The sequence below is a fragment of the Paenibacillus sabinae T27 genome (assembly GCF_000612505.1).
GTDB lineage: Bacteria > Bacillota > Bacilli > Paenibacillales > Paenibacillaceae > Paenibacillus_AQ > Paenibacillus_AQ sabinae.
Genome location: NZ_CP004078.1, coordinates 3567130 through 3623486, shown reverse-complemented (window position 1 = coordinate 3623486; position 56357 = coordinate 3567130). Strand labels below are relative to the sequence as shown.

Annotated in this window: 60 protein-coding genes and 1 pseudogene (1 of these 61 running past the window's edge); 52 read left to right on the top strand and 9 right to left on the bottom strand. The window is 54.8% G+C overall.

Features of this window, described 5'->3' with window-relative positions:
• Positions 1-187 precede the first annotated feature (187 nt).
• Complete coding sequence (locus PSAB_RS16725; protein ID WP_025335739.1) at positions 188-1441, top strand: aspartate kinase; 1254 nt, start codon at positions 188-190, stop codon at positions 1439-1441.
• Positions 1442-1587: 146 nt separating this feature from the next.
• Here the strand turns inward: PSAB_RS16725 and PSAB_RS26485 are convergent, their stop codons facing one another.
• Positions 1588-2076 (bottom strand): YitT family protein, encoded by a 489-nt coding sequence (locus PSAB_RS26485; RefSeq protein WP_338045050.1) that lies wholly within the window; start codon positions 2074-2076, stop codon positions 1588-1590.
• Positions 1994-2455 (bottom strand): YitT family protein, encoded by a 462-nt coding sequence (locus PSAB_RS26480; protein ID WP_338045049.1) that lies wholly within the window; start codon positions 2453-2455, stop codon positions 1994-1996. Before PSAB_RS26480 ends, PSAB_RS26485 begins: the two co-directional genes overlap by 83 nt.
• Before the next feature lie 255 nt (positions 2456-2710).
• Here PSAB_RS26480 and PSAB_RS16715 point away from each other — a divergent pair, with 255 nt between their 5' ends.
• The 26 genes and pseudogenes from PSAB_RS16715 to spo0A all read left to right on the top strand — a co-directional run bounded on the left by PSAB_RS16715 (position 2711) and on the right by spo0A (position 25321).
• Entirely contained in the window at positions 2711-2974 is a 264-nt protein-coding gene (locus PSAB_RS16715; protein WP_025335738.1) for a YqhV family protein, read from the top strand.
• A gap of 81 nt (positions 2975-3055) precedes the next feature.
• Positions 3056-4051, top strand: coding sequence for a stage III sporulation protein AA (gene spoIIIAA, locus PSAB_RS16710; RefSeq protein ID WP_025335737.1), 996 nt, complete (start codon positions 3056-3058; stop codon positions 4049-4051).
• A complete protein-coding gene (gene spoIIIAB / locus PSAB_RS16705; RefSeq protein WP_025335736.1) occupies positions 4044-4562 on the top strand; it encodes a stage III sporulation protein SpoIIIAB in 519 nt (172 codons plus the stop codon). Before spoIIIAA ends, spoIIIAB begins: the two co-directional genes overlap by 8 nt.
• 13 nt (positions 4563-4575) lie before the next feature.
• Complete coding sequence (spoIIIAC, locus tag PSAB_RS16700; RefSeq protein WP_025335735.1) at positions 4576-4779, top strand: stage III sporulation protein AC; 204 nt, start codon at positions 4576-4578, stop codon at positions 4777-4779.
• An 8-nt stretch (positions 4780-4787) separates the two neighbouring features.
• A complete protein-coding gene (spoIIIAD, locus tag PSAB_RS16695; RefSeq protein WP_025335734.1) occupies positions 4788-5177 on the top strand; it encodes a stage III sporulation protein AD in 390 nt (129 codons plus the stop codon).
• 45 nt (positions 5178-5222) lie between these two features.
• The gene (spoIIIAE, locus tag PSAB_RS16690) at positions 5223-6563 is read left to right on the top strand and encodes a stage III sporulation protein AE (protein WP_025335733.1); all 1341 of its coding nucleotides are present in this window, start codon (positions 5223-5225) and stop codon (positions 6561-6563) included.
• A 21-nt stretch (positions 6564-6584) separates the two neighbouring features.
• Positions 6585-7343, top strand: coding sequence for a stage III sporulation protein AF (gene spoIIIAF / locus PSAB_RS24645; protein WP_025335732.1), 759 nt, complete (start codon positions 6585-6587; stop codon positions 7341-7343).
• Between the two features lie 41 nt (positions 7344-7384).
• Positions 7385-8026, top strand: a complete 642-nt coding sequence (gene spoIIIAG / locus PSAB_RS16680; RefSeq protein WP_025335731.1) for a stage III sporulation protein AG — start codon at positions 7385-7387, stop codon at positions 8024-8026.
• A gap of 62 nt (positions 8027-8088) precedes the next feature.
• Positions 8089-8979 (top strand): SpoIIIAH-like family protein, encoded by an 891-nt coding sequence (locus PSAB_RS16675; RefSeq protein WP_025335730.1) that lies wholly within the window; start codon positions 8089-8091, stop codon positions 8977-8979.
• Positions 8980-9227: 248 nt separating this feature from the next.
• Positions 9228-9761 carry an acetyl-CoA carboxylase biotin carboxyl carrier protein gene (accB, locus tag PSAB_RS16670; RefSeq protein WP_025335729.1) on the top strand — a complete coding sequence of 178 codons (534 nt, stop codon included), beginning with the start codon at positions 9228-9230 and terminating at the stop codon, positions 9759-9761.
• Between the two features lie 16 nt (positions 9762-9777).
• A complete protein-coding gene (accC, locus tag PSAB_RS16665) occupies positions 9778-11121 on the top strand; it encodes an acetyl-CoA carboxylase biotin carboxylase subunit (RefSeq protein ID WP_025335728.1) in 1344 nt (447 codons plus the stop codon).
• Positions 11122-11233: 112 nt separating this feature from the next.
• On the top strand, positions 11234-11650 hold the full coding sequence (locus tag PSAB_RS16660; protein WP_025335727.1) for an Asp23/Gls24 family envelope stress response protein: 417 nt from the start codon (positions 11234-11236) through the stop codon (positions 11648-11650).
• A 74-nt stretch (positions 11651-11724) separates the two neighbouring features.
• The gene (gene amaP, locus PSAB_RS16655) at positions 11725-12267 is read left to right on the top strand and encodes an alkaline shock response membrane anchor protein AmaP (RefSeq protein WP_025335726.1); all 543 of its coding nucleotides are present in this window, start codon (positions 11725-11727) and stop codon (positions 12265-12267) included.
• A gap of 15 nt (positions 12268-12282) precedes the next feature.
• Positions 12283-12513: a DUF2273 domain-containing protein gene (locus tag PSAB_RS16650; RefSeq protein ID WP_025335725.1), complete on the top strand. Its 231-nt coding sequence runs from the start codon at positions 12283-12285 to the stop codon at positions 12511-12513.
• A 242-nt stretch (positions 12514-12755) separates the two neighbouring features.
• Complete coding sequence (gene nusB / locus PSAB_RS16645) at positions 12756-13208, top strand: transcription antitermination factor NusB (RefSeq protein ID WP_025335724.1); 453 nt, start codon at positions 12756-12758, stop codon at positions 13206-13208.
• 103 nt (positions 13209-13311) lie between these two features.
• Positions 13312-14169, top strand: coding sequence for a bifunctional methylenetetrahydrofolate dehydrogenase/methenyltetrahydrofolate cyclohydrolase FolD (gene folD / locus PSAB_RS16640; RefSeq protein WP_025335723.1), 858 nt, complete (start codon positions 13312-13314; stop codon positions 14167-14169).
• A 10-nt stretch (positions 14170-14179) separates the two neighbouring features.
• Positions 14180-15567, top strand: a pseudogene (gene xseA, locus PSAB_RS16635) (exodeoxyribonuclease VII large subunit).
• Positions 15536-15796: an exodeoxyribonuclease VII small subunit gene (gene xseB, locus PSAB_RS16630; RefSeq protein ID WP_025335722.1), complete on the top strand. Its 261-nt coding sequence runs from the start codon at positions 15536-15538 to the stop codon at positions 15794-15796. The pseudogene xseA and the gene xseB overlap by 32 nt, the downstream one beginning before the upstream one ends.
• On the top strand, positions 15783-16748 hold the full coding sequence (locus PSAB_RS16625) for a polyprenyl synthetase family protein (RefSeq protein ID WP_025335721.1): 966 nt from the start codon (positions 15783-15785) through the stop codon (positions 16746-16748). Before xseB ends, PSAB_RS16625 begins: the two co-directional genes overlap by 14 nt.
• A gap of 92 nt (positions 16749-16840) precedes the next feature.
• Positions 16841-18751 carry a 1-deoxy-D-xylulose-5-phosphate synthase gene (gene dxs / locus PSAB_RS16620; RefSeq protein WP_025335720.1) on the top strand — a complete coding sequence of 637 codons (1911 nt, stop codon included), beginning with the start codon at positions 16841-16843 and terminating at the stop codon, positions 18749-18751.
• A gap of 33 nt (positions 18752-18784) precedes the next feature.
• Positions 18785-19720, top strand: coding sequence for a TlyA family RNA methyltransferase (locus PSAB_RS16615; RefSeq protein ID WP_025335719.1), 936 nt, complete (start codon positions 18785-18787; stop codon positions 19718-19720).
• Between the two features lie 67 nt (positions 19721-19787).
• Positions 19788-20261 (top strand): hypothetical protein, encoded by a 474-nt coding sequence (locus PSAB_RS16610; RefSeq protein ID WP_025335718.1) that lies wholly within the window; start codon positions 19788-19790, stop codon positions 20259-20261.
• A gap of 29 nt (positions 20262-20290) precedes the next feature.
• The gene (gene ahrC, locus PSAB_RS16605; RefSeq protein ID WP_025335717.1) at positions 20291-20737 is read left to right on the top strand and encodes a transcriptional regulator AhrC/ArgR; all 447 of its coding nucleotides are present in this window, start codon (positions 20291-20293) and stop codon (positions 20735-20737) included.
• Positions 20738-21327: 590 nt separating this feature from the next.
• A complete protein-coding gene (recN, locus tag PSAB_RS16600; protein ID WP_025335716.1) occupies positions 21328-23064 on the top strand; it encodes a DNA repair protein RecN in 1737 nt (578 codons plus the stop codon).
• A gap of 105 nt (positions 23065-23169) precedes the next feature.
• Complete coding sequence (gene spoIVB / locus PSAB_RS16595; RefSeq protein ID WP_025335715.1) at positions 23170-24300, top strand: SpoIVB peptidase; 1131 nt, start codon at positions 23170-23172, stop codon at positions 24298-24300.
• A 196-nt stretch (positions 24301-24496) separates the two neighbouring features.
• On the top strand, positions 24497-25321 hold the full coding sequence (gene spo0A / locus PSAB_RS16590) for a sporulation transcription factor Spo0A (RefSeq protein WP_025335714.1): 825 nt from the start codon (positions 24497-24499) through the stop codon (positions 25319-25321).
• A gap of 247 nt (positions 25322-25568) precedes the next feature.
• Here the strand turns inward: spo0A and PSAB_RS25150 are convergent, their stop codons facing one another.
• The gene (locus tag PSAB_RS25150; RefSeq protein ID WP_084266546.1) at positions 25569-25742 is read right to left on the bottom strand and encodes a sporulation histidine kinase inhibitor Sda; all 174 of its coding nucleotides are present in this window, start codon (positions 25740-25742) and stop codon (positions 25569-25571) included.
• Positions 25743-26032: 290 nt separating this feature from the next.
• Between PSAB_RS25150 and PSAB_RS16585 the strand changes: the two genes are divergently transcribed.
• From PSAB_RS16585 to PSAB_RS16560, 6 genes are all read left to right on the top strand, one after another.
• Positions 26033-26551, top strand: coding sequence for a DinB family protein (locus tag PSAB_RS16585; protein ID WP_025335713.1), 519 nt, complete (start codon positions 26033-26035; stop codon positions 26549-26551).
• A 477-nt stretch (positions 26552-27028) separates the two neighbouring features.
• Entirely contained in the window at positions 27029-28039 is a 1011-nt protein-coding gene (locus PSAB_RS16580; RefSeq protein ID WP_025335712.1) for a LacI family DNA-binding transcriptional regulator, read from the top strand.
• Between the two features lie 97 nt (positions 28040-28136).
• Positions 28137-29441, top strand: a complete 1305-nt coding sequence (locus tag PSAB_RS16575; protein ID WP_025335711.1) for a sugar ABC transporter substrate-binding protein — start codon at positions 28137-28139, stop codon at positions 29439-29441.
• Positions 29442-29529: 88 nt separating this feature from the next.
• Positions 29530-30876: a carbohydrate ABC transporter permease gene (locus tag PSAB_RS16570; protein WP_025335710.1), complete on the top strand. Its 1347-nt coding sequence runs from the start codon at positions 29530-29532 to the stop codon at positions 30874-30876.
• The gene (locus PSAB_RS16565) at positions 30873-31706 is read left to right on the top strand and encodes a sugar ABC transporter permease (RefSeq protein WP_025335709.1); all 834 of its coding nucleotides are present in this window, start codon (positions 30873-30875) and stop codon (positions 31704-31706) included. The genes PSAB_RS16570 and PSAB_RS16565 overlap by 4 nt, the downstream gene beginning before the upstream one ends.
• A gap of 54 nt (positions 31707-31760) precedes the next feature.
• Positions 31761-32714 (top strand): nucleoside hydrolase, encoded by a 954-nt coding sequence (locus tag PSAB_RS16560; RefSeq protein WP_025335708.1) that lies wholly within the window; start codon positions 31761-31763, stop codon positions 32712-32714.
• A gap of 106 nt (positions 32715-32820) precedes the next feature.
• On the opposite strand, the gene PSAB_RS16555 is transcribed toward PSAB_RS16560, so the two are convergent.
• Positions 32821-33390: a thymidine kinase gene (locus PSAB_RS16555; RefSeq protein WP_025335707.1), complete on the bottom strand. Its 570-nt coding sequence runs from the start codon at positions 33388-33390 to the stop codon at positions 32821-32823.
• 140 nt (positions 33391-33530) lie between these two features.
• Here PSAB_RS16555 and PSAB_RS16550 point away from each other — a divergent pair, with 140 nt between their 5' ends.
• From PSAB_RS16550 to PSAB_RS16540, 3 genes are read left to right on the top strand one after another with little or no spacing between them, the layout of a single operon-like run.
• On the top strand, positions 33531-33740 hold the full coding sequence (locus PSAB_RS16550; protein ID WP_025335706.1) for a hypothetical protein: 210 nt from the start codon (positions 33531-33533) through the stop codon (positions 33738-33740).
• An 11-nt stretch (positions 33741-33751) separates the two neighbouring features.
• On the top strand, positions 33752-35494 hold the full coding sequence (locus tag PSAB_RS16545; protein WP_025335705.1) for an ABC transporter ATP-binding protein: 1743 nt from the start codon (positions 33752-33754) through the stop codon (positions 35492-35494).
• Positions 35475-37328 (top strand): ABC transporter ATP-binding protein, encoded by a 1854-nt coding sequence (locus tag PSAB_RS16540; RefSeq protein WP_025335704.1) that lies wholly within the window; start codon positions 35475-35477, stop codon positions 37326-37328. Before PSAB_RS16545 ends, PSAB_RS16540 begins: the two co-directional genes overlap by 20 nt.
• Before the next feature lie 58 nt (positions 37329-37386).
• Here PSAB_RS16540 and PSAB_RS16535 read toward each other — a convergent pair whose 3' ends face one another.
• From PSAB_RS16535 to PSAB_RS16525, 3 genes are all read right to left on the bottom strand, one after another.
• The gene (locus PSAB_RS16535; protein ID WP_025335703.1) at positions 37387-37809 is read right to left on the bottom strand and encodes a DUF1801 domain-containing protein; all 423 of its coding nucleotides are present in this window, start codon (positions 37807-37809) and stop codon (positions 37387-37389) included.
• Positions 37810-37848: 39 nt separating this feature from the next.
• Positions 37849-39012: an acyltransferase family protein gene (locus PSAB_RS16530; RefSeq protein ID WP_025335702.1), complete on the bottom strand. Its 1164-nt coding sequence runs from the start codon at positions 39010-39012 to the stop codon at positions 37849-37851.
• A gap of 274 nt (positions 39013-39286) precedes the next feature.
• Positions 39287-39589, bottom strand: coding sequence for a DUF2627 domain-containing protein (locus PSAB_RS16525; protein WP_025335701.1), 303 nt, complete (start codon positions 39587-39589; stop codon positions 39287-39289).
• A gap of 230 nt (positions 39590-39819) precedes the next feature.
• Here PSAB_RS16525 and lpdA point away from each other — a divergent pair, with 230 nt between their 5' ends.
• The 5 genes from lpdA to lipB all read left to right on the top strand — a co-directional run bounded on the left by lpdA (position 39820) and on the right by lipB (position 46734).
• Positions 39820-41241, top strand: a complete 1422-nt coding sequence (gene lpdA / locus PSAB_RS16520) for a dihydrolipoyl dehydrogenase (protein WP_025335700.1) — start codon at positions 39820-39822, stop codon at positions 41239-41241.
• Between the two features lie 295 nt (positions 41242-41536).
• Positions 41537-42562 (top strand): thiamine pyrophosphate-dependent dehydrogenase E1 component subunit alpha, encoded by a 1026-nt coding sequence (locus PSAB_RS16515; RefSeq protein WP_025335699.1) that lies wholly within the window; start codon positions 41537-41539, stop codon positions 42560-42562.
• A 3-nt stretch (positions 42563-42565) separates the two neighbouring features.
• Positions 42566-43552, top strand: coding sequence for an alpha-ketoacid dehydrogenase subunit beta (locus PSAB_RS16510; protein WP_025335698.1), 987 nt, complete (start codon positions 42566-42568; stop codon positions 43550-43552).
• A 747-nt stretch (positions 43553-44299) separates the two neighbouring features.
• On the top strand, positions 44300-45733 hold the full coding sequence (locus tag PSAB_RS16500; protein ID WP_025335696.1) for a dihydrolipoamide acetyltransferase family protein: 1434 nt from the start codon (positions 44300-44302) through the stop codon (positions 45731-45733).
• A gap of 281 nt (positions 45734-46014) precedes the next feature.
• On the top strand, positions 46015-46734 hold the full coding sequence (gene lipB / locus PSAB_RS16495) for a lipoyl(octanoyl) transferase LipB (RefSeq protein ID WP_025335695.1): 720 nt from the start codon (positions 46015-46017) through the stop codon (positions 46732-46734).
• 63 nt (positions 46735-46797) lie between these two features.
• Here lipB and prli42 read toward each other — a convergent pair whose 3' ends face one another.
• Positions 46798-46899, bottom strand: coding sequence for a stressosome-associated protein Prli42 (prli42, locus tag PSAB_RS25510; protein ID WP_144240528.1), 102 nt, complete (start codon positions 46897-46899; stop codon positions 46798-46800).
• A 64-nt stretch (positions 46900-46963) separates the two neighbouring features.
• On the opposite strand from prli42, the gene PSAB_RS16490 reads away from it, so the two are divergent.
• A complete protein-coding gene (locus PSAB_RS16490; protein ID WP_025335694.1) occupies positions 46964-48094 on the top strand; it encodes a M20/M25/M40 family metallo-hydrolase in 1131 nt (376 codons plus the stop codon).
• Positions 48095-48280: 186 nt separating this feature from the next.
• Here PSAB_RS16490 and PSAB_RS16485 read toward each other — a convergent pair whose 3' ends face one another.
• Positions 48281-48484, bottom strand: a complete 204-nt coding sequence (locus PSAB_RS16485; protein WP_025335693.1) for a hypothetical protein — start codon at positions 48482-48484, stop codon at positions 48281-48283.
• Between the two features lie 76 nt (positions 48485-48560).
• Between PSAB_RS16485 and PSAB_RS16480 the strand changes: the two genes are divergently transcribed.
• From PSAB_RS16480 to PSAB_RS16435, 10 genes are all read left to right on the top strand, one after another.
• Positions 48561-49151 carry an NUDIX hydrolase gene (locus PSAB_RS16480; RefSeq protein ID WP_025335692.1) on the top strand — a complete coding sequence of 197 codons (591 nt, stop codon included), beginning with the start codon at positions 48561-48563 and terminating at the stop codon, positions 49149-49151.
• Positions 49142-50431: an endonuclease Q family protein gene (locus PSAB_RS16475; protein WP_025335691.1), complete on the top strand. Its 1290-nt coding sequence runs from the start codon at positions 49142-49144 to the stop codon at positions 50429-50431. The genes PSAB_RS16480 and PSAB_RS16475 overlap by 10 nt, the downstream gene beginning before the upstream one ends.
• A 55-nt stretch (positions 50432-50486) precedes the next feature.
• Complete coding sequence (gene spoIIM, locus PSAB_RS16470) at positions 50487-51137, top strand: stage II sporulation protein M (protein ID WP_025335690.1); 651 nt, start codon at positions 50487-50489, stop codon at positions 51135-51137.
• A gap of 94 nt (positions 51138-51231) precedes the next feature.
• Entirely contained in the window at positions 51232-51699 is a 468-nt protein-coding gene (gene fur, locus PSAB_RS16465) for a ferric iron uptake transcriptional regulator (protein ID WP_025335689.1), read from the top strand.
• A 313-nt stretch (positions 51700-52012) separates the two neighbouring features.
• Entirely contained in the window at positions 52013-52246 is a 234-nt protein-coding gene (locus PSAB_RS16460) for a YqzK family protein (protein WP_025335688.1), read from the top strand.
• Between the two features lie 63 nt (positions 52247-52309).
• Positions 52310-53203, top strand: coding sequence for a site-specific tyrosine recombinase XerD (xerD, locus tag PSAB_RS16455; protein WP_025335687.1), 894 nt, complete (start codon positions 52310-52312; stop codon positions 53201-53203).
• 88 nt (positions 53204-53291) lie between these two features.
• Positions 53292-54470: a phosphopentomutase gene (gene deoB, locus PSAB_RS16450; protein ID WP_084266544.1), complete on the top strand. Its 1179-nt coding sequence runs from the start codon at positions 53292-53294 to the stop codon at positions 54468-54470.
• Between the two features lie 45 nt (positions 54471-54515).
• Positions 54516-55343, top strand: a complete 828-nt coding sequence (locus PSAB_RS16445; RefSeq protein ID WP_025335685.1) for a purine-nucleoside phosphorylase — start codon at positions 54516-54518, stop codon at positions 55341-55343.
• Positions 55344-55441: 98 nt separating this feature from the next.
• Positions 55442-56320, top strand: coding sequence for a purine-nucleoside phosphorylase (locus PSAB_RS16440; RefSeq protein ID WP_025335684.1), 879 nt, complete (start codon positions 55442-55444; stop codon positions 56318-56320).
• Position 56321: 1 nt separating this feature from the next.
• Positions 56322-56357, top strand: the start of a protein-coding gene (locus PSAB_RS16435; protein ID WP_025335683.1) for a pyrimidine-nucleoside phosphorylase. It continues 1296 nt past the right edge of the window; 36 of the gene's 1332 nt are visible here — the first part of the coding sequence; the start codon lies at positions 56322-56324; its stop codon lies off the right edge, out of view.

The following is a 56357-nucleotide window of genomic DNA, read 5'->3' as shown; positions in this document are numbered from 1 at the left end:
CCATCAATAAAGACAGTCCCGTGAGAATCGGATGAGATTCGAGGGGCTGTTTTTTGGAAATAAAGGTTGACGTCTTTTTTTGCAAAATAACTAACGCAATCGGTTACTTTCGTATTATACTGGTTTAAAGCGGGAAACCGTATGTTTCAAGGGGTAGCAGAAATTGAAATTGGGAGTGAATGATGCTTTGTCACTTTATGTCATGAAATTCGGAGGCAGCTCCGTCGGAGATATCGAGCGTATGAAGCGGGTCGCCAAACGCATTGCTGACAAGCAGGACGAAGGCCACCGCTGCGTCGTGGTCGTATCCGCCATGGGGGATACCACCGACGACCTGATCGACCAGGCCAAGCAGCTTAGCAGCCAACTGCCGGCGCGCGAAATGGATATGCTGATGACGACGGGAGAGCAAATCTCCATTGCGCTGCTGTCCATCGCCCTGAACGGCATTGGACGCGACGCTGTATCTTATACCGGCTGGCAGGCCGGCTTCCGCACGGACGAGACGCACGGACGGGCGCGGATTAACGAGATTGTCCCCGGTCGGGTGCTGGAAGCGCTGGAGAAGAACAAGATTGTTATCGTCGCCGGTTTCCAGGGAATGACCAATGGCGGCGAGATCACAACGCTTGGACGCGGCGGTTCCGATACGACGGCAGTTGCACTGGCTGCGGCTATCAAAGCCGATGTCTGCGAAATTTATACGGATGTCGACGGGGTTTACTCCACAGACCCGCGCATCGTGAAGAACGCGCGCAAGCTTACGGAGATCTCTTACGACGAAATGCTGGAGCTCGCCAATCTGGGCGCCGCCGTGCTGCATCCGCGCGCGGTGGAATACGCCAAACGGTACCAGGTGAAGCTGGTTGTGCGGTCGAGCTTTAATTATAATGAAGGCACTGTAGTGAAGGAGGAAGCAAGCATGGAGCAGGGAGTGGCCGTTAGCGGCATCGCATATGACAAAAATGTAGCACGCATCAGCATTTCGGGAGTGGCTGACGTTCCCGGCGTTCTGGCCCGGGTGTTCAACAAGCTGGCTAATGTGGGCATTAACGTAGATATCATCGTGCAGAGCGGCGTACAGAATGGGGAAGCGGATTTCTCCTTCACCGTCTCGCTTGACGAAATGGAACGGGCTAAAGAGGTCATCCGTCAGATTCGCGAAGAACTGCCGTACCGCGAGGTAACCTCGGAAGATAATCTGGTCAAAATCTCCATCGTCGGCGCCGGTATGGTCAGCCATCCTGGCGTGGCGGCACAGATGTTCGATGTGATTTCGAGTCTTGGAGTCAGCATCAAAATGGTCAGCACCTCCGAAATCAAGGTTTCCTGCGTCGTGGAATCCGGTAAGCTTACGGAGATCATCCAGGCGCTGCATACGGCGTACGGGCTGGATACCGACCAGCAAGTATTTGTAGGCGGTCCTCAGGAACGCCGCTAATCCGGTTATAAGCTCTTAAAGCGGAACGTTTATCCGCGTCTAATACTAAACAAATGAAGGGACTGCTCCAAAGCCTGGCATGGTTTTGGTAACAGTCCCTTTTTTGCGATGAGCTGTTAACGGGTTCATTCTGCTGAAGCGGCCGGTTAGGCCAGCCGTTTGAACCTCCCCAGAATTTCCACCGTTTCCAGCACGTTCACGAAGGCGCTCGGATCGACGGAGATAACGGCTTTGCGAAGCTCCGAAATCTCGTAACGCGTGGTGACTGTCATTAGCATCGTGTTTCCTTCGTGGCTGTAACCCCCCTCCGCGTTGACAACGGTCACCCCATGGGGAAGCCGATTCAACCGCTCCAGCATCTCTTCCTTCCGTTTAGTCACGATGAAGCAGGTTAATTTGACATGCCGGATATGGATCATATCGACCACCCGGCTTTTTACAAATGTACACAGCATGGCATAGAGCGCAGAATCCCAGCTTTTCATAAAGCCGAGGGTCAGCAGGACCAATCCGTCCATAATGAACAGAACCGTTCCCATCGGAACGTCTCTTTTACGCGTAATGATTGACCCCAGAATATCGAACCCGCCCGACGAGCCGCCCGCCCGAAGGGAGAAACCGATGCCCCCCCGCAATAATGACCCCGCCGAAAATACTGGCCAGAATCGGATCCTGGGTTACTTTCATCTGAGGAATAATCGTCAAAAACCATGTCGTGCAGGCGACGCAGAGCATACTGAGGAAAATATATTTTTTTCCAACGGCAACGAACCCCCAGAGCAGAATAGGAAGATTGATACCGAAGTAGATTAGCGAAATATACTTGGGATCGGTCAAGTAACCGATGACGGACGCCGCTCCGGCTACGCCTCCACTAAGCAGCTGGTGAGGGATAAGGAAGAGCTTGAGACCGACGGCGACCAGAAGGGCAGATATAACGACTGTGGCGACTTCTCTGGCTGTTTTGGTTAGACTTTCGAATCGGATAGACATTTCAGGATGACGGGTGTGCATGAAAGCATTCCTTTCTGTGGCGTGACTGTTTTATTATTTCGTTAAAAATATTATATCATACCGATAATAATTTTCTATCAGTTTTTTTTAAAATGTCTTCTTTCTCATCTATATAGTGGATTACCGAATCTGGTTTTATCCTAAATTCTTGTTGTCTAAAGCGGGACAATCCCGCATATCTATGAACTACAGCCGGGAAGCGGCCGTTTCGAAAGACTGAATTGGAACGATCCGGTCGGAAGGAGTTGGACAAAGGTGGACAAGTATGTTAGCTGGATGGCCATTCTGCGCTTGCTGTCTGGTAGTGCTGAGATTACCGCCGCGCTCATTATGCTCAGGCTGAATCAGGTGGACAAGGCATTAGCGGTCAATTCGGCGCTGGCGCTGGTCGGTCCGACCGTGCTCGTTCTGACAACGGCCATCGGCCTTACGGGCATGGCGCAGAATCTCTCTCCGAGCAAGCTGTGCTGGGTGGCGGCCGGCGTAACGTGTCTCTTAATCGGTATTTTGAAGAAATGATAGATTGGTAGTCATATTGCAGACGTACAAGCATAGATATGGAATAAAGCATTCCATAGAAACGACTTGGGGGTACGGCTTATGGCTTTGGACTGGCTCCAAATATTTCCTGAAAAAGTGAAAGCCGCGCTTTCCCGGCTCCCGCTCCCGCTGCTTGAGACGGTGGAAGAAATCCGCATCAGGGAAGGGCGGCCGCTGGAAATCAATTATGCGGGGAATTACCACTTTGTAGACGCAGCCGGCAGGCTGACGCTGGAGCCGGAAGAAGCGTACAAGCCGAATCGGGAGGACAGCCACCGGATGCTTGACCTGATTAGTAATCATTCGCTCTATACGATGGAGGAAGAGCTTCGCAAGGGATTCATCACCATTCCGGGGGGACACCGCATCGGACTGGCCGGGCGGACGGTGCTGAGCAGCGGCAGCGTGGGCCATCTGCGGGATATCGGCGGATTCAACGTCCGGATTGCGCGCGAGATTCCCGGCGTCGCCGACCGAATTTTGCCGCTCCTGCTGGACGACAGCCGCCGCCGGGTCATGCATACGCTGATCCTGTCACCGCCCCAGCACGGCAAGACTACGCTGCTACGCGATCTTGCCCGGCAGATTTCCGCCGGGAGTGCGGGAGATTCCCGGCGTCGCCCCGGCCTTAAGGTAGGAATTGTGGACGAGCGTTCCGAAATCGCCGGAAGCCGAAAAGGGGTCCCTTCCTTTGATATCGGACCGCGCACCGATGTGCTGGACGGCTGTCCCAAGGCCGAGGGCATGATGATGATGATCCGCTCCCTTTCGCCGGATGTGCTGATCGCCGACGAGATCGGCCGGCCGGAGGACGCCGAGGCGCTGACCGAGGCGCTGCATGCCGGAATTACGGTTCTGGCGGCAGCTCACGGCCGCGAGGTGTCCGAGCTGGCACTAAGGCCCGGACTTGGCCCGATCATCGAACTGGGCGTGTTCGAAAGGTATGTCATCCTCCGCCGGTCTGCAGGCGAGCTGACCTTTCGGGTGCTGGACGGCCGCAAACGCCCGCTTCCGGCATCTCCGGGAGAACGCAAAGGAGGCGAATGCCATGCTTAAGCTTCTGGGAGCCGCGATGATCCTGCTCGCGGCCACGCTGGCCGGCTTCCGCAGAGCCAGCCAATATGCGGACCGGCCCCGCCAGATCCGCGGCCTGATCGCAGCGCTTCAGCGGCTGGAGACCGAGATTATGTACGGCTATACGCCGCTGCCGGAGGCGCTCAAACGAATCGCCGTACAGACAAGGGAGCCGCTGCGGGGATTGCTCGTCACGGCGGCTGAAGGAATGAGCCCGCCACAGAACCTGACCGCGCAGGAAGCGCTGGACCGGGCGATGAAAACGCACTGGAGGGCGACCGCGATGAAAATCCCGGAGCAGGAGGTTCTCCGGCAGCTCAGCTGCACTCTCGGCACCAGCGACCGAAGCCATCAGACGAATCATATCGCGCTGGCGCTACAGCAGTTGAAGCAGGAGGAAATATCGGCCCGCGAAGACCAGGCCAAGTACGAAAAGGTAAGCAAAAGTCTGGGACTTCTGCTGGGGGCGCTCATCGTCATTTTGATCTTTTAGCGAGGTGCCAGAAATGAACATTGAAGTCAACGCGATCTTTCAAATTGCCGGCATCGGCATCATTATCGCCATGATTCATACCGTTCTCAAGCAGATGGGCAAAGAAGATATTGCTCATTGGGTGACCGTTATCGGCTTCGTCGTCGTGCTGTTCATGGTCATCCGGATGCTGGACGGACTGCTGCAGGAAATCAAGACGATCTTTCTTTTTCAATAGGCCGCGCCATGGAAATCATTCAAATCGTTGGAATCGGGCTGATGTCGACCGTGCTCATTCTGGTACTGAAAGAACAAAAGCCGATGTTCGCCTTCTTGCTGGCGGCCGCAACGGGCATCCTCATCTTCCTGTTTCTGATCGGCAAAATCGGCGGAGTAATCTCCACGCTGCAGAGGCTTGCGGAGTCATCGGGGATGGAGACCGTGTACCTGAAGACGGTATTCAAAATTATCGGAATCGCCTACATCGCGGAATTCGGGGCTCAGATCGTACGCGACGCGGGTCAGGAATCCATTGCCTCCAAAATTGAGCTGGCCGGCAAAGTGCTGATTATGACGCTGGCTGTGCCGATCATCGGCATCATTATTGAGACGGTTATGAAGCTGCTGCCGGCATAAGGAGTCCCAGTAAGGCCCATCCGCCAAAAGAAAGGAGAAACGGCAATGAACAAGCGTGGCATTTTCCGACCGCCCAAACTAAAAGTCGCGCTGCTGATTGTCTGTCTCGTGTTCATCGGATGGAGCCGGGCGGCCGCTTCTTCGCCAGTTGAGACTGGAACGCCTGCGGACCAATCGGGTGCTTATGTCGGCCAAGCCGGCAGTGCCGCGGGTTACGCCGATACGGACACAGAGGGGCACGGCGCGGCCACGGGACCACCCGGCGGGGCGCAGACCGGTCAGAGCGAAACGCCGGTGGACCAATGGGTAAAGAGCCAAGTCGATAACTTGCCCAAAGATGGAGTCGAGAAATACTGGAATCAACTGATGAAGGATTACGGCGGTTTTTTTCCGGACGGTGCCACTCCCTCGCTCATGGATATGCTGCTTCCCGGGGGTCAGGGGCTAAGCTTGAAAAATGTGCTGTCCGGCCTCCTATCGTACATGTGGCATGAAGTGCTCTACAACGGCAAGCTGCTTGTCACAATTGTCATGATCAGCGTGCTGAGCATGATTCTGGAGACGCTCCAGACAGCGTTTGAACGTAAGGCGGTCAGCAAGGTGGCCTACGCTCTATGCTTCATGGTGGTGATGGTAATTGCGGTCAACAGCTTTAACATCGCCATCGGCTATGCCAAGGACGCTATCGACCGGATGATCGACTTCATGATGGCGATGATCCCGCTTCTGTTCGCGCTGCTCGCGTCCATGGGCAATGTGGTGACCGTCTCGGTGACCCATCCTCTAATCGTGTTCATGATTCATACGGTCGGCACGCTGATTCACACCATGGTGTTCCCGCTGTTGTTCTTCTCAGCGGTTCTGCATCTGGTCAGTTCCATCTCGGACAAATACAAGCTGACCCAGCTTGCGAATCTTCTGCGGAATATCGGCACGGGAGTGCTGGGCGTTCTGCTTACCGTCTTTCTGGGCGTGATCTCCGTCAGGGGCATCACAAGCTCGGTTACGGACGGAGTCACGCTCAGGGCAGCCAAATACGTTACCGGCAATTTCGTACCCGTTATCGGCAAATTGTTCGCGGACGCCACCGATACCGTCATCTCGGCTTCGCTGCTGGTGAAGAACGCCATCGGGCTGTCCGGCGTCATTATCATCCTGTTCCTGTGCGCGTTTCCGGCAATCAAAATCCTCGTGCTGGCCCTCATTTATAATGTGGCCGGAGCCGTAATGCAGCCGCTGGGCGACACGCCGATCGTCTCCTGCCTGCAGACGATCGGAAAGAGCATGATTTATGTATTCGCGGCTTTGGCGGCCGTATCACTCATGTTTTTTCTGGCCGTCACCATTCTGCTGACCGCCGGCAACGTTACGGTCATGATGAGATGAAGCTTCACAAGGAGGAGAACCATGAGCTGGCTTGGGGATTGGCTGCGGGAAATCATAATGATCGTGCTGCTGGCGTCCTTCGTCGAACTGCTTCTGCCTGGCAAATCGATGGAGCGCTATGCGAGGCTCGTGCTCAGCCTGCTGGTCCTGCTTACGATTCTGAGCCCCATCGTCTCGCTGCTGAAAGGCGATGCGGCTTCCGAGCTCAGCCTGGCCTTCAACCGGTCGGACGGCGGGGCGCCCGGGCAAAGCAAGGCGGAAGACGCCGAGCTTGCGCGTATACTGGCCGAAGGGCAGAAGCTGGCCGCAGGCGGGAGGGACCAGAGCCTGAAGCTTGCGGCGCAGCAGATCGCCGGGCAGATGCGGGAGCAGATTGCCGGCGAGACGGGGAAACGGGGAGCGAATGTGACCGTAACACTCGCCCTTGCGAATGGAGCCGGAGACAGTGCCGTGCCGGTAATCACCGGGGTGGTCGTCAAGCTTCCCGCAGAAGGAGTCGCATCGCAGGGCGCAGTCCCAGGGGGTCCCGGCAGCAGCGGGAGTGTTCCAATCACGGTTCAGCCTGTGGAGGATATCAAGGTCGAGCTCGGCGAAGGGAAGAACGGGCTGAAGGAGACCGGAGAGAGCCCCGGGGCGGCAGTTCCGGCGGGAGCCGTACCGGGTGAAGACGGGAGCTCGGGCGGCACCGACGCCAAAGCGGTAACGGCTATGCTCCAGAAGAACTGGAGTCTGGACCCCGAGAAGATTACCGTGCTGAGCGGCAGTGGCGAGAAGCTGTAGGCGCCGTCGAATCGGATTTAACGTGAGGGAGGAGTTACGAAATGGGCAACTGGCTGAAGAAGCTGGAACAGTTGATCGGAGGCGGAGCAGAGAACCCGAAGCGGAACCATACGTTCCGCTGGTTGATTATTCTGGGTTTGCTGGGCGTGGCGATCATGCTGTTCAATTCTTTTGTCAATGTGAAGAAGCTCGACAGCGAGAATACGAGTAGAGAGCCGCCCCAGAACCAGAGCTCGCAGGCGGCGATGCAGGAAACGGCAGATGGAAGTGCCAGCTCGTTTGACGGCATCGAACGGGAGATGGAGAACCGCATGAAGGGAATTTTGGAGCAAATCGTCGGAGTCGGCACGGTGGACATTATGGTTACCGTCGATTCCACCGAGGAGGTCGTCGTCCAGCGGAACATGAACGATTCCCAGCAGCTCAGCGATGAGACCGATGCGAACGGCGGCAAGCGCCACACAACCACGTACACCAGAGACGGCGAGATCGTCACTTACAGTCAATCCGGAGACGAGACGCCGATTATTACCAAACGAATCAAGCCTCAGGTCCGCGGCGTCGTTATTGTTGCCAAAGGAGCCGAGAACAAGGTGGTGAGGGGACTGATCGAGCAGGCGGTGCAAAAAGCGCTGAACGTGCCAAGCTACCGCATTTCCGTCGTGCCGCGCAAACAGGAATAGCTCTTCTTAGCGCAGCGGCCTAAACGCCGAATCCGAAGGAACAGCAAAAAGGAGGAAAAGCAATGAACGGCAAAAGACAAACAATCTGGTTGGTATCCATGCTCAGCTTGATGGTGGTGCTCTCTGCGTATTATTTGTTCACGGAAGACTCGGGCGTTTCATCGCCCAAGGAGACAGCCGGAACGATTCAGGTGGATTCCGTCAAGAATTCGTCCGGCGACGCCCTTCCATCGACGGCCGACAGCGGCGCGGAAGTCAGCGAAGTGACTTCGCAAAACACGGATTCGTCAGCAGATCCTGGGGCTGCCGCTGATCCGAACGCTGCCGCCGATCCGAACGCTGCTGCTGATCCGAATGCCGCCGCAAGCTCGGAGGCAGACGATCCGAACTCGCCGGCGGCGGGAACGGATAACGGCAAATCCGCCGCAGACTCTTCTTCGGAAGGCGCCAAGGATCAGACTTCCGATTCGGCGCCGGCCGCATCAGCCAAACCGGACAGCACCTCGGCGGACAATGGCAAGGATAGCGCCTCGGCGGACGGCAGCGCGTCAAAGAGCGACGCGGCCGTACTGAATGAAGTCGCCTCGCAAAGCGCGTCGGCCTCCAGCCTGTTCACCAACTATTTGTATGAACGAGATCAGAAGAACCTGAAGGAACAGCAGGATTTGATGGCCAAGATCAACGATATGGACAAATCGCCTGCAGACAGCGCGGCCGCCCAGGAGCAGCTGCACCAGTTGGAAGAGAAGGAGTCCAAGATCACCGGAATCGAAGAAAAGCTTCAGCAGCAGTATAGCGAAGCAATTGTCAAGGAAGAAGGCAACTCCTATAAAGTTGTCGTTCTGAGCAGCAAGCTGGACGTGAAGCAGGCGGCTTCCATCATCGATCTTGTCATGAAAGAGCTGAGCGTATCCCAGGATAAAGTGAGCGTACAGCATGTTTCGGAAGAGTAAATCAAACAGAAAAAACTCATAAATTAACGAAAGAGCTCGGGTTTTCCCGGGCTCTTTCCATTTCTTGCGTTTGTGATATAATACATAAAGTTATCATGAAGTATAGGAGGATAAGCTTCGAGCGAATCCGGCATCCTACTAATATTAGTTGAAACGGAAGATGTTCTTTCTCAAGGAAGCGTTAACGTTTCTTCTTTTCCGCCAAGTTGGCGGTTTCAAGTGAAAGCTGAAGGAGTGAACTGATCGAAATGTTCAAATTAAGCGAAATTAAGGAATTGATCAAACTGCTGGACCAGACCTCTTCCGTCCACGAACTGGAGATTGAAAGTGAAGGAATGAAGCTGGCCATCCGCAAACCGGACCGATCCGAAGCGGCGGAAGCGCATGTGGTTCCGGCTGCTCCTTATCCTTATCAATTTACGTCAGCTCCGCAGCCGCCGGTTCCTCAGCAGATTATCGGTCAAGCCGCACCCGCTCAGGCTGCTCCCGTTCAAGCGACTCCGCAGCAGGAGACACCGGCTGCTCCCGCAGAAGGAAACTTACATAAAATCGTTTCTCCCATGGTGGGAACATTCTACACCTCGGCATCACCGGACTCTCCTCCATTCGTCAGCGCAGGCGACCGGGTGACCGAGAAGACAACGGTATGCATAATTGAAGCGATGAAGCTGATGAACGAGCTGGAAGCGGAAGTCCGTGGGGAGATTGTATCCGTTCTCGCCGAGGACGGACAGCTTGTGGAGTACGGCCAGCCGCTGTTCCTGGTGAAACCGGAATCTTAGAATCGGGAGGAAAGAAATGAATATACAAAAAGTGCTGATCGCCAATCGGGGGGAAATCGCCGTTCGGATTATTCGCGCCTGCCGCGAATTGGGAATTTCCACCGTGGCGGTCTATTCGGAGCCCGACCGGGATTCGCTGCATGTCCGGCTGGCCGATGAAGCGTATTGTATCGGACCGACCGCTTCCAAGGACAGCTATTTGAATTTTACGAATATTATGAGCGTCGCCACCCTGACCGAATGTGACGCCATCCATCCCGGCTACGGTTTTCTTGCCGAGAATGCCGATTTTGCCGAGATTTGCGGTTCCTGCAATATCACATTTATCGGACCGTCTCCTGAAGCCATCACGCGAATGGGCGACAAGGCGGTGGCGAAAGATACGATGAAGAATGCCGGAGTTCCGGTTATACCTGGCTCCGACGGACTTATCGAGGATGTGGAAGATGCGGTTCTCCTCGGCAGAGAGATCGGCTATCCGGTTATCATCAAGGCTACGGCCGGAGGCGGAGGCAAAGGCATTCGCATCGCCGAAGACGAGGAATCGCTGATCAAGCAGATTACCGCAGCCCAGCAGGAAGCACAGAAGGCATTCGGCAACGCCGGGGTCTATCTGGAGAAGTATCTGACGGGCATGAAGCATGTCGAGATCCAGATTATCGCCGACAATCACGGCAACGTGGTTCATCTCGGCGAACGGGATTGTTCCGTGCAGCGCCGCCGCCAGAAGCTGGTTGAGGAGGCGCCTTGCCCCGTACTTACGCCGGAAATCCGCCAAGCCATGGGCGATGCGGCTGTCCGCGCCGCGCAAGCCGTGAATTATTCCGGTGCGGGAACCCTGGAGTTTTTGCTCGGGCCGGACGGCCAGTTCTATTTTATGGAAATGAATACCCGCATCCAGGTCGAGCATCCGGTTACCGAAATGGTGACGGGCGTCGATCTGATCAAGGAAATGATCTCGGTGGCCGAAGGAAATCCTCTTTCGTTCACCCAGGAAGATATCGTCATCAACGGCTGGTCGATCGAATGCCGCATTAACGCCGAAGATCCGGCCAAGAATTTCATGCCTTCTCCGGGCAAGATCGGTTTTTACCTGCCTCCGGGCGGACTTGGCGTCCGTGTGGACAGCGCCGCTTACCCCGGCGGAATGATTTCGCCTTTTTATGACTCCATGATTGCCAAGCTTATCGTTTGGGCTCCGACGCGCCAGGAGGCGATTCATAAAATGAAGCGGGCTCTTGGCGAGTTTGCCATTGAAGGAATACATACAACCATTCCATTTCATCAAAAACTGCTGGAGCATCCCGTATTTCTGGACGGTCATTTCGATATCAAATTCCTTGAAGAAAATGAAATTTAGGACGGGGCGGTTTGGTTTGTCATAAAGTTCGCCAAATGATATAGTATGTTTAATGGAGAGACGTGCTTCAAGCTTGCCGTCAGTAACAAATACGAAAGGTGTGGGGGACTAAATGAGTACATTGCCGACAGAATTCGAACGTACGGAAATCGGTGAAATTCAAATCGCTCCCGAGGTGATTGAGGTCATCGCGGGGCTCGCGACCGTAGAGGTTAAAGGCGTAGCGGGCATGAGCGGAGGTTTTGCCGGAGGCATTGTCGAGCTGCTGGGCCGCAAGAACCTTTCAAAAGGCGTTAAGGTGGAAGTTGGACAGCGTGAAGCCGCTGTGGATGTCTCTGTAATTATCGAATACGGTACCCGTCTTCCGGAAGTGGCGGCGGAAATCCAGCGTAACGTCAAGCGGTCGATCGAGACGATGACCGGCCTGACGGTCGTAGAAGTGAATGTGCATATTCACGACGTACAGTTCAAGACAGCAGAGAAGAACACCGTTAGTGACGATACCGATATTGCCCTTCGTGTGAAATAAGGACTTCCGGTCTTCATTAAACCCCCGACGGTCAAGTCGAGGGTTTAGTCTACTTTAAGGAGGTTAAGAGGCTCGTGGCGAAAATTTTGGACAGACTTTTGCTGTTTATCTACAGCTTGAGCATCGGAGCATTATCCGTTATTGCCATCCTCCTGTTAAGCGGGGTTCTCCCAATGAATAATCTGAGGATCCGGGATTGGGACACCGCTTATATTGCTGCGATTGCCGTGGCGGTCATTTTATTTCTTCTTAGTATCCGGTTCTTCTACATTTCTCTGCGCCGGGAGCGGACTTCCACCCTGTCAGTGGATCAGCGAACGGAATACGGGGATATTCAGATCTCGATGGAAACAATCGAGAATCTGAGCCTGAAAGCAGCCGGACGGGTTAAAGGCATTCGCGACCTGAAATCGCGCATCCGTGTTTCCCAGGCGGGACTGGAAATTATGATCCGGGGCGTAGTTGACGGCGAGCATTCGCTGCCGCTCCTGACATCGGAAATCCAGCGGCAGGTACATGAATACGTACAGGAAACGACGGGCGTTCCGGTTGCGGACGTCTCCGTCTATATTGCGAATCTTGCACAGTCCCCAAGCTTCAAAAGTCGAGTGGAATAGAGGTGAGTTTCCCTTATGCCTTGGAGAGAAATTTGGGAAAGTCACGGTGGCAGAATCGCCGGAGTAGCCTTTGGCTTAATTCTTGGCATCATTTATTTAATTAGCGGTTTCTGGGATATGCTGTTCTTTGCACTGGTTGTGTTCATCGGATATACGCTTGGCGGCAGGAAAGACGCGCAGGCTCCATTGTTCCCTTGGCGGGAGCTTCTGGAGCAGCTGTCGGCCCGCTGGCGTCCCTTCAAGTGAACCGCGCTAAAGCCTTTCTTTCGGAGCGAAACTGGTCTGCTGTTTGTTTTGCCCGAGGGAAGGGCGGTGCGGTTTTTTTGCGTTTAATGACTATCTGGAGGTTAAGCAGACGCTGAAGCAAGGACGATGAACAGAACGAAAAGTGTACATCCTAATATAAGCATACCAAGAAGGTCTCCATCCATTTCACATGGAAGCGGGGCATTTGAACGATCGCCTGGATCATTATAAGGAGGAACCCAATGAAAAGACGTGTAGCGAGAGAAATTATAGTACAAAGCCTGTATCAAATGGAGATGAACGAGGTCGAGAGCGGCGAGGCGGTGGAGATGCTGCTGGAAGAAGCGTCGGAGGAGAATGAGACGGAGCGGGTTATTTCGGACGAGCTGCTGCTGAAAGATTATGTGCTCAGCCATGTCAACGGCATTTGGGAAGCCAAGCCTGCGATTGACGATATGCTGGAGCATTACCTGAAAGGTTGGCAGATGAGCCGGCTGTCTCGCGTCGACCGTCAAATTTTGCGGCTGGCGGCCTATGAAATGATCTATTTGAATGATGTTCCGGCCAAGGTTGCCGTCAATGAAGCCATCGAGCTTGCCAAGCATTTCGGCACTGAGGATTCCGGCAAGTTCGTCAACGGAGTGCTGGGAAAAATGATTCAGGATTTGGAAGAGCTGAAGACAAAGCATTCCTAGAAATGAAACTGCTTTAAAAAAGCAAATGAAATGCGTCTTGTTGGCCCTTTTTCGCAAAAGACAACCTTACTACAAAAAGTTCACTAAAGGGGAGATAAGTGTCATGACAGCAGCAATCATCAGCGGTAAACTGGTTTCCGAAGAAATTCGTGTGGATATTGCCCGTGAGGTCGAGGCGCTTTCGCAGCGCGGCGTAAAGCCTGGTTTGGCTGTAGTGCTTGTCGGGGAAGACCCGGGATCGCAGGTATATGTCAACAGTAAGGAAAAAACCTGCATCAGTCTCGGCTTCCATTCGGTAGTTCACCGGCTGCCGGCATCAACTTCCCAGGAGGAGCTGCTCGCGCTCGTTGACGAGCTGAACAAGGCGGACGAAATCGACGGCATTCTGGTGCAGCTCCCGCTGCCAAAGCACATTAACGAAAAAGCGGTGATCGACGCCATCTCCGTAGAGAAGGATGTCGACGGCTTTCATCCGGTTAACGTCGGCAATCTGGTTATCGGCGACGACAGCCTGCTTCCTTGTACTCCGGCCGGTGTAATTGAACTGATCAAGCGCACGGGTATCGATCTTTCCGGCAAACACGCTGTTGTAATCGGCCGCAGCAATATTGTCGGCAAGCCGGTATCCCTGCTGCTCCAGCGGGAGAACGCGACGGTTACCATGTGCCATTCCCGCACAGTGAATATGGCCGAGCTGTGCAAACAGGCCGATGTGCTTGTGGTGGCGATCGGCCGCGCCAACTTTGTTGACGCTTCTTATGTGAAGCCGGGCGCGGTCGTCATCGACGTGGGCATGAACCGTCTGGATAACGGCAAGCTGGCGGGAGACGTTGACTACGATAGCGCCAAGGAAGTCGCCGGTTACATTACGCCGGTTCCGGGAGGCGTAGGCCCGATGACGATTACGATGCTGATGGTGAACACGCTGACTGCGGCCAAGCGCCGCCGCGGACTGGAATAGGACAGGCATCATGGCGGAGCGGAAGGTATATTCCATTAAAGATCTCAACCGTTATATCCGCATGAAGCTTGACTCGGATCATCTGCTCTCCGATGTGTGGATTCGGGGAGAAATTTCGAATTTTACGCATCATGGCAGTGGGCATATGTATTTTACGCTCAAGGATGAGAGCAGCCGCATCAAGGCGATTATGTTCGCTTCCCATAACCAGCGGCTGCCTTTCGTACCGAAGGAAGGCTCGCGGGTCATCGCTAGAGGGAATGTGACGGTATTCGAAAGGGACGGTCAGTATCAGTTCTATGCCACGCACATGCAGCCCGACGGCATCGGCAGCCTGTATCTTGCCTATGAACAGCTGAAGAAGAAGCTCGAACAGGAAGGACTGTTCGCCGCCGAGCTGAAGCGACCATTGCCCCGCTATCCGCGCTGCATCGGCGTCGTTACGTCGCCGACGGGCGCGGCGGTTAGGGATATTCTCATCACGCTGCGCCGGCGGTTTCCGCAGGTGTCCATCGTGCTCTATCCCGTACTCGTGCAGGGGAAGGGAGCGGCGCCATCCATCGTGAAGGCGATCCGCGACCTGAACGCTATGGGCGAGGCCGACGTGCTCATCGTGGGCCGCGGGGGCGGCTCCCTGGGAGGAGCTGTGGGCATTCAATGAAGAAGCGGTGGCGAGGGCCATTGCGGCGTCGGATATACCGGTCATTTCGGCCGTGGGTCATGAGACCGATTTTACGATCGCCGATTTCGCGGCCAACCTCCGCGCCGCGACGCCCACGGCCGCAGCGGAGCTGGCCGTGCCGCATGCCGCGGAGCTGACTGCGCAGCTCCGCCAGCTGCAGCGCTTGCTGCGCCAGGGGCTGCAGCGCCGCGCCATGCGCGGGCGCGAGCGGCTCGCGGCGCTGCAGCGCTCGCCGGTGCTGGTCAGCCCGCGCCGGTACCTGCTCCAGCACGCGCAGCGGCTGGATATGCTGCGCCAGCGGCTTGAGCGCGCTGCCGAAGCGCGGCTGGCGCGCTCGCGCGAGCGGCCAGGCGGTGCTGCGGCACCGCCTGGAGCGCTATAGCCCGCGCGAGGGCGCCATTGCCGCGCGGCGCCGGAGCGACGGCGCAAGGCGCGAGCTTGTCGCCGCCATGAAAGCGCGTCTTGCGGACAAGCGCTCCCGCTTTGCGGCGGAGCTTAAGGCGCTGGACGCGCTAAGCCCGCTTAAGGTCATGGCGCGGGGCTACAGCCTGGTCTACGATGAGAAGGAACGGCATTTGATTAAATCGCTAAGCGAGGTTCAGCTCGGCGATCTGGTTGTCGTGAAGCTGGCGGACGGGCAGCTGGACTGCCAGGTATGGGGAATGAAGGAGGATGCGAAAGATCATGGCGAAGGAAGAAGCGGAACTGGGATTTGAGGAAGCGATGGACCGGCTGGAACTGATCGTGCGTGAACTGGAGCACGGAGACGTTCCGCTGGAGAAGGCGATCGATTTGTTTCAGCAGGGGATGAAGCTCTCCCAGCTGTGCGGGGCAAAGCTTGAGCAGGTGGAGCGCAAAATCGAAATGATCGTGGAAGAAGACGGGCAGCTGCGCAAGAAGCCGTTCGGCGCCGACCTGGAAGGGGAAAGCGATGATTCCAAATAATAACGGACTCTTCGGAAAGGAACCGGAAGAAAGCCAAAGTCCGAAGCCTGACAATCGACAGCCATTAAAGGAATATATCGCCGGCGTTAGCGATCTTGTTGCGGGCGAGCTGACGATGCTCTTCCCGAAGCATTGGGAGGTACCCGCCAAGCTGACGGAAGCAATGAGCTATTCGCTGCTCGCCGGAGGCAAGCGGCTTCGCCCTCTGCTTGTTATAGCGGCGTGCGAAGCACTTGGCGGACGCCGGGAAGCGGCGCTGCCAGTGGCAGCGGCAATCGAAATGGTGCATACATATTCGCTGATTCACGACGATCTGCCCGCTATGGACGACGACGATTACCGGCGGGGGCGGCTGACGAACCATAAAGTATTCGGCGAAGCGACGGCTATTCTGGCAGGAGATGCTTTGCTGACGCATGCTTTTTACAGCGTTGTGCAGGCCACCCGCCGGTACGGGGTATCCGCGGAGAACGTCTTGTCCATCGTGGAGGACTTGGCGGAAATGGCCGGACCGCGCGGCATGGTGGGTGGCCAAGCGGCCGACATGGAAGGCGAGCAGGGGCTGACCGATCTGGACAGCCTGCGCTATATCCATCTGCACAAGACAGGGGATCTGATTGTCTTCTCGCTCCTAGCCGGGGGACGTATTGGCGGAGCGTCGGATCAGCAGCTTGAAGCGCTGCGGCGGTTCGGCGTCAGCATCGGACTGGCGTTCCAGGTGCAGGACGATATTCTCGACCTCGTCGGGGACGAAAGCAAGCTCGGCAAGAAGACGGGCAGCGATGTCCGGCAGCAGAAGGTGACTTATCCCTATTTTATCGGGCTGGAGGCTTCAAGGCTTGAAGTGGAGCGGCTGACGGAAGAGGCGAAATCCGCTGTGCGGGAATGCGGATTTGCCGATGGGGCGCGTCTGATTGAAATCGCCGATTATTTAATGTCCAGAGATCACTAAAGCTAAACGGAAACGGCTGCATTTCGACAGCCGTTTCATTTATGTTATAATGGGAGTTATACTTTACAACATCAGGAAAGCGGGGAAATCACGTGCTGCTTCCACAACTAAATGATCCTAAGCAACTGAAATCGCTATCGATCGAACAATTGAATACCCTGGCGGACGAGATACGCAGGTTTTTGATTGAGAAGCTGTCTGCGACAGGCGGACATCTCGCCTCCAATCTGGGAGTGGTGGAGCTCACGCTGGCCTTGCATTACTGCTACGACAGTCCCCGGGACAAATTTATATTTGATGTCGGACATCAAGCGTATGTCCACAAAATATTGACCGGCCGCCAGGACCGGTTTGATACGCTGCGCAAGCAGAACGGGCTCTGCGGCTTTGTCAAGCGCTCCGAGAGCGAGCATGACGTGTGGGAAGCCGGGCACAGCAGCACCTCCCTCTCCGCAGCGATGGGCATGGCGATGGCCCGCGATTTCAAGGGAGAAGACAACAAGGTTGTCGCCATAATCGGCGACGGGGCTCTGACCGGCGGCATGGCGTTCGAGGCGCTGAACCATATCGGACATGAGCGCCGCAAGCTGATGGTCATCCTGAACGACAACGAAATGTCCATCGCCCCTAATGTCGGCGCGATGCATAACTATTTAAGCCAAATTCGCTCGGACCGCCATTATTTGCGGGCCAAGGACGAAGTGGAAGGGCTCCTGAGGAAGATTCCGGCGATCGGCGGCCGTCTGGCGAAGACCGCGGAACGGATGAAGGACAGCCTGAAATATATGATGGTTCCCGGCGTTTTGTTTGAGGAGCTGGGCTTTACGTATCTCGGCCCTGTGGACGGTCATGATCTTGCGACCATGATCGATACGTTCCACCAGGCGGACAATGTGGCGGGACCCGTGCTCGTTCACGTGCTCACCACCAAAGGCAAAGGCTATCAACCGGCGGAAGCCGATTCCTATAAATGGCACGGCATTACCCCGTACAAGATCGAATCCGGCCAGGTGCTGAAAGCGGTTGGTCATCCGATGTACACGGAAGTGTTCGGTGAGACGCTGATCGAACTCGGCCGGCAGGATGAACGGCTTGTCGCCGTTACTCCCGCGATGCCGGGAGGCTCCGGTCTGTTCCCGTTCTCGAAGGAATTTCCGGGGCGTATGATTGATGTGGGCATTGCGGAGCAGCATGCGGCCACGCTCTGCGCCGCGCTTGCCATGGAAGGAATGAAACCGGTGTTTGCGGTTTATTCCACCTTCATGCAGCGTGCCTACGACCAGATCGTTCACGACATCTGCCGCCATAACGCCAATGTGATGTTCGCCATCGACCGGGCCGGATTTGTCGGCGCTGACGGGGAGACGCATCAGGGCGTATACGATATCGCTTTTATGCGTCATATTCCGAACATCGTGCTGATGATGCCCAAGGATGAGAATGAACTGCGCCATATGATGAAGACGGCGCTGGAATACAATGACGGCCCGATCGCGTACCGTTATCCCCGCATTAACGGGACCGGAACAGCGCTTGATCCGGAGCTGCGCTGCCTGCCGATCGGGTCATGGGAACGGCTGCGCCCCGGTGATGACTTCGCTATCATTGCCTGCGGCCCGATGGTACAGCTGGCGGAGGATGCGGCGGATCTGCTCAAACGTGAGGGTATTCAGACGGGGGTCGTGAACGCCCGCTTCCTGAAGCCGCTGGACGGCTCCATGCTTCAAAGTCTCGCCCGTGCCGGCACGAAGATGATCGTGCTGGAGGAAGCGAGCCAGGCGGGGAGCCTGGGCAGCGCCGTGCTGGAGCATTATGCCGAGCATGGGCTGCATCACGTTACGGTGGAGCTGATGGGCGTGCCGGATATTTTTGTTGAACACGGCTCGATCAAAGAACAGCGCCAGCTGACGGGACTTACCGTCGAGGCGGTATGCGCCCGGATTAAATCGATGAAGGCGGCAAGCTCTTATCCATTCGGCAAGACAACGTCTTCGCAAGCCTAAGGGAGACCCGAGTATAGAAATTTGGAGATGACTATGGAGCACGGTAAAGAGAAAGAACGGAGCCCGAAGGAAAGAATCGACGTGCTGCTCGTCGAGCAGGGCTTTTACGAAAGCCGCGAAAAAGCCAAGGCGGCCATCATGGCCGGTCTTGTGCTTGCGGATGAAGAACGCATCGAGAAAGCCGGGATGAAAGTGCCTCGCAGCGCTGTTCTGAAGGTCAAGGGCGCCGTACATCCGTACGTCAGCCGCGGCGGACTCAAACTGGAAAAAGCGCTGCGCCGGTTCAGCATCGATGTCGGCGGCCGGACAATGCTGGATATCGGCGCTTCCACCGGGGGCTTCACTGATTGCGCGCTTCAGAACGGGGCGGCCTATGTCTATGCGATCGATGTCGGATATAACCAGCTGGACTGGTCGCTCCGGGAAGATGAACGGGTATGCGTCATGGAACGGACGAACTTCCGGTATATGACGCCGCCGGATCTCAAAGGCCCCGTTCCCGATTTTGCCAGCATCGACGTTTCTTTTATCTCGCTAAAGATTATCCTGCCTCCGCTAAAAGCGCTGCTTCGAAAGCCGGCTGATATTGTCGCGCTGATTAAGCCCCAGTTCGAGGCCGGGCGGGAGAAGGTTGGCAAATCGGGCGTCGTTCGCGATCCGGCGGTTCACCGGGAAGTGCTTATTAATGTGCTTGAGATGGCCCGTGAACAGGGATATATTCTGAAAGGATTGACCTTCTCCCCGATTACGGGCGGTGAGGGCAATATCGAATTTTTGGCCCACTGGCATCTGGAACCGGAAGAGACACAATCAGGCGGCGAAGGCGCGGACGGGGGGAAAGCATCCTCCGAAGCGGAAACTTTCCCCCGGCTTGAAGGCGATTATGCTGCGCTCGCGGAAGCCGTTGTGGCGGAAGCCTCGGGCACGTTCGGTGGTAAGGCATCTCATGGAAACTCATCGGGTCGATGAGTTTCTTTTGGCTATTTAAAAGGGATTTGGCTCGGTCTAAGCGAATACATCACCGAGGTGATTTCCAATGACGGGTAGCCCGGACAGGGCGGTTATGGCGCTGATCGGCGTTGGACTGGCGGTTTGGGTCATCTACCGCATTTATATATGGCTGCAGAGCTCGCCGCGTTCTTTTTTGCAGGATCACATTCCGTTAAATAAAGAGATCATTTCTCATCCTGCGCTGAATCTGCTGGAAAATGCAGGCTATGAAGTCGTCGGCGGCAAGCTGAAAATACCGCTGTCCTTCAACGTTGACGGTGCTAAGCTATACAGCCGGCTGTTCGTCGATTACATTGCGGAAGCCGAGAACGGCACGCAGTATCTCGTTATACTGGCCAGGCCGCGCCGTCCGCTGGAATGGACCGGAAGCGGGATGCGAGACATGCTGCTGCCGTATCTCCTGATTTATCCGGAGGTGAGCGGAGTGCTCTATGTAAATGCTGCGGCGGGCACGGTCAATCTGATCACTTTTGGCAGGGATGACGGAGAGAACGACTAGAACCTTTTTGAACATACGGGAGGCCATTAATGAAAGGTCAAAGACATATTAAAATTCGTGAAATTATTACCCACCGGGATATTGAAACGCAGGACGAGCTGGTCGAAGCACTTCGGAATGCGGGTTTCCAGGTAACCCAGGCTACCGTTTCCAGGGATATCAAGGAGCTCCTGCTGATTAAGGTTCCGATGGATGACGGGAGATACAAATACTCGCTGCCGACTGATCAGCGCTATAATCCGACGCAGAAGCTGAGGCGGGTGCTTGTGGACAATTTCGTACACATCGATTATTCGGGAAATCTTGTCGTCATGAAATGCCTGCCTGGAACGGCCAATTCCGTCGCAGCGCTGATCGACAGCATCGAGTGGCCCGAAATTATGGGAACGATATCCGGTGATGACACCATTTTGATAATCTGCCGGGAGGCGGACGACAGCAAAACAGTGGTATCGCAGATCATGGGTTACATTTAACACATTCTGAGAAAAATTTTCTCCAATCACAAGAATCGGCTCTGGACATGGGAGGGCATTTGCCCTCTGAACTGTCCTGCTGAATTGCATAGTGACAGAATCGTACCCCGCCCTGTTTTACACCTGTTCCGAAACTTTCCTAAAGCCCCTTCAAGCAGCATATATGTTAGCGCTTTATTTCCTTTCCTTCTTCTGCCCCTTAACTATTTGGATAAATCCTCTTGACTCCGAACTTATGTTCGGTCATACTCTAAGGTAACGGCGGAATTCGCCCATACAGATCAACAATAAAAATCAACAATTATATAAGATGAACTTGAAATATGTAATCAGTTAAGGAGTAACGAAGGGGAAGTTTGGAACTGTAGGAGCGATAGCGATCGCCTTTGTCTCCGGATTTCTACCGCGAAGAGCGGTTAATCGAGAAATCTGGAGACAACAGCGGCCGGAAGTCCAAACGTTCCTCGTAGTTGCGACTCTTATCTGATAGGAAAATCTTAAGTTCAGCTTATATAGCGTGAAATAACCGCTTACTTAGAGAAAGACAGTTCATAAAACACAAGGATTCATGCGTCGGAGGTGCAATATTTGTGCTGGAAACATTGTCTATTCGCAATCTGGCGGTTGTCGAATCGGTAGATGTATATTTTCATCCGGGCTTTCATGTGCTGACGGGGGAGACGGGAGCGGGCAAGTCCATCATTATCGATGCGCTTGGCATGATTGCCGGCGGCCGGGGATCGGCGGATTCCATTCGCTACGGCTGCGAGAAGGCGGAGATGGAGGCTCTGTTCAGCTTGCCCAATAATCATTCCGTGTGGGACACGCTGGAGAGGCTTGGAATCAGGGCGCAGAAAGAGGAGCATCTGATTATCCGCAGAGAACTGAACTCCCAGGGAAAGAGCACGTCCCGCGTTAACGGCCAAATGGTGAATTTGACGATGCTGCGTGAAATCGGCGAGCAGCTAGTCAATATTCACGGCCAGCATGAGCATCAGAATCTTCTTCGGCCGGAGCGCCATTTAGGGCTTTTGGATACGTACGGAGAGTCCGTGATCGGACCGATGAAGGCGGACTACCAGGAGAAATATTCGAAGTTTGTCCAAGTGGAGAGGGAGCTTCGCGAGCTGCAGGATTCAAGCCAAAGAACCTATCAAATGCTTGATTTGTACCGGTTTCAACTGGAGGAGATCGCATCTGCTGCATTAAAAAGCGGAGAAGATGAATTACTTTCCGAAGAAAGGGTCAGACTATCCCATAGCGAGAAAATGATGGATTCCGTCTCCGGCGCTTACGATCTGCTGAATGGACGGCAGGGACTTGATGCGATCAGCAATGTTATCTCGATGCTTGAAGACGTCGTTCGTTTTGATGAGAAAAATTTGCGGCCCGTACTGGAGCAGCTGCAGTCGTCCTTTTACCAGCTGGAGGATTCGTCGTTTCAGCTGCGCGATTACCGTGAGGATATCGAGTTCAATCCGGCAAGGCTGGAGGAAGTGGAGAACCGTCTTGATCTCATATCCAGTTTGCGCCGCAAGTACGGCGATAGCGTGGAGCAGATTCTGGAGTATTACGAACAAATTTCACGGGAAACCGATATGCTGGAGAACAAAGATGAATATTTGGACAAGCTGACGGTTAAGCGCAACGCTCTTCTTGAAGAGGTGATGGCCTCTGCAGCCAAGCTTAGTGAAGTCCGGCGCCGGTGCGCGGTAGATTTAGCTTCGCAGGTGGAAGGTGAGCTGAAGGATCTGCAAATGGAACGGACTTCGCTTGAGGTCAAGCTTGACATCCTTGAAGATCCCAAAGGAGTGGAGGTTGACGGCCGGCGTATCCGCCTTACCCGGCAAGGGATCGACAGCGCCGAATTCATGATTTCTCCCAATCCGGGAGAGCCGCTTCGTCCATTAAGTAAAATCGCATCGGGCGGCGAGCTGTCGCGCATTATGCTGGCGATGAAGAGCATCTTTGCAAGGCATGAGGATATTCCCGTGCTGATCTTTGACGAAGTGGATACCGGAGTGAGCGGACGGGCGGCACAATCCATCGCCGATAAGCTGTACCGGTTGTCTTCGATGTGCCAGATCTTCTCCATTACCCACCTGCCGCAGGTGGCCTGCATGGCGGACCATCAGTACCTCATCCGCAAAAAAGTGCAGGACGGACGAACGATGACCGAGGTGCAGTCGCTGTCCGAAGAAGGCCGGGTCAAAGAGCTGGCGAGAATGCTGGGCGGCGTGGAAATTACCGAAAAGACGCTGCATCACGCGCAGGAAATGCTTAATCTGGCCGACGCCAGCAAGGCTGCCGGAACACTAACCGGTTAAGTATTGACAGTAATAAAAGCCTGGGGGCAAGGTTATCTTATAGGTACGCAATTGGCGACCACTTTTTTCGTCAAGCGAAAGAAGCAAAAGGGAGCGTGACAGCCATTGAAGCCTAACCTCAGGAAGTTATTGCCAGGTCTTTTATTTGCTTTCTTTCTTAGTGTGTCAGGGTTTAGCGTACCGGTTTCAGGTTATGCATCGCAGGCTGAAGGGAGCCGGGCAGGAGCAGAATCGGAAACGGCCCGGGAGGTTAAGGTGTATCCGGGAGGTCAGACGATCGGCGTCAAGGTCAAATCGGCCGGCGTATTGGTTGTGGGGCATCACCTGGTCGAGGTGTCTCAGCAGACCAAATTATCGCCTGGGGAGAACAGCGGACTGCTGCCGGGGGATCTAATGGTATCGATTGACGGGGTCAGGCTGGACGAGGTAAGGAAGGTGGCTGACCTTGTGAAGCGAGCAGGGGACTCCGGCCGTGAGCTCACTATCCGGTATATACGTGAAGGAAGGGAACGGACAGCGAAGCTTAAACCCGCTTACGACCGGAACGACAATGTATGGCGGCTGGGGCTCTTCATCAGGGATTCCGCCGCTGGGGTAGGAACATTGACCTTTTACGCGCCGAACCAGGGCGTTTATGGAGCGCTCGGCCATGTTATAACCGATATGAATACCGGCACCCCGATTGTCGTTGGCAGCGGACATATTGTGGAATCAAGCGTAACTTCCATTTCCAAGAGTCAAGACGGCGATCCTGGAGAGAAGCGGGCTCACTTTCTTAAGGAGAGCCAGGTGCTTGGCAATGTTGAAAGCAACACCGACTTCGGCATTTTCGGCAAAATGGGGCGTAACCCGGACCACAGTCTATATAACGAACCGATTCCGGTCGCCATGAGCAGCGAAGTGAAGGAAGGGCCAGCCCAGATTCTTACCGTACTTGAAGGTCAGCGGGTCGAACGGTTTAATGTCGAGATCATTCATGTGGCCCGGCAGCAGCAGCCGGCTACCAAAGGAATGGTGCTGCGCATTACCGATCCAAGATTGATCGATAAGACCGGGGGAATCGTTCAGGGAATGAGCGGCAGTCCCATTGTACAGAATGGCAAGCTGGTTGGAGCGGTGACGCATGTCTTCGTCAATGACCCTAAATCGGGTTACGGCTGCTTTATCGAATGGATGCTTAAAGATTCCGGTGTTGTACAACCCTATAGTTTTCAATCCAATCTTAAGGCGGTTTAGCCTTAAGATTTTTTGTCGAACGTTCATGAAGAAAATCGAAAGCTGTAATAAAATAATTAATTATAAATCATGCCAAAAAAAAAATAAAGAAAAATAATTTTCGACAGAAGGAAATTCGTTCCACATGTCGAAAAGATTTAGAGAGAGAAGACAACGCTGTTTTACAAAGCTGATATTTTTAAGGAGGAAACAGCCAGTGCAGAATATTGAAGTGTTGTTGGCAGACGATAACCGGGAATTTACCAATTTGCTTGCTGAATATATTTCCGAGCAGGAAGATATGACAGTGACCGGAATTGCGTATAATGGTGAAGAAGTGGTGCAAATGCTGAGCCAGGCACGCAAAATTCCCGATGTTCTTATCCTTGATATTATCATGCCGCATCTTGACGGATTGGGCGTCCTCGAACGTCTAAGGGAAATGGACCTGAATCCTCAACCTAAAATCATTATGCTGACTGCCTTCGGACAGGAGAATATCACCCAAAGGGCAGTGCAGCTCGGAGCGTCTTATTACATCTTGAAGCCTTTCGATATGGAGGTGCTCACCAACCGGGTAAGGCAGCTTGTAGGAACCCAGAGCGGCAGCGTCATGACCTCTTCTTCCTCAGCCGGCTCTCCAATCTTCTCGTCAGTCAAATCCAACGTTGTTCCGTTGTCCAAAGGCAAAAATTTGGATGCCAATATCACTTCGATCATACATGAAATCGGCGTTCCTGCGCATATTAAAGGATATCAGTACTTGCGCGAGGCGATCACGATGGTGTACAACAACATCGAAATTTTGGGAGCGATTACGAAGACACTCTACCCGGCCATTGCCGAAAAATTCAAGACAACGCCTTCACGCGTAGAAAGGGCCATCCGACACGCGATTGAGGTTGCCTGGACCCGCGGGAACATCGACTCCATCAGCCACCTGTTTGGCTACACGATCAACATCAGTAAGTCCAAACCCACCAATAGCGAGTTTATCGCGATGGTGGCAGACAAGCTGCGGATTGAGCATAAGGTGTCGTGAAAGGGTAAGGATCAGGATAAGTAACGTTCAGCCGTTAAACCGGGCTAAGAAATAAGGAACACTCCTTTATTTGGTTGTGAAAGCCAAGTAAAGGAGTGTTTTCAGTTATACTAATGGGGGAATTATCCAAACAAAATGAACAGGCAGACCGCAAGGTCTGCCTGAACAAGAAAACTTCCATAATATGAAGATGAAGAAAGCAGACTGCTAAGTGCTGCCCCGTTGAATTGAAAAAAGAAAGTACTGTTTATAAATGCTCGGAATGCTCCAAGCTTCTCTTGGACAAGACTTCTTCAATAATCTCAATAAATTCGGGAGATGCCTTCGCCTGTACCGCCAATTCATAGATGTTTAACAGCTGTTCATTAGTTAACATTTCAAGTGAGGAGGGGCGTGGAGAAGGAGTAAAATGAAAGTTCATTAGATTCCTCCATAAGTTAAATAGTTTCTTGAAAATACATCCTTTCCAAATGGTACCATTTTCGTACCTGCTTGTCTCCCTTCATTCTCCCCCTCAATTTTTCTTTACAAATCATGGATAATATGACATAATATTTGCTTCTTTTTTGGAACATAAATAGTAAACTGGCAAGACATCCACATGATATGAAGAGAGCAGTAGAAATCATCATCATGCCTGGTAGAAAATCAGCAAAAGTGGAAAAAATCAGAGTATACTGGAGTCATGTTCACTTCGAGAGGAGATTCAAGATGAGCCAACGCCCGACCAAGGAAGAGTATGCAGAGTCCAATGAGAAGTATTTGAAACTGGTGCCGGAACAAGGAGAATTTTCCGATGTTTTGCTGGAACTATCCGAGACCGTCTTCGCGTTATTCGAAGGATTGACCGAGGAGCAGGCGGCATACCGGTACGCACCGGACAAATGGAGCCTTAAGCAACTGCTCGGTCACTTGACGGACAGTGACCGCATTATGGCCTACCGGGTGCTGCGTTTGTCCCGGGGAGATGAAACGCCGCTTGCCGGCTATGATGAGAATGATTTCGTAAATGCGGCCGATTTTGACTCCTATTCACTGGAAGAACTGATTCGACAGTTCAAAGCGACGCGCCAATCAACGCTGGCTTTGTTCGCGGCCATTCCGGAGAAGGCGTGGACCCGCAAAGGCAACACGAACGGCCATCCCATTTCGGCCAGAGCACAGGCCAGCCTGCTGATCGGACATGAGCTGCATCATTTGAATATCATTAAAGAACGTTACCTAAAGTAACGGTTATCCTGCATTAATTCTCCATTACTCCGTCTTTCATCCCTATTCCAATTAAATCCTCTGTTGGCAGCCGCTGAAAAGCGGCTTTTTTCCTGTTTCTACAAATATAACACGAACATTACACGACAATATTCGTGTCAATTATGCATTATGCATAAAGAAATAGAATGTAATCTGTCGAAATATACAATCTAATGTAAAGTTAGTTGCTCTCATAGTATAAATCATGTACATTTCTCTTAATCAATTCGCAATATCGTAACAGTAAATGTTATATTAAGTGACAGATGTCATATCGGAAAACGATTTCCTGTCTGAGTAACAGTTGATCTATCAAGGGGATGCAGTCATATTTACAATCCATAACACTTTGACAGGAATTCGGGAAATCGATTTCCCGTGTTTTCCAACTGAGGTGAGTTACCGCATACCCCGGGTCTGGTTGTTTTTTTTGACGCGAGGGGTGGGAGTGTAGGCATGAGCATTACGATTAAAGATGTGGCCATGAGAGCGAATGTATCACCGGCAACCGTTTCACGGGTTCTCAATCAAAGCAAGCCCGTCAGCAAAGCGATACGTGAGAAAGTTCTGAAAGTGGTTGAAGAGCTGAACTTCAATCCCAACTCGGTTGCACGCAGTCTGGTTATGAAAGAAAGCCGGCTCATCGGAGTCATCATTTCAAGCATTGATAATGTCTTTATTTCAAAATTTGTCAACATTATCGAAGAGGAATTCTTTAAGCACAACTACACCACGCTCCTCTGCAATACAAGAAGTGACGATGGGATCGAGAAGGATTATTTAAGGCTCTTGAAAGACAAGTACGTGGATGGCGTCGTGCTGATGACCTCTCCTCCCAAGCCGCATCAGATTGAGTTTTTTGAGCAGGTGGACATTCCGGCCGTGTTTGCGGGGCATATTGACCCGAGTCAGCAGTTCTCGTCCGTCAACATCGATAATTATCAGGCCATGTATGATGCGACCCGGTATTTGCTTGAGATTGGACATCGCAGAATCGCGTTTTTTGGCGGGCCGCATATCTACCGTCAGGCGGTGGAGCGGTTATCCGGTTATAAACAAGCGCTGGCCGAATACGGCATTGGCTCTGAAGAGTCGCTGATTTTTACCAATGACTACGACATCGATCACGGCTATGCGAACGGTATGGCGTTATTTCAAAGACCGGACAGGCCAACAGCCGTGTGCTGTGTGAGCGACATGGTCGCAATCGGCGCAATTAAGGCAGCTGAAATGAACGGGCTGAGCGTACCCGGGGATATTTCCATCATGGGGTTCGACGATATCCTTTTGGCCAAAGCTTACTGTCCCGGCATTACGACTGTTAGGCAGCCAATCCAGGAGCTGAGCGTACAGACGGCGGAAATGCTGCTGAAGCAAATCAAGCAGAAAGAGGATTATGTGAAGGAAACAAGGATTCTTCCGCATGAAATTATAGTAAGGGGGAGTTGCATGGCGGTAACAGGCTAAAGCTGATTAGAAAAGTGACGTCCCGAATCATTTTGCTCGCTTCAATTGGATCGAAGGTTTGTACACACTGAATACATGCAAAAGGGGTAGATATTTCATGAAAAAGAAGCTAAGTCTGGTAATGCTGTCTGCAATAATGCTGTTCACATTGTCTGCATGCGGCGGTAACGCAGCGACGAATTCCGGCAATCAGTCAAGCAATGCAGCGGGTTCGCAGACCGGTACAGATGAGACTGCCGCTACGGAAGAGCTGAAGCCCGAGGAAGGGGCGGAATTGAGACTTTGGACGTTTATCACCGACCTGAAGCCTTTTACTGATTATGCGCTGAAAGAATTCGAACAAAAGTACAACATTAAAGTCACGGTAGAGGATGTCGGTTACTGGGACAGCATCAAGCGGTTGTCGACGGATGGGCCGGCCGGCGTAGGCGCGGACGTGTTCGGTCTGCAAACACCTGATGTGGCAAATGCCGTTCAATCCGGGCTCGTGCTGCCGAATGACTATTTTGAAGAAGACACGAAAAGCATTAACAAGCCGGACACAATCGCGGCAGCTACTCATGACGGCATTCTGTACGGTTATCCCTGGAACGTCTATACGTTCAGCCTCTACTACAACAAAGATCTTGTGAAGGACGCGAAGCTGGAGACATGGGATGATATTATCGCCTTCTCCAAGAAATTCAATGATGTGAAGAACAATAAATTCGGCTTCCTGTACGAGCCCAAAACCTCTGCCTTTGACGTCGCCTTCATGACGGGTTATGGCGGGTACATCTTCGGCAACAATGAAACGGATGTCAATGACATCGGAATCAATAATGAAGGTTCTGTAAAAGGGATGCAGTTCATTCAATCTCTTCACGAGATTATCCCGCTTGAACTGGCCGATGTCACTAATAATCTGAAGGAAGGTCTGTGGGCACAAGGCAAGCTTGCCATCAATATGGACGGAAGCTGGGCGATCGGTGAGCATAACAAGCAGCCGTTCCCTGTAGGCGTACTGCCGATGCCGAAGCTGCCGGGCGGTGAAAATGCGATGCCGCTTGCGGGAAGCACGGGATACTATGTAAGCTCGTACTCCAAATATCCGAATGCAGCCAAGCTTCTCGCCCATTTCATCACGACCAAAGAAATGCAAATCAAGAACAATGAGCTGACCGGCGCGCTTCCGGCCGCCAATATCTCCGGAACCGAGCAGGGAATCCGCAATGATGAGTTGACCCAGGGCTTCCTGAAGCAAATTGCAAGCAGCCACAGATTCCCGGGTCTTTATGAGACGAAATATGTATGGCCGGCTCTGGATGCCGCTATAGCCGACGTCTGGAAAGGCGGAGATCCTAAAGCCGCTTTGGACAAGGCTGCCGAGAAGCTGAAAACGGACATAGCCAATCAGAAATAACGAATAGAGCTGAAGTTGTGCGAGTAACGGGCGGTCACCTGGGTTGTCGACGGGTGATCGCATTTCATTAAAAGGAGGTCAAAGGGGGATGCAGGAGTTCATCATGGAGCAAGAACGTTCCAAGCTAACCAGAACGTACAGCAGGACTGCGGCGGTATTGTCGGCGCTGGCCATGGGATTGGGGCAATTGTACAATCGCCAGTACATGAAAGGCGTTATTTTGCTGGCGGTGCACGCGCTGGCCTTGTATACCTTTATTTTTCGGCTGCCTCATGCGGTATGGGGGCTGGTTACACTTGGCGAAACCGAGACCCAACTTAAAAAGGTGGGCAGGCTCTACAAGCAGGTCATGGGGGACCACTCCGTCTTCCTGATGATCGAGGGATTGGTCACCGTTTTTGTAGCGCTGATTTTTATCTGGATCTATGTGATGAATATTAAAGATTCTTATCGTACAGGAAAAATGAGGGAACAAGGCGAGGTACCCAATACCTTCAAAGAAACGGTCAGTTTTGTGCTGTCCTACCGATTCCCGTATTTGATCCTGGCGGTTCCGCTGGCGGGTGTCTTTTTCTTCACCATCATGCCGATTGTCTTCATGATCCTGATCGCCTTTACAAACTATACGGCCACGCATACGCCGCCAAAGAACCTGCTGGATTGGACCGGCTTTGAGGCCTTCAGGGAACTCTTCCGGATCAAAGAATGGAGCCGCACCTTCTACAGTGTCACGTTATGGACGATTGTCTGGGCGCTTCTTGCAACGCTTACCGGTTATTTCGGCGGGTTCGCGGTAGCGCTGCTCGTCCAGCAAAAACGCATTCGCTTCAAGTCGTTTTGGCGCACGCTGTTTATTTTGCCTTATGCGATTCCAATGTTTGTTTCAATGCTGATTCTGCAAAATATGTTTAACGGCCAGTTCGGCCCGGTGAACCAGTATCTTGAGCTGTTTGGCATCGGCAAAATTCCGTGGCTCTCCGATCCGACATGGGCGAAGGTCACGCTCATCATTGCGAATTTCTGGGTATCTTTCCCGGTATCGATGCTCATGATTATTGGAATCATGTCGACGATCCCGCAGGATATGTATGAAGCGGCCGATATCGACGGCGCGAGTGCTTTTCAGAAGACCCGGATGATTACGTTCCCGTGCGTGATGTATTCGATGGCCCCGCTGGTCATTATGTCCTTCGTCGGGAATATGAACAATTTCAATGTAATCTACCTGCTGACGAACGGGAACCCGATCAACGGCGATTTCCAGTATGCCGGAGACACCGACATTCTGATCACTTGGCTGTTCAAGCTTTCCATGGAAAACGGCCAGTACAATTTCGCCTCCGTTATCGGGATTATCATTTTCATTCTTTTGTCCGCATTTGCGATTTGGAATGTTCGCCGGACGAAGGCATTTAAGGAGGACACATCGTCATGAGCCGTAAAATAAGAGGATCGATCTGGCTGTCGGTCAGTTATGTGCTGCTTGCTGTCGTCGGCGTCTTCTCCGTATACCCGGCCCTTTGGGTGATTATGTCTTCGCTTAGGACAGGCAATTCGCTGTACAGCGAAACCTTGCTTCCTACGGCCTTGACGTTCGGCCATTATGCCAATTTGTTCGATAAATACGATTTTGCCCGCTGGTATGTCAACACATTGAAGATTGCCGTGACTACCACCGTGGTCGGCACGATTTTGACGCTGCTCCCCGGATATGCGTTCTCGGTCTTCCGCTTTAACGGCCGGAAAACGATGATGAGCACATTGATGGTGCTGGGCCTGTTCCCCGGATTTATGAGCATGATTGCCGTATTTATTTTGCTGAATCTGATGAACCTGCTCAATACGCATATTGCGGTTATTCTGGTCTACGCGGCGGGAGCGCCCTTGTTCTTCCTGTTTGCCAAAAGCTACTTCGACACCATTCCCAAAAGTCTGGTGGAGGCGGCGCGCATGGACGGAGCGGGTCATCTCGGCATTTTCTTCCGCATCGTGATGCCCTTGTCTACACCGCTTATTGTGTATACGGCGCTGAGTATTTTTGCCGGCTCGTTCACCGACTTTATCTTTGCCAAGCTCGTGCTGCGGACACCGGAGACGAAGACGCTGGCCGTCGGTTTGTTCGATATGATCAGTACGCGGCAGTCTACGGATTTCACTACGTTTGCCGCAGGATGCGTCCTGATCGCGGTTCCGATTACTTTCCTGTTCATTCTGCTTCAGCGGCTCCTGACCCAAGGCTTGACAGCCGGCGCTGAAAAAGGATAAATTCCAGTTTGTGAACTTTTCATTCTATTCATCTATTCATGGGGGAGGCACACGATGCCAAACAAACATCAACTTATTCTCGATGTCGATACAGGAATCGACGACGCGTTTGCCATTCTCTATGCGTTGAAATCACAGCATATTCATATTGAGGGCATCTGCACCGGATTTGGCAATACGGACGTTGCTCAGGCAACCGACAATACGCTGCGGATCATTAAGCTCGCGAATCCGGGTTACGATGTTCCGGTTGCCCCGGGCGCTTCAGGACCGCTTGAACGAAAGTGGGGAGGATCGGTCGTGCATGTCCACGGTGACAATGGCATCGGGAATGCGGAGCTTCCGCCTTCGAACCAGCTTCCTCTTGAGGAATCTGCGGCTGATTTTATGATTCGGAAAGCCAACGAGCAGCCGGGAGAATTGATTCTGGTTACGCTTGGAAGTTTGACCAATCTGGCGCTGGCGCTTGAGAAAGATCCCTCGATCCGCGGTAAATTTAAGCACGTGGTCATGATGGGAGGGACCGTATTTTCCCACGGCAACGTCACGCCGGTAGCCGAAGCGAATTTTCATGTGGACCCCGAGGCGGCAGCGCTTGTGTTTAAGTCGGGGCTTCCGCTGACGATGGTCGGGCTGGATGTAACATTACAGGCGAAGCTGACGATGCAGCACCTCGACTGGATGGACCGGAACGCGCGTCAGGATTGCCGGGAGGTTGTGGAGTTTTTGCGGGCTTCACTGGCCTACTATTTTAATTTCTACACCCGGGTCAATGATTTCATTGACGCATGTCCGCTGCATGATCCGCTGGCGCTGCTGGTTGCGGTAGATCCAAGCCTGGTCAAGATACAGACCCTGAAAGCCGAAATTGAATGCAGCGGAAGTCTGACATCCGGCATGGTTGTGACCGACCGGAGACCTCATCCGTTAAGGGGAAACGATGTAAACATCTGTCTTGAAGTGGATGCGGAACGGGCGATTGGCAAGCTCGTAACCGGATTTATATAATATGCGCTGGAATAGCGAAACAGGGCCGGCACGGGGATCATCCCTGCCAAGGCCCTGTTCGCGTATTTAGATATGGTTATAAGATCGAGCGGAGCGTCCGTATGAGCTACAGCGGCGGATTTTTGTGGCATTTGCGGCATACCGGATAATAAGCTTCGTTCCCGCCGATCTGGATTTGCTTGCCGCTGTACACGGGCTTTCCGTCCTCTACCCGCAGCGTCATGGTCGCCTTGCGCTCGCAGAACCAGCAGATCGTCTTCATTTCCTCGATCTTGTCGGCGTAGATCAGCATATATTTGCTGCCTTCGAACAGGTTGTTCTGGAAATCGTTCTTGAGGCCGAACGCCATTACCGGAATGTCCAGTTCATCGACGATGCGGACGAGCTGAAGTATGCTGTCTTGGTTCAGAAACTGGCATTCATCAACGAGCACGCAGTAGGGTTTAGGCTGGCTGCCATTCACGATCCCGAAAATATCCGTAGTTTCGTCAATGGCTATAGCCTGTCTTCGGAGGCCGATCCGCGAGGAGACATAGCCGACCTCGTCCCGGTTGTCGATGGCGGAGGTGAATATAAGCACGGATTTGCCTTGTTCTTCATAATTATGGGCAACCTTGAGTATTTCGATCGATTTGCCGCTGTTCATTGAACCGTATTTAAAAAACAATTGCGCCACTGTCCATCTGTCCCTTCCTGAAAATGCGACCCTATTAGAGTATCATACCCCTGCGGGAGAGACCAGAGTAAAAGAGAACACTGGTTAATTATCGATCCCATCTGTTAAAATAGCTATCATTAAGAGAGGAGCGGGACAGGATGACGGAGAAATCGGATGAAATGAAGGAGCGGCTCGCGAAGCTGAAAGAGGACGGCAAGCTGCCGGCTGAAGCCGAAGCGCTGCTGGACGAACTGATCCTGGAGCTCGCGGAGCTGGAGCGGAGCAACCGGGCGCTGCGGAGGGCCGCGCTGAAGGCGGCGGGGGGACAGGCGATGTCCAGCCGTTTGCGTGACGCCCTGTACGAATAGAGGAGAGCAGTATGCCGCTTATTTTTTCTATTATAAAAAAATACCGGACCGCCGCCGCTCTCGCGCTGCTTATGATGCTGATTGAACTGGCGGTGCAATTGTCGCAGCCGCTGTTGATTTCCAAAATTATTGACCACGGCATCCGGGAGCGGAATCTTGCCGTCGTCTGGCTGTGGGGCGGCATTCTGGTCGGGAGCGCGGCCCTGGCCTTCACTGCGGGCATTCTCAGCTCGTTTTTCGCTTCGCACGCAAGCCAGGGGTTTGGCTCCGATCTGAGGGACAGGCTGTACGGGAAGGTGCAGTCTTTTTCGTATGAGGCGTTTAACCGGTTTGCCGCGTCCACGCTGATTACACGTTTGACCGGCGATGTGACGCAGCTGCAGGATATGATCTTTACGGGTCTCCGGTTTATGTCACGCATCCCGCTATTGGTCGTGGGCAGCGTAATTATGGGGCTTGTCGTCCAGTGGAGGCTGGGGCTCATCCTTGCGCTGATCGTGCCGGTGATGCTCGCCGTCCTTATCGTGCTGATGAAAGAATCGTCGAGGATGTTCCACATGGTCCAGAGCAAGCTGGACAGGGTAAACGGCATTGTGCAGGAGAACTTGACGGGAATCCGGCTGATCCGGGTCTTTGTGCGCATGGGTCATGAGATCGGCCGATTTACCGGCTACAGCAAGGAGCTGATGAGAAGTACGGTATCCGCGCTGCGGCTGACGGAGACGACGATGCCCTTTATTCTTCTTATGATGAATGGCGGCATTCTGCTGCTGCTGTGGCTCGGCCGGATCGAAATCGCCGCCGGCGAGGCTTCGCAGGGCCAGACCGTTGCGGTAATCAATTACTCTTTGCGGACGATCGGCGGCTTGTCCGCGCTGTCCGGGATTGTCGCGGCGTATTCCAGGGCGCGTGCCTCCGCGCAGCGTGTCTCGGAGGTGCTTGCGGAATCCGGTACGGAAGAGACGGAGAACCGGCGGGAGAGCGAGGAGACCGAACGCATCCGGGGCGAGGTGCGATTCGAGGAGGTGGGCTTCCGCTACCCGGGCAGCGACATCGAAATCCTGTCCGGGATTTCGTTCATTGCCCGGTCGGGGGAGCGGATCGCCATTATGGGAGCGACCGGTTCCGGCAAGTCGTCCCTGGTCAGCCTGATCCCCCGGCTGTACGAACCGGCTGCGGGTATGATCATGGTTGACGGGAGGGATGTGCGGGAGATGGATCTGGCCGCGCTTCGCGGCGCTATCGGCTACGTGCCGCAGGAGGTGCTGCTCTTCTCCGGAACGGTGCGGGAGAATATCCTCTGGGGCAATGAATATGCCAGCCTTGAAGAGATTGAAGCGGCTGCCCGGGCGGCGCAAATTCAGGAGACAGTGCTTCATCTTTCGGACGGCTACGACACGATGCTCGGACAGCGGGGAGTCAATCTTTCGGGCGGCCAGAAGCAAAGGCTCAGCATCGCTCGGGCTCTCGTCCGGAAGCCCTCCATCCTGATCCTTGACGACAGCACGAGCGCGCTTGACGCGGTCACCGAAGGAGCGCTGCTGGATGCCTTGAAAGGCATGTCCTGCACGACATTTATCATTACGCAAAAAATCGGGTCGACCCGGAATGCCGACCTGATACTTCTGCTGGACGAAGGAAGGCTGATCGCCAAGGGCAGCCATGAAGAGCTGCTTGCGAGTTCCGGCCTGTACCGGAGTATCTGCGAGTCGCAAAGCGGAAAGGAGGAGGCCGATGTTCAAAACCTTACTTGAGCCGTTCCGCCATCCGCGCCCCGTCATCGAGCTTGGCGAAGGCCGGGGTTTGTCGTCCGGGCAGAAGCCCAAAGCGGCGGGCGCCAAAGACTGGTCCAGCACATTGCAGCGGTTGTGGAGCTTTCTGGCCGAGCGCCGGGTCAAGCTGATTCTCGTACTGGTCATGGTTGTATTCAGCTCAGGCTTCTCGCTTCTTGGCCCGTTTATGATCGGCAGAGCGGTTGATATTTACCTGGAAGGCGGCGGAAGTCACTGGGGGCTTTATTTGATGGGGCTCGGCGCCGTTTATGCGCTTTATTCCTTAACGAGCTGGCTGCAGAACATCTGGATGATCGAAATTTCCCAGGAAACGGTGTTCCGGATGAGGAGCGAATTGTTCTCCCATCTGCACCGGCTGCCAATCTCCTTCTTCAACCGGCGGCAGCAGGGCGAAATCATGAGCCGCCTGACCAACGATATTGAAAATGTAAGCTCCACTCTGAACAGCTCGGCCATCGAAATTTTCACCGGCGTGCTTACCTTGGGCGGAACGGTAATCGTCATGCTGTGGCTCAGTCCCTTGCTGACCCTGCTCACATTTATCGTGGTGCCGCTTATGGCTCTTGGCATGCGCTGGATTACGCGGCGAACCGGTCCTTTGTTCAAGCAGCGGCAGCGGAACATGGGGGAACTGAACGGATACATTGAAGAGACGTTGTCGGGCCAGCGTGTGATCAAGGCGTTCGGGCAGGAGCGACGGGTGATCTCGGGGTTCCGGGAACGGAACAATCGGATCATGCTTTCCGGTTTCTGGGCGCAGTCGATCTCCGGCTTCATCCCGAAACTCATGAACGGGCTGAACGATCTCAGCTTTGCCATTGTCGCGGGATTCGGCGGGATTCTGGCGATCCGGGGCTCGATTACCGTTGGGGTCATTCTTGTCTTTGTGGAATATACACGTCAATTTACCCGGCCGCTGAATGATCTGGCCAATCAATGGAATAGCGTGCTCTCCGCCATCGCCGGAGCCGAGCGGGTCTTTGAAGTGTTGGACGAGGATACCGAAGCGAAGGATGAGAATGCCGCGTCGCCGCTCGGGCAAATCCGGGGCGAGGTGAAGTTTCGGGACGTTTCCTTCTCCTATAACGGTGAAGCGGATACCCTTAACGGCATCAGCTTTGAGGCCAGACCCGGCGAGATGATCGCTTTGGTCGGCCCGACAGGGGCAGGCAAGACGACGCTGATCGGTCTGCTCTCCCGCTTCTATAATCCGTCCAAAGGAACCATTACGATTGACGGGAAGGATCTGGCGTCCATCCGCAGGGAAAGCCTGCGAAGCCAAATGGCGTTTGTTCTGCAGGATACGTTCCTGTTCAAGGGAAGCATCCGCGATAATATCCGCTACGGACGGCTGGACGCCTCCGACGAAGAGGTGGAAAAAGCGGCCAGAATGGCTAATGCCCACTCCTTCATCATGCGGATGCCGGGAGGATACGACCGGATGCTGTCGGCGGACGGCGGCGGGATCAGCCAGGGGCAGAAGCAGCTTCTGGCCATTGCGAGAGCGATTCTCGCCGATCCGGCCATGCTGGTGCTGGATGAAGCGACGAGCAGCATCGACACGGTCACCGAGCTGAAAATCCAGGAAGGCCTGCATTCGCTGATGAAGGGGCGCACCAGCTTCGTCATCGCCCACCGGCTGAATACGATCCGCATGGCGGACCGTATTCTCGTCCTGCGGGACGGGAAGCTGGTCCAGCAGGGCACCCACGAGGAGCTGCTGAAGCAGGGAGGGCTTTACAGCGAGCTAGTTATGGGGGTGGCGGGAGCCGGGGCGAAGCGGCCATCGCTGTAACCCGCCCCGCACCGGGTCGGCGAGACCGGACAGCAGGCAATACACGCGCGGGCGCAGGTCACTCGCCGGGATAAGCTTTTTTCAGAAACGCTACCGATTGGGTGATTAGTGCTTCCAGCACCTCCACCTTGATGTCCGCCACTTTATTGATGTACACGCAGCCCTTTCCGGCTGTGTATTTTCCAAAGTCCGCGAGCAGCGCTTCGCGTTCCGGATCATACGGCGCAAGATAGAGGCTGATCTTGGCCTTTCTGGGCGAAAATCCGACCAGCGGCGCATCGCCCTCATGGCCCGTGGCATATTTGTAATGATAGGACCCGAAGCCGATGATGCTGGGCCCCCACATTTTTGCGGACAATCCGGTTGTTTCTGTAAAAATATCGAGCAGCCTGTACGCGTCCTCACGTTTCTTCGGGTTGTCCACATTTTCGATAAACTCGGTAACGCTGCTGTCGTTTTCTTTCGTTTTTAATTCATACATGGGTGCTGCTCCTTTCCCTGCCGGCTTTGGCAGCCGGTATTACACCACTTCTTGCGCTTCCTCCAGCTTGCGGACGGGTCTGCTTGTCCATTTTTTGCCGAGCTGAATCGAGGGCTTTTCAATCAAATAATACGACAGACATGCCGTGAGAAGCGACAGGCACAGGGCAATAAAGAGCGTCGCCCACATGGGCAGCAGATTGCGGAAAGCGTAAATGCAGGAGAACAGTGCCACCGAATGATAAAGATAGAGGCTGTAGGAGATGTCTCCCAGAAATCGAATCGGCTTTTGACCGAGCAGGTTTGAAATTCTTGGCGAAGACAGCGCCGCCGTAATCAGGATGCAGACACCCGCCGCGATTCCCCAATCGGCAGCCAGCGACACCCAAACCCCGCTTGCGGAGAACAGCCTTTTGAGCACGGCATCGCCAATCCCGGCGTAGGCATAGATCATCAAACCGAGCAGCAGCAGGGCATACTTCTGTCTGACAGTTAAGCGCAGCGCCGCGGATAAGAGATTGACCCGATATTTGGCGACCAGCGCGCCCAGGATAAAGAACGAAAGGTAGTGGAAAGTGAAGTAGAAATTGGAGGAAATCGGACTCGGATTGGCCGGATGCGCCAGATTGTTGAGCAGGACCGATAAGCAGGGCAAGAGCAGGGCCAGAGCGATATTTGGCTTCCAGCTGAATTTCTTGACGAACAGCATGATGAAGGGAAAGATGAGCGAGATTCTTAACTCGACCGACAGCGACCAGAGGACGGGGTCCAGCGCGTAATCTTTGAAGCTGCCGAGCAGAATGACATGCTCCATGATCAGCCGAAAGGACAAGGGCTCGCTCCATACATCCTGGAAAAATGAGCTGAAGCCGGCGTACACACCCGGACGGTAAAACGCGAGGTAAGCCGCAATCGAGCACCCCACGGCGACAATATAGGGGATATAGATCCGGCACAGCCTTTTGATTAAAAAATGCGGGATATTCACTTTTTTGTTATCGGAGTAGAAGGGCAGCGACAGGACAAAACCGCTTAAGACAAAGAAAAAGATGACCGCCTCATGGCCGGCTTTCAAGATTCGCAAGGGGGTGTAGTTCAACGCTTCCAGCCACAGCAATCCGGTGAAAATAAATACAAAATGATGGATGACGACAGACAGGGCCGCGAGCCCTCTCAAGGAGTCCAGCTGATGGTATCTTTTCAATAAGCACACCTCCGCGAACTGGTGATTTGAAATGATTATACATATTTTAGAAAATTGAGGAAATTTTTATTGTTTATTACTGTTTGTAAGGGCGGCAGTTGTGATGATAAAATAACCGGATGGCACAAGACGGGCAAGCCCCGGTTAATGTGCAAATATAAGAATGTATAAGCCTGGTGCTTATCATTTTGACTTATATTTCTACGAGAAGCGTACTTGCGTCTTGAAAGACGCCGTCAGGCGTTTCTTCTTGGGAGGTAGTGCGGGCGGGCAATCAGGATGAGGGTTTGGCAGGCGGCTGCCCGGCTTTGCGCTTCTCCTTGAAGCGGGGGCCGACGTAATTGCGCTTGCGGTCACGGGTCAGAATCCAGCCGCCAAGGAAGCTCATGCCCGCCGCAAACAGGACAAGGCCTCCGGCAAAATGGAGCCAGGCAAACGACGGCGCGGCCGTATGGTCTCCGTGCATGGCCATATAGTCGAAGAGATCGTCTTTCATCATGACGAAGCCCTTCATGGCGAGCAATCCGGGAAATACCAGAATCAGGATGGCGATAAACCGGGAGAATAGCAGCTTCATGCGCATTCCCTTCCTCTCCTTAGCCTAAAGATAAGGGGATTTAAACGGATTTTTCTGCTTTAATGATAACGCTTAAATTTTTATAAGTCTATGGTACTGCGGTAGCTTGCGGAGCGTTCGTGCTGCTTCTTTCGAAAAATTCAGCCGGATTTTCTTATAGCGGCAAAAGAGAGTACAATAGAGTGGATTCATGCGAAATATTTGTGCAAAAGACTGGGGGATACATATTCATGACCATATCATGTGACGTGGCGGTGCTCGGCGGAGGAACCGGGGGCTATGTGGCGGCGATCCGCGCCGCACAGCTCGGGAAGTCGGTTGTCGTCATCGAACAGGACAAACTCGGCGGGACCTGCCTGCACCGGGGCTGCATACCAAGCAAGTCGCTGCTGCGCAGCGCCGAGGTGTATGCGGAAATCGCGGAGAGCGAGGAATACGGGATTGAAATTTCCGGCGTCAAGCTGGCATTCGGAAAAGTGCAGCGCCGCAAGGAAGAGATTGTGGAGAAGCTGCACCAGGGTGTTCAGTATTTGATGCGTAAAAATAAAATACAGGTGCTCAAAGGCAAGGGACGGGTGATCGGCCCTTCGATCTTCTCCCCGCGCAGCGGAGCGGTCGCGGTGGAGCTGGAAGACGGCGAAATGGAGACGGTGGTTCCGGCCAACCTCATTATCGCTACAGGGTCGCGTCCCCGCGCCATTCCGGGATTTGAACCGGATGGACAGTTCATTCTGAGCAGCGAGGAAGCGCTGCGGATGGAGGAACTGCCGGCCTCGATGCTGATTGTTGGTGGCGGCGTCATCGGCGTGGAATGGGCATCGATGCTCGCTGATTTTGGCGTCGAGGTCACGATAGTGGAAGCGTCGGACCAACTGCTGCCCCGTGAGGATAAGGAAGTGGCGCGGGAGCTGCAGCGTCTGCTCAAAAAACGCGGCGTGACCGTAATGACAGACGTAACGGTGAACGCGGGAACAAGCCGGGTGACGGAGGAAGGCGTCAGCGTGGAAGTGACCCGGGGCGGAAAGGCCGAGACGCTGTCCGCGTCCAAGCTGCTCGTATCGGTGGGGAGAGCGGCCAATATTCAGAATATCGGCCTCGAGAACACCGATATCCGCTTCGATAATGGCGTTATCGAAGTGAACGCCAACATGCAGACGAACGAGCCGCATATTTACGCCATCGGGGACTGCATCGGCGGGCTGCAGCTGGCCCACGCGGCGAGTCATGAAGGCATTATGGCAGTCAATCATCTGGCGGGTGAGCCGCTGCATCCGTACCAGCCGCATCTCGTCCCGCGCTGCGTATACACGCGTCCCGAGGTAGCCAGCGTGGGATATACGGAGCAGGAGGCTAAAGACCTAGGTCACGATGTCGCCACCGGCAAGTTCCCGTTCTCGGCGATCGGCAAAGCGCTCGTGTACGGCTCGAAGGACGGATTTGTGAAGGTTGTCGCCGACAAGGCCAGCGGGGATATTCTCGGCGTGCAGATGATCGGCCCCCATGTGACGGATCTGATCGGCGAAGCCGCACTCGCCCAAATGCTGGATGCGACGCCTTGGGAAGTTGGCGAAACGATCCACGCGCATCCGACACTCTCCGAAATCGTCGGCGAAGCGATGCTCGCTGTGGACGGCAAGGCTATCGGTATTTAAACGGAAGTCAGGTTCTGTCAGGGTTCCTGAGAATGGACGACTCCAGCAGACGGGACGACGATAAAAGCGCGCATTATTCTGCAGCGCTCGGGGTGCGGGGCCGAAGCGGGGGGAAACCGGAGCCGGGGCGCTGATATCTGGTGTAAACGGGCGCTAATCGGCTTTTCTTTTTGAAGTCAAACGCTATATAATAGACTCATGCCCGATTAGTACCAGGTTTTAAGATCAGATCAATATATGGATCTGCCCGCCTGCACGAAAGTCGGGGCCTTATGAATAAGGAGGCACCTTTATTATGGATACGCAAGGTACTGTGAACAAAGTGAACAGGCATGAACCGCTTGGACTCACCGACGGCCAAGTGATCGACATGTACCGATATATGGCGCTGGCCCGCAAATACGATGAGCGCAGCCTGCTGCTTCAGCGGGCCGGGAAGATCAACTTCCACGTCTCGGGCATCGGCCAGGAAGCGGCCCAGGTGGCGGCGGCTTTTGCGCTGGACCGGGAGAATGATTATTTTCTTCCTTATTACCGCGACTATGCATTCGTGCTGTCCGTCGGCATGACGACCCGCGAGCTGATGCTGTCGGTGTTCGCCAAGGCGGAGGACCCGAACAGCGGCGGGCGGCAGATGCCCGGCCACTTTGGCAGCAAGCGGCTGCGCATTGTTACCGGCTCCAGTCCCGTGACAACCCAAGTGCCGCATGCAGTCGGCTTTGCGCTGGCCGCGAAGATGCAGAAGAAGAAGTTCGTTTCGTTCGTCACATTCGGGGAAGGCTCCAGCAACCAGGGAGATTTTCATGAGGCTTGCAACTTTGCCGGGGTCAATAAACTCCCGGTCATTATTATGTGCGAGAACAACCAGTACGCGATCTCGATTCCGGCTCACCGCCAGCTTGGCGGCAAGGTCAGCGACCGCGCGCTTGGCTACGGCTTTCCGGGCATCCGTGTGGATGGCAACGACCCGCTGGAGGTTTACCGAGTTGTCAAAGAGGCCCGCGAGCGGGCGCTTGCCGGCGAAGGACCGACGCTGATCGAAGCGATGATGTACCGTCTATCCCCGCACTCCACGTCCGACAATGACCTCGCTTACCGCACCAAGGAAGAGGTTGAAGAGAACTGGAAAAAGGACGGGGTGGCCCGGTTCCGCAGTTATTTGACGGATCTCGGCCTGTGGGACGATGAGAAAGAACGCGATTTCGCGGCCCAGTGCAATCTGGAATTGAAAGAAGCGATCGAATACGCCGACAATGCGCCGTTCCCGAAAGCAGAAGATACGCTGCTGCATGTGTACAGCGATTCCGAGGGAGGGGTATAAGTCATGGCGATGATGGAATATATCGATGCCATCCGGCTGGCGATGAAGGAAGAAATGGAGCGCGACGACTCCGTCTTCGTTCTCGGCGAGGATGTCGGTGTCAAAGGCGGCGTGTTCACGACGACCAAGGGGCTGCAGGAGCAGTTCGGCGCGGAGCGCGTACTGGATACACCGCTTGCGGAATCGGCGATTGCCGGTGTGGCGATCGGAGCTGCAATGTACGGCATGAAGCCGATCGCGGAAATGCAGTACTCCGATTTCATGCTGCCGGCGACCAACCAGATTATCAGTGAAGCGGCCAAAATCAGGTACCGCTCCAACAACGACTGGACCTGCCCGGTCGTGATCCGCGCGCCGATTGGCGGCGGCATTTTCGGCGGGCTGTACCATTCCCAGTGTCCGGAGTCGATCTTCTTCGGAACACCGGGCCTTAAGATCGTCGCGCCGTACTCGGCCTACGACGCGAAAGGGCTGCTGAAAGCCGCCGTCCGCGATCCCGATCCGGTGCTGTTCTTCGAGAACAAGAAATGCTACAAGCTGATCAAGGAGGACGTTCCGGAGAGCGACTACACCGTTCCCATCGGAGAAGCGAATCTGCTGCGCGAGGGCGATGACATCACGGTGATCGGGTACAGCCTGCCGCTGCATTTTGCGATGCAGGCGGCGGCTGAGCTGGAGCGCGAACAAGGCATAACGGCGCATATTCTCGATCTGCGCACGCTTCAGCCGCTCGACCGCGAAGCGATCAAGGCCGCGGTGAGGCGCACCGGCAAAGTGCTGATCGTGCACGAGGATAACAAGACCGGCGGCGTTGGCGCCGAGGTCGCGGCGATTATCGCCGAGGAGTGCCTGTTCGAGCTGGACGCGCCGATCTTCCGGCTCTGCGGCCCGGATGTTCCGGCGATGCCGATCAGCCCGCCGATGGAGAAGTTCTTTATGCTTAGCAAGGATAAGGTGAAGGCGGAAATGCTGCGCCTGGCGCAGTATTAGAGGCTGACGGGCATGTGGCCGCGTGGCGCGGGCAGTTGCCGCTTGTTGCGAAGCGGAGACGGAGGCTTAGTTGGCTGGGGGGCTGGCGGAAAGGCCGAAGCTGCGTTGCTGGCCTGGCCAGCGGAGTGGTGAAGACGAGGCGTACGTTGGCCGTAAGGGCCTAGTGCGCTGGCGGAAAGGCCCTGAGCGCGAGCAAGCTTGGCCGGTCGCAATGGCAGAAGGGCCAAAGCCGCGTTGCTGGCGGAGCCAGCAGATCGGGGAAGGCGAGACGCCCGGAGGCCGTGGGCCTAGTGCCCTGTCGGAAAGGCCCTGAGCGTTAGCAAGCTTGGCCGGTCGCGCTGGCAGAAGAGCTAAAGTCGCGTCTCTTGCGGGGCCAGCGGAGCAGAGAAGGCGAGACGCCCGGAGGCCGTAAGGGCCTGGCGCGCTGGCGGAAAGTCCCTGAGCGCAAGCAAGCCGGCCGTGTCCCCCCTTGAAAGGGAAAAACTCCCCTATATTTGTCTCCAACCGAACAAATCAGGCAATGAACGGGAATTGTTCCCGCTTATTTTGCTCATTTGGATGAAAAAGACGGTTTTTTAGTGAATAAACTGGAGTTTTTCCGTCTTATGTGATAAAAAGCGCTCCATTTCATCGATTAAACGGGAGGAATTCCCGTTTAGCTATTGGATCACGGGCTCACAATGGTTTACAACTGGCAACCAATGAAGACACGGTCTTGTAAGAGCAGGACATCTAAGGAGTGAAAGTATGACCGACAACAAGCAGTTGACGGACGTGACGATGCCGCAGCTTGCGGAGTCGCTTGTATCGGCAACAATCGGCAAATGGCTGAAGAAGCCGGGCGACCCGGTGGAGCAGTATGAGCCGCTATGCGAAGTGATTACGGATAAGGTTAACGCCGAGCTGCCGTCCACCGTGGACGGCGTCATGGGCGACATTCTGGCGGAGGAAGGGCAGACGGTCGCGGTCGGCGAAGTGATCTGCCGGATCGCCGTGCCCGCTCCGGCGGCCCCGGCTTCGGCGGCTCCCGAAGCCGCCGTTCCCGCGCGCGCTGCTGCGCCGCAGCGCGCAGCTTCCGCCGCCGCTGCTCCGGCGGCGGCGCAGCCCGCGGCATTAGGCGCAGCCCATGCCGCGTACAACCCGGACGCGCCGATGCAGGCGCGTTATTCCCCCGCTGTGCAGAGCCTCGCGGCGCAGCACAGCATTGATCTGTCCGCCGTGCCGGGCACCGGCCTCGGCGGACGGGTCACGCGCAAGGACGTGCTAGCGTTCCTTGCGAACGGCCCTGCGGCTGCACCAGCGCCGCAGAGCCGCCCCGCGCCGGAGCCGGCTGCCGGCGCGGCGGCGCAGCCGCACAGCGCGGCGTTCGCCGCCGCGCCGACGGGAGCGCCCGCGCCGCAGGAGACGCTGCCGCCCGTCCGGCATTCCGGGCTGCATCTGTCCGAATCGCCGCGCATCCCCGAGATTGAGGTCGAGAGCGGCCGGTCCGAGTATCTGATCGACGTGACGCCGATCCGTAATACGATTGCGACGCGCATGCGCCAGAGCGTCTCGGAAATTCCGCACGCCTGGACGATGATCGAGGTGGACGTGACGAATCTCGTGCTGCTTCGCAACAAGCTGAAGGACGAATTCAAGCGCCGGGAAGGCATTAATCTGACCTATCTCGCTTTCCTCATGAAAGCCGTCGTCAGCGCGATCAAGGATTATCCGATCATGAACTCCGTCTGGGCCGTCGACAAAATCATCGTCAAGCGGGACATCAACATTTCGCTGGCGGTGGGCACCGAGGACTCGGTGATGACGCCGGTCATCAAAAAGGCCGACCAGAAGAACGTGGCGGGCCTTGCCCGGGAAATCGAAGAGCTGGCGGTGAAGACGCGCGAAGGCAAGCTTCGTCTGGAGGATATGCAGGGCGGAACGTTCACCGTGAACAATACCGGCTCCTTCGGCTCGATTTTGTCTTATCCGATCATCAATTATCCGCAGGCGGCCATTCTGACCTTTGAATCGATTGTGAAAAAGCCGGTCGTCATCAACGACATGATCGCCGTCCGTTCGATGGCTAATATCTGCCTGTCGCTGGATCACCGGATTCTCGACGGCGTCATCTGCGGCCGATTCCTGCAGCGCGTGAAGGACAATATCGAGAACTACAGTATGGAAACGAACGTCTACTAGAAGCGGAAGCGGCTGGCTCCGGATGGACGGGGTCAAAGTGACCTCCGGACGTCCGGAGAGGCCCTTTTTTGAAATTAGCATTAATAAGCTGAATAAACTGAATAAACTGCTAAAAAAACGGAGTATCCGTTTCTTCTTAAAATATAAGATGTATAAGCCGGGCGCTTATCATTTTGACTTCTATTTCTAAGAGAAACGCATCTGCGTCTTAAAAAGACGCCGTCAGCTGTTTCTTCTTGATACAGGCTCCGTGAAAATCGCGGGAAGGGAGATGTTTAAGCATGAACAGCACAGAACCTCGAAAGCTCGAAATATCCTATTTTCCCATGATCGAATACGGCCACGCCTGGGATCTGCAAAAAGAGTCCGTCCGCGCCATCGACGCCGGTGAGCGTCCCGAGCAACTGATCTTTCTGCAGCACCCGCCAACCTATACGATCGGATCGCAAAATCACCCCGAGCATCTGTTGATGAGCGCCGAGCAGCTTCGGGAACAAGGGATTTCGGTGTTTGAAATTGACCGCGGAGGGGACATTACCTATCACGGGCCGGGCCAGCTTGTCGGCTATCCGTTGCTGCGGATCGGCGAGCAAGGCAGAGTGGATCTTCACGGTTACCTGCGGTCGCTGGAACAGGTGATTATCGATTACCTCGCCACCTTCGGGATTGAGGGCGGGAGAAAGCCGGAGTATACGGGAGTTTGGGTCGGCGACGTCAAAATATGTGCCATCGGGGTCAAATTCAACCGAAGCCGCGCGGGTAAAGGCTTTATAACGAGCCACGGCTTTGCGCTGAATATCCGGGAGGGCATCGGGGCGGAAGGCTTCCGGGGGATCATTCCCTGCGGCATCTCGCAGTACGGCGTTACCTCGCTGGAAGAATGCGTAGGCCGCCGGTTCGAGGTGGAAGAGGTCGCCGCGGCGCTCATTCCCCATTTTCTGAACATTTTTCCTTATGGCACGATCGAATCGGACTGGGCGGGAGCCGGGGCCTTCAAATAAAACGAAACAGCGGCCCGGGATACCCGGGCCGCTGGAATAAGCGGGAGAAGCCCCGCGGACTAATTATCCGGCGATGAAAGGCTCGATGACAACCAATAGGGTGGAGGCGACCATTGCCAGCAGCATTACATAAATAAAGATACGGAACCATTTTTGACGTTGCATGAGTGACTCCTTTGAAATTAGTTTAATCCCATTGTAACGTATACTTGAAAGCGAGGGAAGTCCGGTGGTAGTACAAGACCGATTGATTCAGGAGTTTATGGAGCTGGTCCAGATCGACAGCGAGACGAAAAATGAACGGAACATCGCCGATCATCTGATCGCCAAATTCAAGGAGCTGGGACTTGAAGCCGTAGAAGACGATTCCCAGGAAAGAACCGGGCACGGTGCGGGCAATCTGATTGTGACCTGGCCAGCGGAAAATGCGGCAGAGGACGCTCCGAAGCTGCTGTTCACCTGCCATATGGATACCGTCGTTCCGGGTCAGGGAATCAAGCCTACGCTCGGCGAAGACGGCTGGATTACGAGCGACGGCACGACTATCCTCGGGGCGGACGACAAAGCGGGTCTGGCCGCGCTGTTTGAAGGAATTCGGGTAATTAAGGAACAGAGTATACCGCATGGACAAATCCAATTCGTGATCACGGCGGGCGAAGAATCCGGGCTCGTTGGCTCCCGCTCGCTGGACCCGAAATATTTGGACGCGGATTTCGGCTTTGCGATGGATTCCAACGGCGAAATCGGCGCCATCGCGGTAGCCGCTCCGACGCAGGCCAAGATCAAGATGGAAATCTTCGGAAAATCCGCCCATGCAGGCGTCAATCCCGAAGACGGAATCAGCGCCATCCAGGTGGCAGGCAAAGCGATTGCGGCGATGAAGCTTGGCCGAATCGACAGCGAGACGACAGCCAATATCGGCAAATTTGCCGGCGGCGGCCCGACCAATGTTGTCTGCGATTATGTGCAGCTGGAGGCTGAAGCGCGAAGCATTGTCCAGGACAAGGTGGATCTGCAGCTCGCCCAGATGCGTGAAGCGCTGGAAACGACAGTGCGCGGGTACGGGGCGAAATGCGAATTCCGCAGCGAGATCATTTACCCGGCCTTCAGCTTCAACGAGCATGATCCCATTGTACAGCTGGCCGAGCGGGCCATTTCGTCGATCGGCTTGACGCCAAGACGTTTCCCGTCGGGCGGCGGAAGCGACGCCAATGTGTTCAACGGGCTGGACGTGCCGACGCTGAATCTGGCGATTGGCTACGAGAATATCCACACGACCAAGGAGCGCATCAAGGCCAGCGATATCGTCAAGGCAGCCGAGCTGGTATTGGCGATCGTCAAGGAAAGCGCAAGTAAATAAAGGCAAAGCAGCCGCAGGAGCCTGTTCTTGAATTAGAGAGGCCGGCGGCAGCCGCTAGTGTACGCGAAGCTGCTCCATAGACCGGAAGATCGGTTTATGGAGCAGCTTTTTTACTTATTCATCAACAACTGAGGTAGTCGTCCGCCATACCAGAAGATACGGGCATCTTAAAGGGCTTCCCCCGCTTTATATGGCCTGAGGAGCTGCGGGCAGAAGGCGGTTCTCCGGAGTTAGTCGGGTATATTCCGGGGTGTACAGCGACAGCACATACGAGAGCGGCATATCCGGCCCATACCGCTGCTGCAAGGCGAGCAGCTCCTTTCGGATATGGTCCGGTTTTCCCGAGAGAAACAAGCCGGTACGGCGGGTACGACCTACCTGGTTGTTCATGAAGGTTTCCTTCTTTCTATTGAAGTTTGCTATAATACACCGTATGCAGACCAGAGACAAAGGAGACCTGAAACCTATGAACAATCAAGGAACCGGAATAAAAAAAGAATGGCCCGCCAATCCGGCGCTGGACGAAATTACGGTATCCACCCGGCCGATTTTTGAAGGCAGGATCATTAAGCTGCAGGTGGACACGGTGACCCTGCCGGACGGCAACACGGCAACCCGTGAAGTGGTGAAGCATCCGGGCGCGGTGGCGGTGCTGGCGCTGAACAAGGGGAAAATGCTCGTGGTCGAGCAATTCCGCCAACCGATGGGACGGACGGAAGTGGAGATTCCGGCGGGCAAGCTGGACCCCGGCGAAGACCCGCTGGAAGCGGCCGGACGGGAGCTGCATGAAGAGACGGGATTTCACAGCGGCGATCTGTTCCTGCTGAAGTCGTTCTATACTTCTCCGGGCTTTGCCGATGAGATTATCCATCTGTATGTGACGGAGAACGCGCAGAGCGGCGAGATGTCGCTGGACGAGGATGAATTCCTCGTCGTGTCCGAGTTGACGCTGGAGGAAGCGTACGAATACATCGCCGACGGGCGGATCGCCGATGCGAAGACGATTATGGCGGTTTATGCCTGGCATCTGCGCACGCTGACCGGAAAATGGAACTAGCGCGGAACGAGCCGAAACAGGCAGGACGGAATGCAGCAGAGGGAGATTCGTCTGCGTCAGCGGCACTCAAATCGGCCGCGGAACCAACGCTTGCCCGTTATTACTGCGATCTGCACGTTCATATCGGCAGAACGTCGGAGGGCCGGGCGGTCAAGATCAGCGGCAGCCGCGATCTGACCTTTGCCGGGATTGCCCGGGAAGCCGCCGAACGCAAAGGCATCGGCTTGATCGGCATTATCGACAGCCACTCGCCTTCCGTGCAGCGGGATATTATGCGCTGTCTGGATGAAGGCGAGATGACCGAAGCCGAAGGCGGCGGCATCGCGTACCGGGAAACGGCCATCGTGCTCGGGACGGAGATTGAAATCCGCGAGCCGGGCCGCAAGGAGTGCCATGTGCTGGCCTTTATGCCCGATCTTCGGGCGATGAGCGAATTCAGCGCTTGGATGGGGCGCCATATGAAGAACGTCGATCTCAGCTCCCAACGCATTTATGTCCCGTCCAGGGAGCTTCAGGACGAGATCTACGGACGCGGCGGGATATTGATCCCCGCCCATATTTTCACACCGCACAAGGGCCTCTACGGCTGCGCCGCCGAGCGGATGGCCGAATTGTTCGATCTCCGGCGGATTGCCGGAGTCGAGCTCGGCCTCAGCGCGGATTCGGAAATGGCCGGGTATATTTCCGAGCTTGATCCGTTCACGTTCCTGACGAACTCGGACGCGCATTCGCTGGGCAAGATCGGCCGCGAATACAACGAAATGGAGCTGGCGGCTCCTTCGTTTGCGGAGCTGAGGCTTGCGCTGGAGCGCCGCAAAGGCCGGGGGGTTACGGCCAATTACGGGCTGAATCCACGGCTGGGCAAATATCACCGCACCTACTGCGCCGGCTGCGGCAGCATTATCGACGAAGCCTATGCCACCTCGCAGCGGTGCCCGTACTGCGGCGGGACGAAGCTGGTTCAGGGCGTACTGGACCGGATTCTGAGCATCGCCGACAGGGAGGAGCCGGTTATCCCCGGTTACCGTCCGCCGTACCGCTATCAGGTTCCGCTGGAGTTCATCCCGGGCCTGGGCAAGGCAAAGATGAATCTGCTGCTGGAAGCCTTCGGCACCGAGATGAATATTCTTCATGAGGTCGCCGAGGAGGAGCTGGCGGCCGTGGCCGGTTCCGAACTGGCTTCCAAAATCGCCGCCGCCCGAACCGGGACGCTGGAGCTCACCGCCGGCGGGGGCGGAACATACGGCCGGGTCGCGCAGCCGTCCAAGGACAAGTCATAGAGCGGGACGCTTCTTCATAAGGTGTAACATGTGACCAGGAGAGGAGAACGTCCCGATGCGGAACTTCCGTCATATGATTAAAGAGCAGACGCCGCTTTATATTTTTGTCGCCGTATTATTCTTGGTAGGGGTCGTCTTCGGCGCCCTGATCGTCAGCGCGCTGACAATGGACCAGCAGCAGGAGCTTGCCGATTATCTCGGCAATTTCTTCGTGATGGTTGACCAGAACGGGCTGCCTGCGGCCCCGGAGTCATTCTGGAGCATCGCCGGGCTTCATCTGAAATGGATCGGCCTGATCTGGATTCTCGGCTTGTCGGTTATCGGACTTCCCGGAATTCTGATTCTGGATTTCCTCAAGGGGGTCCTGATCGGCTTCACGGTCGGTTGTCTGGTCAGCCAATATTCGTGGCACGGCCTGCTGTTCGCCCTCGTGTCGGTCGCGCCCCATAATATGGTCGTCATCCCGGTGATCCTCATATGCAGCGCATCGGCGATCGCCTTCTCTCTGCTGATGATCCGCAGCCGGGTGATTGCGCGCCGTCCGCTTCATGTAGGGCGTCCTTTTGCCATGTATACACTGCTGTCCTTTATCATGGCGCTTCTCATTCTTGGCGTTTCGTCCTTCGAGACCTGGGTGACTCCGTCGATGATGAAGTGGGTGACCCCCGCTTTGGTGCAGAACGCGACGGAGGTTAACGGGCAGTAAAAGCGTTTGACTTCTCAAGATTACTCCCCCTATAATGAAAGAAGTGATTTTCAGAGAACGCAGCGCTATTTTCCTGGGGGGAGGGAGAATGAATATGGAAGACAAGATCGATAAAATTAAGCAGCAACTGCAATCCCAAGGATACAAGCTTACACCCCAACGGGAAGCGACGGTGCGCGTACTTCTGGAGAATGAGGAAGACCACCTCAGCGCGGAAGATGTGTTCATGCTCGTAAAGGAGAAGGCCCCCGAGATCGGTCTTGCGACCGTATACCGTACCCTTGAACTGCTAAGCGAGCTGCATATTGTGGAGAAGATCAACTTCGGCGACGGCGTCGCAAGATACGATCTGCGCACGGATACCTCCAAGCATCATCATCATCATTTGATTTGTGTGCAGTGCGGCAGCATGGACGAGATCCGCGAAGATTGGCTCGGACCGATGGAGGAGAAGCTGGATAAGGAATTCAATTTCTCCGTAATCGACCACAGGCTCGATTTTCACGGGATTTGCTATCGTTGCAGGGAGAAGAACAAATCGGATAACAACCGGGCCGATTGAATGCATAGAGTCAGGCAGGCAAGTGGATAGAAGACGCACGTTAAAGCTCTTTCCGGCTTTTTGCCGGGGAGGGCTTTTTAGTAATGTCAGAAAAGGGATTGTGCAGCTTCTTTGGCATGACAGGTGTTTTTTTATTGTAACGGGGAAGATTCGTGCGCTTGGAAGGCCTTTATTCATGGCTGCGCACAGCGCGTCACACATAAGGGAGACCAGATTCGCATAAAGTGAAGCACGGGGATTGTCCGTAAAAATGGAAAACGAAAGGGATCAGCCCTGCGGCCAATCTTATCCCACCTGCGGGAGGAATGCGAACATGGTCTTTTCTGTACCGAAAGCGCTTCGGAGGCTCTTTTTTATTGTGATATTTGTCGCGCTGAGCTGCCTGTTCTATAATATAATGGACCTGCTTCATCGCTGGATGGGACCTGTGCCCGATTCGGAGATTCCGGAAGGTTCGGCGGTGCGGGCGTTTCGCGAAATTCAGCCGGGGGGCGGGGAGCTGAGTCCGTCGGAGCGGCTGCGCCTGTATTACTGGTACGGGGAATGAAAGCGCCGCTGTCGCCCGAATCTCTAATCACATTAAACGGCGCACAAGGCGGGAGGGAGGATTATGAAGTCAACTTTGCAGGATTTTTTACAATACCTTTCCCGTGAAAAAAACGTGTCGCCCAGTACGCTTGAATCCTACGGCCGCGATATCTCCCAGTTTTTGGACTATGCCGCGGAGCGGGGCGCTACGACTCCTCAAGAATTCCGCAAGCCGCTGATCACGCTCTATCTTGGCGGGCTGAAGACGGCCGGCCGGGCCGCGTCGACGATTAACCGCAGCACGGTCTCGATCCGGGCCTTTTTTCATTTTCTCCTTAAAGAGCGGCTGATCGTTGCGGACCCCACGCTTGAGGTAGAAGCGGTGAAGCCGGAGAAGAAACCGCCCGTGATTCTCAGCTTGGACGAGGTGGAGCGTCTCTTGGCAGCGCCCGACGTCTCCACAACGCATGGCCTGCGGGACAAGGCGATGCTGGAGCTGCTGTACGCGACTGGAATCCGGGTATCGGAGCTGGTTATGCTTGATGCGGGCGATGTCCAGACGGCGCTTGGATTCGCGCGATGCTCCGGTTCCGGCGGCAAGGAGAGGGTGGTACCGATCGGCGCCGTTGCTTCCGAATGTGTGGAGGCATATCTCAAGAACAGCCGGGACAAGCTTCTTCGGGCAGGCAAGGATGAACCGGCGCTGTTTCTGAACAGTCTGGGCGGTAGATTGACCCGGCAAGGATTCTGGAAAACGATTAAAAAATACGCGAAGGAAACGAATACGCGGCAGGATATTACTCCGCATACGCTGCGGCATTCATTCGCCGCCCATCTGCTTGAGGGGGGAGCCGATCTGCGCTCCGTCCAGCAGATGCTCGGACATGCCGATATTTCCACGACGCAAATGTACAGCGGCATCGCGCGCGGGAACATGAAAGAAGTTTATGAAAGATATCATCCCCGGGCGCGGTAACGCCGGACAAGCGCTCCTTCACCCGGGGCATGACAGGAATGAACGTAATAACCTAACGATTTCTTACAAATGAAGGAGCGTGGACATAGTGTCCTCTTTTAAACGGATTTGCTTTATCGTTCTGGACAGCGTAGGTATTGGAGAAGCGCCGGACGCCGCCAGCTTCGGCGATGCGGGTTCGCATACGCTGGGACATATTTTGGAGCGGAACCCGGGGCTGAAGCTGCCGAACATGCAGCGCTTAGGTCTAGCGAACATCGCCCCCCTTCCGCCGCTGGGTCCGGTTCCGCAGCCGAAAGCCTATTATGGAAAGATGCAGGAAGTTTCGGTCGGCAAAGATACAATGACCGGCCACTGGGAACTGATGGGTCTGAAGATTGAGACGCCGTTTAATACATATCCAGACGGCTTTCCGGCAGAGCTGATCGCTAAATTCGAAGCTGCGACAGGCCGGAAAGTCCTCGGCAACAAGCCGGCGTCAGGTACGGAAATTCTCGTGGAATACGGAGAAGAACAGATGAAGACGGGGGCCTGGATCGTCTATACCTCGGCCGACAGCGTCTTTCAGATTGCCGCGCATGAGGAGATCATTCCGCTGGACGAGCTGTACCGCGCCTGCCATATCGCCAGAGAGCTGACGATGGCGCCGGAATTCTCGGTCGGCCGCGTCATCGCCCGCCCGTACGTCGGCCAGCCGGGAAACTTCACCCGCACGCCGAACCGGCATGATTACGCGGTGAAGCCGCCGGAGCCGACGGTAATGAACGCGCTGGCCGACATCGGCAAAGATGTGATTGCCGTAGGCAAGATCAACGATATTTTCTCGGGCGAGGGCGTAACGGCGGCCCACCCGACCAAGAGCAATGAGCACGGCATCGAGGTGACGATAGAACAGCTCCGCAAGCCGTTCGAGGGGCTGCTGTTCACGAACCTCGTCGATTTTGATTCGCTGTATGGCCACCGGCGTGATCCGGAAGGCTACGGCCGCGCTCTCGAAGTGTTCGACCAGGCGCTGCCGGACATTATATCCGCCTTGGGTGAGGATGATCTGCTGATCGTCTCTGCCGATCACGGCAACGATCCCGTGCACAGCGGAACCGACCATACCCGCGAATATGTGCCGCTGCTGGTGTACGGTCCGAAGCTTCAGGCGCCGGACAGCCTTGGCGTCCGCTCCACCTTCTCCGATGTGGCGGCGACCATCGCCGATAATTTTGGAGCAGCGGCGCCGAAGTACGGAACAAGCTTCCTCGGGGAGCTGAAATAAATTCGTATCATCCCATATATAAGTTTACTTTAAGGAGGAGCATACATGACAAACACAACCAGCCTCGGCGCGATTCAGCAAGCGGCAGAATATATCCGGAGCAAAGGCGCGGAAGCGCCGGAAATTGGGCTGATTCTCGGCTCGGGTCTCGGCATTCTGGCCGATCTGATTCAGGACGGCATAAGCATTCCTTATCAGGATATCCCCCATTTTCCGGTGTCCACTGTAGAAGGACATGAAGGAGAACTGCTGATCGGTACGATTGAAGGCCGCAAGGTCGTGATGATGAAAGGCCGCTTTCACATGTACGAAGGCTACGGGCCAGAGACGACAGCATTCCCCGTCCGCGTCATGAAAGAGCTTGGCGTAACGAGCCTGCTCGTCACCAACGCCGCCGGTGGCGTCAATACGGACTTCTCGGCCGGGGATTTGATGCTCCTTACCGACCATCTCAATCTGACGGGCCGCAATCCGCTGATGGGACCAAATGATCCCGCGCTTGGCGTGCGTTTCCCCGACATGTCCGAGCCGTACAGCCGCCGGCTGATCGCGGCTGCGCGCGAAACCGCGAAGGCGCAGAATTTCACCTTCAAGGAAGGCGTATACGCAGGCCTGCTCGGCCCATGCTACGAGACGCCCGCCGAGATCGTCATGCTGCGCCGCCTGGGAGCCGATGCGGTCGGCATGTCCACCGTATCGGAGACGATCGTCGCCCGCCATGCAGGCATCGAGGTGCTCGGCATCTCCTGTATTACCAACATGGCTGCGGGGATTCTGGATCAGCCCTTGTCCCATAACGAGGTCATGGAGACGGCGGAACGTGTCCGTGAGCGCTTCTTGAGCCTTGTGCTTGCCCTTATTCCGAAAATGTAAAACTCCCCCCGCAAAGTGAAGCTTACTTCATGAAGCTTATTCAGGTACTTTGCGGGGACCCCGGCACATTAACTTTGACAATTGAGGAGGAATCCACAATGACACCATCCGCTAACAGTGCATCCGAAGCAGCCAATTACGGCGCGCAGGTGAAGGAAGCCGCCGCCTATATCGAGTCCAAGCTGGGCTTTTATAAGCCGGTTATCGGGCTGATTCTCGGCTCCGGTCTCGGTGATCTCGGCGATCAGATTGAGGATGCCGTATATTTGCCTTATGAGGAGATTCCTCATTTTCCACGTTCGACAGTAGAAGGCCATGCCGGACGGTTCGTTATCGGCAAGCTGGAAGGCAAGGACGTTATTATTATGCAGGGCCGCTTTCACTACTATGAAGGCTACCCGATGCGCAAAGTCGTGCTGCCCGTATACGTTCTCGCCAAGCTCGGCATTGGCACCCTTGTCATCACGAATGCGGGCGGCGGCATGAACCGGGCGTTCAAGGCTGGCGACCTGATGCTGATTTCCGATCATCTGAATATGACCGGAGACAACCCGCTGATCGGCCCGAATGATCCGGAGCTCGGCGTTCGCTTCCCGGATATGTCCAAGGCCTACGATCCGGAATATATCGCGCTTGCCAAGAAGCTGGCTCCGGAAATCAAGGGAACCGACGGAGAGAGTCTGACGCTGCAGGAAGGGGTATATGCGGGCATCAGCGGCCCGACCTACGAGACGCCTTCCGAGCTGAAAATGCTCGCGTACCTTGGCGGCGATGCCGTCGGCATGTCCACCGTTCCCGAAGTCATTGCCGCAAGCCACAGCAGGCTTAGAGTGCTCGGCATCACCTGTATCACCGACATGGCGATCGGTGACGAGCTGGAGCCGCTGACGCATGAGCAGGTGGTCAAGGTGGCGAATCTGACCAAGCCGAAGTTTATCGGACTTGTCCGGGCTTTCGTGCGCGAGGCGCAGCTGTAAGATGAGAGCGGTCGACATTATCCAGAAGAAAAGGGAC

Excerpts from the sequence above, each read along its gene's own strand:
- PSAB_RS26480 (WP_338045049.1), bottom strand. The coding sequence starts at position 2,455 with ATGCACACCCGTCATCCTGAAATGTCTATCCGATTCGAAAGTCTAACC.
- spoIIIAA (WP_025335737.1), top strand. The coding sequence starts at position 3,056 with ATGGCTTTGGACTGGCTCCAAATATTTCCTGAAAAAGTGAAAGCCGCG.
- spoIIIAB (WP_025335736.1), top strand. The coding sequence starts at position 4,044 with ATGCTTAAGCTTCTGGGAGCCGCGATGATCCTGCTCGCGGCCACGCTG.
- spoIIIAC (WP_025335735.1), top strand. The coding sequence starts at position 4,576 with ATGAACATTGAAGTCAACGCGATCTTTCAAATTGCCGGCATCGGCATC.
- spoIIIAD (WP_025335734.1), top strand. The coding sequence starts at position 4,788 with ATGGAAATCATTCAAATCGTTGGAATCGGGCTGATGTCGACCGTGCTC.
- spoIIIAE (WP_025335733.1), top strand. The coding sequence starts at position 5,223 with ATGAACAAGCGTGGCATTTTCCGACCGCCCAAACTAAAAGTCGCGCTG.
- spoIIIAF (WP_025335732.1), top strand. The coding sequence starts at position 6,585 with ATGAGCTGGCTTGGGGATTGGCTGCGGGAAATCATAATGATCGTGCTG.
- spoIIIAG (WP_025335731.1), top strand. The coding sequence starts at position 7,385 with ATGGGCAACTGGCTGAAGAAGCTGGAACAGTTGATCGGAGGCGGAGCA.
- PSAB_RS16675 (WP_025335730.1), top strand. The coding sequence starts at position 8,089 with ATGAACGGCAAAAGACAAACAATCTGGTTGGTATCCATGCTCAGCTTG.
- accB (WP_025335729.1), top strand. The coding sequence starts at position 9,228 with ATGTTCAAATTAAGCGAAATTAAGGAATTGATCAAACTGCTGGACCAG.
- accC (WP_025335728.1), top strand. The coding sequence starts at position 9,778 with ATGAATATACAAAAAGTGCTGATCGCCAATCGGGGGGAAATCGCCGTT.
- PSAB_RS16660 (WP_025335727.1), top strand. The coding sequence starts at position 11,234 with ATGAGTACATTGCCGACAGAATTCGAACGTACGGAAATCGGTGAAATT.
- PSAB_RS16650 (WP_025335725.1), top strand. The coding sequence starts at position 12,283 with ATGCCTTGGAGAGAAATTTGGGAAAGTCACGGTGGCAGAATCGCCGGA.
- nusB (WP_025335724.1), top strand. The coding sequence starts at position 12,756 with ATGAAAAGACGTGTAGCGAGAGAAATTATAGTACAAAGCCTGTATCAA.
- folD (WP_025335723.1), top strand. The coding sequence starts at position 13,312 with ATGACAGCAGCAATCATCAGCGGTAAACTGGTTTCCGAAGAAATTCGT.
- xseB (WP_025335722.1), top strand. The coding sequence starts at position 15,536 with ATGGCGAAGGAAGAAGCGGAACTGGGATTTGAGGAAGCGATGGACCGG.
- PSAB_RS16625 (WP_025335721.1), top strand. The coding sequence starts at position 15,783 with ATGATTCCAAATAATAACGGACTCTTCGGAAAGGAACCGGAAGAAAGC.
- PSAB_RS16615 (WP_025335719.1), top strand. The coding sequence starts at position 18,785 with ATGGAGCACGGTAAAGAGAAAGAACGGAGCCCGAAGGAAAGAATCGAC.
- PSAB_RS16610 (WP_025335718.1), top strand. The coding sequence starts at position 19,788 with ATGACGGGTAGCCCGGACAGGGCGGTTATGGCGCTGATCGGCGTTGGA.
- ahrC (WP_025335717.1), top strand. The coding sequence starts at position 20,291 with ATGAAAGGTCAAAGACATATTAAAATTCGTGAAATTATTACCCACCGG.
- PSAB_RS25150 (WP_084266546.1), bottom strand. The coding sequence starts at position 25,742 with ATGAACTTTCATTTTACTCCTTCTCCACGCCCCTCCTCACTTGAAATG.
- PSAB_RS16585 (WP_025335713.1), top strand. The coding sequence starts at position 26,033 with ATGAGCCAACGCCCGACCAAGGAAGAGTATGCAGAGTCCAATGAGAAG.
- PSAB_RS16580 (WP_025335712.1), top strand. The coding sequence starts at position 27,029 with ATGAGCATTACGATTAAAGATGTGGCCATGAGAGCGAATGTATCACCG.
- PSAB_RS16575 (WP_025335711.1), top strand. The coding sequence starts at position 28,137 with ATGAAAAAGAAGCTAAGTCTGGTAATGCTGTCTGCAATAATGCTGTTC.
- PSAB_RS16570 (WP_025335710.1), top strand. The coding sequence starts at position 29,530 with ATGCAGGAGTTCATCATGGAGCAAGAACGTTCCAAGCTAACCAGAACG.
- PSAB_RS16565 (WP_025335709.1), top strand. The coding sequence starts at position 30,873 with ATGAGCCGTAAAATAAGAGGATCGATCTGGCTGTCGGTCAGTTATGTG.
- PSAB_RS16560 (WP_025335708.1), top strand. The coding sequence starts at position 31,761 with ATGCCAAACAAACATCAACTTATTCTCGATGTCGATACAGGAATCGAC.
- PSAB_RS16550 (WP_025335706.1), top strand. The coding sequence starts at position 33,531 with ATGACGGAGAAATCGGATGAAATGAAGGAGCGGCTCGCGAAGCTGAAA.
- PSAB_RS16545 (WP_025335705.1), top strand. The coding sequence starts at position 33,752 with ATGCCGCTTATTTTTTCTATTATAAAAAAATACCGGACCGCCGCCGCT.
- PSAB_RS16540 (WP_025335704.1), top strand. The coding sequence starts at position 35,475 with ATGTTCAAAACCTTACTTGAGCCGTTCCGCCATCCGCGCCCCGTCATC.
- PSAB_RS16535 (WP_025335703.1), bottom strand. The coding sequence starts at position 37,809 with ATGTATGAATTAAAAACGAAAGAAAACGACAGCAGCGTTACCGAGTTT.
- PSAB_RS16525 (WP_025335701.1), bottom strand. The coding sequence starts at position 39,589 with ATGAAGCTGCTATTCTCCCGGTTTATCGCCATCCTGATTCTGGTATTT.
- lpdA (WP_025335700.1), top strand. The coding sequence starts at position 39,820 with ATGACCATATCATGTGACGTGGCGGTGCTCGGCGGAGGAACCGGGGGC.
- PSAB_RS16515 (WP_025335699.1), top strand. The coding sequence starts at position 41,537 with ATGGATACGCAAGGTACTGTGAACAAAGTGAACAGGCATGAACCGCTT.
- PSAB_RS16510 (WP_025335698.1), top strand. The coding sequence starts at position 42,566 with ATGGCGATGATGGAATATATCGATGCCATCCGGCTGGCGATGAAGGAA.
- PSAB_RS16500 (WP_025335696.1), top strand. The coding sequence starts at position 44,300 with ATGACCGACAACAAGCAGTTGACGGACGTGACGATGCCGCAGCTTGCG.
- lipB (WP_025335695.1), top strand. The coding sequence starts at position 46,015 with ATGAACAGCACAGAACCTCGAAAGCTCGAAATATCCTATTTTCCCATG.
- prli42 (WP_144240528.1), bottom strand. The coding sequence starts at position 46,899 with ATGCAACGTCAAAAATGGTTCCGTATCTTTATTTATGTAATGCTGCTG.
- PSAB_RS16485 (WP_025335693.1), bottom strand. The coding sequence starts at position 48,484 with ATGAACAACCAGGTAGGTCGTACCCGCCGTACCGGCTTGTTTCTCTCG.
- PSAB_RS16480 (WP_025335692.1), top strand. The coding sequence starts at position 48,561 with ATGAACAATCAAGGAACCGGAATAAAAAAAGAATGGCCCGCCAATCCG.
- PSAB_RS16475 (WP_025335691.1), top strand. The coding sequence starts at position 49,142 with ATGGAACTAGCGCGGAACGAGCCGAAACAGGCAGGACGGAATGCAGCA.
- spoIIM (WP_025335690.1), top strand. The coding sequence starts at position 50,487 with ATGCGGAACTTCCGTCATATGATTAAAGAGCAGACGCCGCTTTATATT.
- fur (WP_025335689.1), top strand. The coding sequence starts at position 51,232 with ATGGAAGACAAGATCGATAAAATTAAGCAGCAACTGCAATCCCAAGGA.
- PSAB_RS16460 (WP_025335688.1), top strand. The coding sequence starts at position 52,013 with ATGGTCTTTTCTGTACCGAAAGCGCTTCGGAGGCTCTTTTTTATTGTG.
- xerD (WP_025335687.1), top strand. The coding sequence starts at position 52,310 with ATGAAGTCAACTTTGCAGGATTTTTTACAATACCTTTCCCGTGAAAAA.
- PSAB_RS16445 (WP_025335685.1), top strand. The coding sequence starts at position 54,516 with ATGACAAACACAACCAGCCTCGGCGCGATTCAGCAAGCGGCAGAATAT.
- PSAB_RS16440 (WP_025335684.1), top strand. The coding sequence starts at position 55,442 with ATGACACCATCCGCTAACAGTGCATCCGAAGCAGCCAATTACGGCGCG.